This window comes from Desulforhopalus vacuolatus, assembly GCF_016918505.1.
In the GTDB taxonomy this organism is placed as follows: domain Bacteria; phylum Desulfobacterota; class Desulfobulbia; order Desulfobulbales; family Desulfocapsaceae; genus Desulforhopalus; species Desulforhopalus vacuolatus.
In genome coordinates this window covers 57,672-115,342 of sequence record NZ_JAFFPZ010000011.1, presented here as the reverse complement: position 1 = coordinate 115,342, position 57,671 = coordinate 57,672, and the positions used below count along the sequence as shown (strand labels likewise).

The window sequence follows — 57,671 nt, the reverse complement described above, 5'->3', positions numbered from 1 at the left end:
CGGGACGGGAAAGAGGTATCTTTTTAACCCCATTACTTTTGCTGCCTGTTCCATCATCTGCTGAAAGCTGAGGGCTTCACTGCCTGTGTCGACAATAAGATTGCCCTGATGCGGAAGAGCGATGGACGACTCCAAATAATTAAGAACATCATCAATGCCGATGGGTTGAGTCCGACTGCGAACCCAGCGCGGGGTAATCATCAGGGGCAGTTTCTGGCAGAGGTTACGGATGATTTCAAAACTGGCGCTCCCTGAACCTATGATGACTCCTGCCCGCAGCCATATTGTCTCAATTGCATCGGGTTTTGCGGAAAGAATCTCCCCTGTTTCAATTCGACTCAGCAGATGTTCGCTGGCACTCTCTTTTACACCGAGGCCACCCAGATAAATAATTCGCCTGACACCTGCAGCGATGCAGGCGTCCCTGAAGTTTTCTGCGCTGATTCGGTCCAGGTTACTGTAATCATCAGCAGAACCCATGGAATGGATCAGATAGAAGGCCGTCTCCACCCCCTCCAGTGCGGCCTCAAGGGCTGGTTTTTCAAAAGTTGAGCCTTCCCTGATGTCAACCTGTTCAGCGATGGACGCCTGGACCTTCTCTTTGTTTCGTACCATTAAGCGAACGTTAACAGTACCCTTCTGCAGCAGGCGGTGTGCCAGTCGTCTGCCTATATAACCGGTTGCACCTGTGACCAGGACAATCTTTTGTTTTGTTGTATCAGGCATGATTTCGAAGTTTGAGTTTTGTTGGATGAAGAGTGAGATAATGCTGCTGTTTCAGGTATTATTCATTCAAGGTACCCATTACACATCCATGCTTCGTGGTTCTGGCAGGGATAAAGCATTGCCATCGCAGGAATCCCCGCCCTTCAGGACGGGGAGGATGTCAATCGTCCAGGTGAAAGTGTCTTGTCAGGCGATTATGCCGCTGTCCCTTTCGGGTTTACGCCATATTGATTTGCGCCAGGCTTGCTGTCCTGCACCATAAAAACAATCAACACAATTACACCAATAAGAGGAAGCAGAGCAATAAGCAACCACCAGCCACTGCGCGCAGTATCATGCAGTCGACGAATCGAAACCGCAATACCAGGAAGGAAAACAGCCAGCATATAAAGACTGCCCAATAGACCTATACCTGTTTGTGCACTGAAGCTTCCCATTCCGCCATCAATGATTCCAAGAACAATGCTAATAATCATATTGAACAAGATAAAGTACCAATACTCTTTTCTTTGAGCTCTGCCATTAAAGACCGCATACTTTTTCAAAACATCAAGATACCAGTTCATATTCACCCCTGATTATTTCGTCCATTTCAATATTTTAGACGCTGAACGTTCAACGCCTGACCGATGTCAGAATAGAGACTAACAGACTCCCGGTTTTTTAAAAAGGACGAATTTTAGTCGCATACAACCTGCAATTTGATTGCAAAGATGCCAGACAGCTTGAAAGAGACCACTGCAGAATCGGCTTGATGGCAAAGTTCAGAATGTGTTCAGGTGACACAAAATCAAGTATTGGACGTTTTCGCGTCGAGACGGGAGAAGCTGATAATTTGCCAGACTCAGCACAAAAAAACCCGCTGTGCTCACAGAGCACAGCGGGTTTTTCATTCTGTAACAGCTTCAGGATACCTTGAACAACCAGTCTTTCGCCCAGCGTCAGGGTACCCTTCAGGAAATCAGCAGCCGAATGCTTTCTGCAGATTAGGTACAGTTTGTTTTTTACGGCTCATCATACCGTCAATCCACATGGAACCATCCTTGAGTTTACCAGAGAAAGCACCCTCAATAACAGCAGGCTCATCGGAGAGAACAACAAGGTCAGTCCCCTCTTTCACAACATCGGTAAGCATGAGAAGAACAGAGTGACGTCCCTCTGCCTTGGCAGCTGCCATGGCTTTTTCCAGATCTTTACGAACATCATCAACCTGATCAAGAGATGCAAGCTCAAGCTGGCCAACACCAACTTTTTTGCCGTTCATGTCAAAATCTTTGTAATCGCGGAACAGCAGGTCTTTTGCCGGGATTCCAGCAACAGCAGACTTCGCTTTAAGCATTTCCATAAAAACTTCGTCGGTATCAGTAACACCAGCGATACCTTTCAATTCGGCAACTGCAACCTTGTCATCTTCGGTGCAGGTGGGGGATTTGAAGTTAACGGTATCACTGAGAATTGCACAGAGCATCCCGCCAGCGATATCTTTGGGAATGGTAACACCTGCTTCCTTGAACATTTTGTTCAGGATGGTACCGGTACAACCAACAGGCTCAGCCCGATAGAGAAGCGGAGAGTTGGTGGTAACATCACCGAGTTTATGATGGTCAACGATGGCGACAATTTCTGCTTTGGCCAGGTCTGCGGGACCTTGTCCAAGGTCAGAAAAGTCTACCAGAGCGACTTCTTTACCGGCAACAGCACCGAGTGTTTTCGGAGCGGTAAGACCAAAACGCTTGAGAACGGTTTTCGACTCGGGATTCAGATTGGCTTCATCTATCTGCATGAAAGCCTCGGCATCTTTGCCTTGAGCGTTGAAAAGTGCAGCCAGAGCCAAAGAAGCAGTAACTGTGTCTGTGTCAGGATTGGTGTGTCCAAATACTGAAATTGCCATGGTGATTCCTCCAAAATTAGTATTCATCTTGTACTTCGGTTTCGTATAAACCATACCCTTTTTATGCGGGCATAAACATAACTTTATGAATAGCGATTCATTCAGGTTTACAAAATAGTGTTTTCCCGATTTCTCGTCAAGTAGAAAAGAAAAAAGACACCGGCAACTCCTCTATCGCAAACACTTTTGCCCTGCAGAAACGAGACTTCCACGTGACTTTTCCCTCTCTTCCGTATATTGTCTGAAGGTAATTTGAGTATCATCCTGAGAAGACCTTGAAGAACCTTGTATTTTGTTCATATTCGAGGCATAGAAGAAAATGGACGATTATTCGATGTTCCCTTGAAACTGCCTGCAACCTTTTTGAGCCTGAGCCATTCCCACCAATGCCCTTACAAACTCCTGATATAAAAGAAAATATTCCCGGCAAAATTTCCCGTTCGAGGGTAAAAAACCGCTCGATTTTCCTACGCCTGCTGTTCCTGATGCTCCTGTTCCTGCTGGTTCTCACTGCCGTCCTTTATGGACTCAACCCCGACAAAGGGAAACTCTATCTCAATAAAGCGAAGGATACCGCGCAGCAACAGCTGCAGGATATTCAGAAACGAATGCCCTCAGTCCTTACTGTTGAAAAAACTGCCGTAACAGAAGAAACTGCAGAAGAAGAAACTGCAGAAAAAAAAATCAGCCCCGAAGAAACCGGAGAGGTACAGACCAGCGAAGAGACCACCACTCCACAACAGGCTGGCGAACAGCTCGATACCTTTTATAAAAAACTTGATGCGCAGCCATGGATGAAGCAGTTCCAGACCGGTGAGACTTCCCGGCAACACTTCTCCAGGCTTATCCAGAAACTTGTGGACAATCCCCCCGCAGTCGTAAAAGAGACCGACGATCTTTATACTCTGCTGAAAAATACGGCCCACTTCTTCCGCATTCTCGGCGGAAACAATATCGCCATGCTGAAGGGCATACTCGACCGGGAGAAGGGAAATCTTGAGGACATGCTGCACAGTTTTTATCTCCTCACCCGCCAGCCTGATCTGCTGCAAAAAGAGTATGATATCACGCTTGATCAGGCAAGCCTGCGGGACTACGCCAGCTTTCTGCTCAATACTATGGGTGGTCAGCTTTACCTTTTCCGTCGAGATGCAACCTCCCGCATGCTGGTTACCTTCTATGCCATTAAAATCATCGACCAGGCTAATATCGACGGCAAAAATCCTTACGGGATCGACATTCGTCCGGCCCTTGAACGACTCACTGACGAAATGGATCATAGCGGTAACCAACTGAAATATCGGAACCGTTATTTTGAAGAATTGCACCGACTACAGGAAAAATATGAACAGCACCCCGATGGAAAACCGTAAAGCAGCATATAATACAGACCTTTTCTCCTTTCTTACGGCCAGCCCCACTGCCTTCCACGCCGTCCATGAGATGAGCAGGCGGCTGAATGACAAGGGTTTTACACGACTTGAAGAAAACAACATCTGGGCACCCACACCTGGATCTTACTACGTGATACGCGATGGCGCCGCACTCCTCGCCTTCACCCTTGGCAGCGAAGAATCCTCAGAACAGGGCTTCCGCGCAGTTGCTGCCCACACTGACAGTCCCGCCCTGCAGGTCAAGCCACAGCCAGAACTCTCCGGCTGCGGCTGCCGTCGTCTCGGAGTTGAAGTCTACGGTGGAGCCATCCTCTCAAGCTGGTTCGACCGTGACCTCTCCCTGGCCGGTCGCATCGCCGTCCGTTTGCAGAGCAGCCCGACCAGTAAACTGTTCCTGATTCACTTCGACACCCCGTTGCTCAGTCTGCCGAGTCTCGCCATCCATCTCAATCGGGACAACACGGAGAAGTTAAACAGACAGCAGGAACTGCCGCCCATCATGATGGAAGCGGGAGAGAAAACCCCTGACTTTTCAACAATTCTCATTACCCGCCTGCGAGAACTCTACCCGCAGGTTGATTTCGAGCACTGCGAACTCACTGCCTTCGATCTCTTCTGTCACGACCTCACCCCGCCCTGTCTCAGCGGGCTGCAAGGCGAGTTCATCCACGCCGGAAGACTCGACAATCTCCTCAGCTGTCACGCCGGTATTACCGCGATCACCGGCCCCGACCGCAGCCGCAACACCCTGCTCTACTGCAGCAACCACGAAGAAACCGGTTCTCTCTCCATCTCCGGCGCACAGGGAAATTTTCTCTCTTCGGTGCTCTCCCGCATCCTGCCGGATCCGGTCAGTCGCAGCAGTGCCCTGGCCAGCTCTTTCTGTATCAGTCTCGACAACGCCCATGCCACCCATCCGAACTATCCGGAAAAGAGTGACTCCGGCCACGAAATCCGCCTTAACAAAGGACCGGTACTTAAATACAACGCCAGCCAGCGCTACGCCACCAGCGCCGCCACCGCCGCCATTTTCTGTGATATCTGCCACGACGCGGATATTAAACCCCAAAAATTTGTCATGCGCAGCGACATGCCATGTGGCTCTACTGTCGGCCCGATGACGGCAGCGGCCCTCGGTATTCGCACAGTGGATGTCGGTGCGGCCAGCCTTGCCATGCATTCGATCCGTGAGATGACCGGCAGCAGCGACCCACTGCTCTGCTTCCGCAGTCTGACATCCTTCTTTACGGGGGACTTCCATTTCGTGTAAGTACCTTTCGCACCACGAAGTACAATAACACATGGGTTCCTTGAATAATCTTGTATTTCGTTCATATTCAAGGCACAGGAGAAAATTTACCGGAGCTATATGTTTGATATCGGAGTCTGGCGCTTACCTGCGAGGATAAATTTTTGACTGTAACGAAGAAGATGGGCGAAAGACTGATTATTCAAGGTTTCCACATTTTAAATACAGCTTTTTCATGCGGGTGCAGTCACCAGCGACTGCACTCACACCAACCTTCAACACACCAACATTTCTGGAAATATGAGCACAGACGATAAAAAAATCATCTATTCGATGATCAAGGTAAATAAATTCTACGACAAAAAACCTGTTCTTAAGGACATCTCCCTCTCCTACTTTTACGGCGCGAAAATCGGTGTTCTCGGTCTCAACGGGTCCGGGAAATCAACACTGCTGCGCATCCTTGCCGGCCTCGACACCGAATTCGACGGCGAGACCCATCTCTCTTCGGGGATGCGGGTGGATTATTTGCCCCAGGAACCGCAGCTCGATCCGGAGAAAACCGTATTGGATATCGCTCGCGAAGGCGCTCAGGAGACGGTTGATCTGCTGGATAAATTTAATCAGATCAACGAGAAATTCTCCGAACCGATGTCCGATGATGAGATGCAGACCCTCATCGATCAGCAGGGCGTGGTTCAGGACAAGCTGGATGCTGTCGACGGCTGGGACCTCGACGCCCGCCTCGAGATGGCTCTCAACGCCCTGCGCTGTCCCCCCTCCGACTCGAAATGCGGAATCCTCTCTGGTGGAGAGAAACGACGCGTGGCGCTCTGCCGAATTTTGTTGAAGCAACCCGATATTCTCCTGCTTGATGAGCCGACCAACCACCTTGATGCCGAGTCCGTAGCATGGCTGGAACATCACCTGCACAATTATCCCGGGACTGTCATCGCCGTCACCCATGATCGCTACTTCCTCGACAATGTTGCCGGCTGGATTCTTGAGCTTGACCGCGGCATCGGCATCCCGTGGAAAGGCAACTATTCAAGCTGGCTTGAGCAGAAGCAGAACCGCCTCGCCCAGGAAGAAAAAAAGGAGAGTGACCGTCAGCGGACCCTTAAACGGGAACTTGAGTGGATCAAAATGAGCCCTAAAGGACGGCACACCAAGTCGCAGGCGAGGATCAACTCCTACGAGCAGCTCCTCAGTCAGGATCATGAAAAACTGGCGAAGAAGCTGGAGATCTATATCCCGCCAGGACCGCGTCTCGGCAAAGTCGTCATTGTGGCTGAGCATGTAGAAAAGTGTTTCGGTGACCGTATTCTCGTCGAAGATATGAATTTCAACCTGCCGCCAGGAGGCATTGTCGGAATTATCGGCCCTAACGGTGCGGGAAAAACGACCCTGTTCAAAATGATTATCGGAGAAGAGAAGCCCGATAAAGGGACCATTCGCGTTGGTGAGACAGTGAAACTGGCCTACGCCGACCAGACCCGAGATCTGCCTGATCCCGAGCAGACCATCTGGGAAGCAATCAGCGGCGGTTCAGAAACGGTGATCCTCGGCAGCCAGGAAGTAAACAGCCGTGCCTATGTCGGCCGCTTCAATTTCTCCGGCACCGATCAGCAGAAAAAAGTTGGCCTGCTCTCCGGAGGGCAGCGAAATCGTGTCCACCTTGCCAAAACACTCAAGGAGGGCGGAAACGTACTGCTGCTCGATGAGCCAACCAACGATCTTGATGTCAACACCCTGCGGGCCCTTGAGGAGGCGCTGGAGAACTTTGGCGGCTGCGCGGTAGTAATCAGCCATGATCGCTGGTTTCTTGACCGCATCGCCACACACATCCTTGCCTTTGAAGGAGATTCCGAGGTGGTTTGGTTTGAAGGGAACTTCTCAGACTATGAGAAGGATAAAAAAGCACGGCTCGGAGAAGATTCACTTATTCCAAAAAGAACGAAATATCGGAGTCTTACCCGGGGATAACTGAAAAGATTTCTGAGAGAACAAAAAGATGCAGGGCTGGACAGGGAAACCTGTTCAGCCTTTTTTTATGGCTGCAGTCTGATACTATTCCTATTAAGTTGTGACCGTACTAAATGCCATTTTCACTTTCTATTGGCGAATTCAAAGGCAGGGCGATGGGAGACAGGAGACGGGAGACAGGAGACAGGGAAAAGCAAAAGACGGAACAGCGAAAAACTTTTTGCCAACGAATAAAAGCTCTAATCATGCGAATAAAGGCAAAAAACTTTAAGAAGTTACGCTTTTGTAAAAAATGCCATTTTTCGCATGATTATATCATTCCTATTAAGTTGTGATCTTGTTTTGTCTTCTGTTTATCCATTCGTGGTTACAAACTGCAAAAGGAATCACGAATGGACACGGATACACACGAATTATTACTCATTCGTAATCGCCAAAAAAGATGTCTACGCAGTCGCGTTCTCTGGTCAATACAAAATGTAATATGAGATCAGTGGGGGAAGTCTGCCTGCGAAAGAGCTTGAGAGAGCGCCTCTCTACTGATTTGTCCTTCGCGCAGGATCTTCACCCGTCCCTCATCAAGAGTCACCAGAGTAGAAGGCGGCCCGTCCGCCCTGCCGCCATCCAATACGCAATGTACCCCCTCGCCAAACATCTCCACCACCGCCCCGGCGGATACACAGGGTGCAAGACCGGAGATATTCGCACTTGTCGCGGTTACAGCCGAACCAAAGGCCTCCACCAGAGCTCTCGCACTGCGATGAGGACTCATACGAACACCAATGGTCTTCGTTCCACCGGTAATGATATCGTTGACGGAGTTGTCCGCCTTGAAAACAAGGGTGAGAGGACCTGGCCAGAAGTGGGAAATCAGGCTGTCATACTGTGAAGGAATGGCTGCGGCAAGGCGCTCGGCAAGTATATGCGCCGGGGAACTGACAAGGACAAGCAGCGGTTTGTTCTGTGGTCGCTGTTTCAACTGATAAAGGCGCTGCAGGGCTGTCTCATTGCGGGCATCCACAGCAAGGCCGTAGCTGCTTTCAGTAGGGATGGCGACAATGCCCCCCCGCTTCAGTATTTCCACGGCGGGGGCAGTGTCATAACAGAAAAGAGGCAAAGTTACACTTCCTGTTCAACCTTTTTCGCTTTGGCCTCAACCTCGTCAGCCATCTGCTGGCGAAAATCAGTCAGTTTTCCGCGCAGTTCGGGATTGGTGAGGGCGAGCATTCTGCACACAAAGACCCCCGCATTCTTCGCTCCCGCTTTACCGATTCCCATGGTCGCCACTGGAACTCCCGGAGGCATCTGCACCGTGGAAAGGAGAGCGTCAAGACCATTCAGAGAAGAGGCATCAAGTGGCACACCAATCACCGGCAGATCTGTGTGGGCGGCAAGAACTCCGGCAAGGTGGGCAGCCATGCCCGCGCCGGCGATAATCGCCTTCAATCCCCGTTCCTCCGCTGTTTTGGCGTACTCTGCAGCTTTTTCCGGCGTACGATGGGCCGAGGCAACAGTCATCTCACAGCCGATCCCCATGGATTTAAGAAAATCTGCAGCGGCCCGCATTACCGGCAGATCAGAATCACTGCCCATGACAATACCGACCTGTACTCCTGAGACAACTCCCCCTGTAGAGGCAGCATCCTCTGCAGACTGCCGATTCAAGGCCTTTGCGCCAATGTCCCGGCGATACTGGCAGCCAGGCCAGCGAATCATGTCTACCACATTGTAGGCAGCGGCAATAGCCTCCTCCAGTGTCGTACCTGTCGCAGTCACTCCCAGTACCCGGCCACCGGCGTTCGTCAGTCGGTTTTTGAGCCGCGCGGTTCCGGCATGAAAGATCACCACATCGGCCACTTTTTCTGCTTTGGGAAGTCCAATAATCGCCTTGCCCTTCTCGTACGTTCCCGGGTAGCCGCCGGAGGCCATCACCACACAAACTGCGGGGCGCGGGTCGATTTCCATCTCTACTTTATCAAGTTCGCCCTTACAGGCAGCCTCGAAAATATCCACGATATCACTTTGCAGTCTCATTAGCAGCGGCTGACACTCAGGATCACCGAAACGGCAGTTAAATTCGAGTACCTTGACATCCTCACCGTCAATCATCAAACCGGCATAGAGCATCCCTTTGAAGGGACGTCCTTCGGCGGCAAGACCATCTACAGTGGGCTGCATAACCTGCTTCATGACAAAATCGGCAATGGCATCAGTGACCACCGGTGCCGGGGAATATGCTCCCATACCTCCGGTATTCGGGCCTTTATCACCATCATATGCAGCCTTGTGGTCCTGAGAAGTGGGCAACGGCCGCACGGTTTTACCATCAGTGAAAGCGATAAAACTCGCCTCCTCCCCTTTTAGACAAGCCTCAACCACCACCCGTTCACCGGCATAACCAAACTGCCGACTGGTCATGATAGCTTCTACTGCATCCTTCGCCTCTTTCACCGTCGCAGCGACAATCACTCCTTTACCGGCAGCCAGACCGTCCGCCTTAACCACAACAGGTGCACCAACCTTGTCGATATATTTCTTTGCCTTCTTCGGCTCCTGAAAGACCTTGAATTTCGCCGTCGGGATTTTGTATTTTTTCATGAACTCCTTGGAGAAAACCTTGCTCCCTTCAAGGATAGAGGCTTTTTTACTCGGTCCGAAAATCATCAGTCCGGCCTCTTCAAAGACATCAACTATCCCGGCTGTAAGGGAAGTCTCCGGCCCAACCACAGTGAGATCAATCTTCTCCTGTTTCGCAAACGCAAGAAGCTCCTCTACATCATCAGCAGCAATATCAACACACTCCGCCACCCTGGCAATACCAGCGTTTCCCGGTGCACACCACACTTTTTTAACCCGTTTACTCTGGGCAATTTTCCATGCGAGGGCGTGCTCCCTCCCTCCTGATCCGACAACAAGAATATTCATTTTATCTCCCTTGATTCTCCCCCGTGCCGCATTCAGCAGGTAAGGTTATTAAACATTTCTATGAAACATCTACTTAGCCGTTTCTGCACAAAATTTCAATGCTGCCAGAAAATATTCGCCTCGTTTGGCAGATATTATCATCATTGACAAAATCGGGGGTCATTGTTACATGAATGAATAGTCATTCATTTTATTTTCACAGCGCTCCAACCATCGGAAATGAGAACTGAGAATAAACACAAAAAAATTATTGCGGCGGCAATTAAAGTCTTTGCGAAAAAAGGATTCTTCAACGCCAGAATCTCTGATATCGCGAAAGAAGCTAAAGTTGCCGACGGAACAATATATCTTTATTTCAACAACAAGAATTCAATCCTCCTGACAATTCTGGAGGAAGAGTTTGGCAAGATTGTTGAGAAAACGAGTACTCTTATTGCCAAAGAGGATGATCCTGCAGCAATGCTGCATATTTTCATTGAGCAGCATCTGCGAGCAATGAAAAAAAATAAGAATCTTGCGGAGGTCCTTCATACTGAGCGACGTCAGACAGGCAAGATGAGCAAAGATTTTCGAGCAGAAAAATTCAGCGAATATGAAGACCTTCTCACTGATATCATAAGTAAAGGGAAGAAGATGGAAGTCTTCAGCCAAAATCTCAATGTCGATATTATCCGCCGTATAATTTTCGGCGCCCTTGAAGAACTGTCAAGGGTCTGGAACGATTCTCTGGAAACACATTATTCAGTAGAAGAACTTTCCAGTCAACTTCTTGCCACCGTTTTTACAGGAATTCAAGCCCCCCTGGCCCCCAAATTTTGACCTCACCCTTCCCAAAAAAAACCGGAGGTACCCAGAAGTACCTCCGGCAATAAACGGAAAAAAATTCTCAGGGCTCTGTACTGCTGGAAATGGAAATCACCTCAAACTCACGGGTTCCCCCCGGGGTCTGTACTGTTACGTCATCCCCTTCTTCCTTGCCGAGCATACTCTGGCCAATAGGAGAAAGGACTGAGATGGAACCGTACTTTACGTTTGCCTCTTCCGGACCAAGCAGTTTGTAGGTCACCTCTTCATCCGTATCGAGATCAAGTAATCCTACTACCGCGCCAAAGACTGCCTTTGCCGTATTCACCTTCGTACAGTCGATTACTTCGGCACGGGCAAGTTTGTCTTTGAGTTCAATAATCCGCCCTTCAACATGTCCCTGGCGGTCCTTTGCTGCATGGTACTCAGCATTTTCTTTAAGATCGCCGTGACCGCGGGCAACTTCGATTGCCTTGACAACCGCACCGCGTTCCACATGCTCAAGTTGTTTCAGCTCGTCTTTGAGTTTTTTGTGTCCGCCAATGGACATGGGGATTCTCTCTACCATCGTTGTTATCTTTCTCTCCTTTCAAGTTCAGGGAAATTTCATCCCGCTCCCTCTGTTTTCAGAAATCGTCAACAGATGAAACGGGACAACCCGGCAAAACGTCCTCCGCTGAAAAGAAGGGGAAGAATGCCGGGCCCGGTCAAAGTACTGGAAATAACGCGATCAAAACCCGCATCACCAGCGATATTGCAGAGCCGTGGATACTTCCAGAAAATCACAGTCCCTGCTATTTTTAAAGCCAAAATTACTTTTTAATAAAAAGTGCCGACTTATTTCAAGAGAAATATCCAGGCCACCAGAATAAATCATATTCTCATCATCCTCCAAACCTGCACCAATATTTACAGAAACGTGATTACGCTCAGGAGAAAGACCTGTCTCCACATCGCCAAATCCGCCAAAATTGTATTGATAACGGGCGTTGAGCATCTGTTCATTCCACGACACAGGGCTCCAATAACTGACGATTCCGAGGTCATCCACCGTTGTAAGATCAATATCGGAGTCCTCGCAGGCCTGGTCGTTATCCTCAAAACGGTTTTCCCATCTCAGCGACCATTCACTCTTTTCATGAAAAAGTGACCACCCAATCCAGGTGTGAAATCCAATGCCGTTATTGCTGTCACTGCGCGACGTATAACGCATATCACCACCGAAACCAATGCCATTCGGGGTCTGCACTTCAAGACCGGCAAGAAAGTTATTCGCAAGAATTTTATCTGCAATGGCATCAACGGTATCTGTTATCTCGGTACGATCACAACGGAGAAAACCACTGACCTGCTCGTTCAGTTGACGTTCAATCTGTAAATTGAAGAGGACATTTGTACTGCCCTCTCGAAATCCATCTTGTAATTTATCAAAGGTAAATCCAGCCTGCAGTTCCGTGCTGTTCCCAGGCTGCCAGGTGACGTCTGAGCCGATGCTGTTACTGTTGATCGAATTATCACCATGCACCGCACGGAATCGATGTCCGGCATAGTGGACACTGATCTCTTTATCCTGTTCATGGATAAAACTAAAGGTGGAGCCAAAGGCGAAATCTTCAATATTACGCCAGCGCTTCACACCATCAAGGCTGTGAAGAGAAAAATCAAGCCCGACCTGCGGGGTAATATTAAGAGAATTGCGTGCCATCGAATCGGCAATCGACTTGCTCACACCACCCGAATTCTCGATATTACGATAAAGGCGGGCCTCTTTGCGATACTGCCCCATGCGCTCATACACTGCGGCAAGGTCTGCCATGGTTTGCACCGAAGCATCCTCTTCCAGTAAATTCTGATAGCGCTTTTCCGCATAGAGATAACGCCGCTCATAGATGGCAATCCGCGCGTCATACTCCTTGATAAGACGTAACTGCATCTTTAGAAGGCCTGAATCACGGGCAAGCAGCACTCCGACTGAACTGCCCAGATTGCCAAGCAGCAGGCTCGGAGCCAGCAACGATGCCAGGGCCTCTTCTTCACTCGCAGTATCAGGGTGAAGAAGGTCGAGAAATCCCCAGGAAGATTCTTCCTGCTTCTCCATCCCTCTGACCTGGCCCTGCTTCAGATGGGTGGTAACGATCTGTACCATCGGCACATCAAGGATAGCACGATAAACCGAAAGAGCATCTCCGTAGCGCTCTGCCGTCCACAGCAACCGGGCGAGGGTCGCGGCTTCTTCGACCTGACCGTCCAGGAAAAGGTGGACGGAGAGCTCTTCGTTATTCACCTTTGTGTTCCCTTCCAGACCGCCATAACAGCGATAGAAATCAAGCAGTGCGGTATCGTGTTCACCCGCGAGGGTATCAAGAGAAATCTGTTCGCGGCAGAGCATATCGGCGTCATACTCCCCCTCTTCAAGATCGCCAAGGAGTTTCCGGGCAGAAGGAAATTTCCCCAGGCCAATATTGGCCCGAGCCTCAAGAAAACCAGCAAAAAAAGAGTGAGGAATCGCCTTTACCACCTTTTTCAGCAGTTCAGCGGCACGGCTGTAATCCCGCTTGCGGATACTGCGCTCAGCATCTGCAAGTTGGAAAGAAAGCGAATCCTCGGGAAAATCTTTGAGATAATTCATCCCCGGCTGCACCATGGCAAGGCGGTAACGCAGCTTCGCATCGTGGCACTGATTTGTCAGCACAACACCACCGTTCCACGGCGAAGAACAGATATCCGCGAGCAGAGTGCGGGGAAACTGCCAGTCAGGAAAATCGTCCGCTTTGTTCTTTTTTTCAAGCAGACGCAACGCCTTCAGCCCTTTAGCCAGTTCTTCCTGAGCAACGTCTTTCTCTCTCCGGGCAAGGGCGTCCCTTGTGCGAATAAAATGTCCTGCTGCGACGAGTGTTTTATCACTGAGTGCCCTCTCTCTGGATTTAAGCTGTGGAACACTCTCCAGCCAGCCAGCCATAGCACTGCTGCGTCCTGCCCGGGCAGCATTCATCGCCAGTTCCAGCAGAGTCTCATCGGTTGCCACCTGATGGTTCAACGTCTCACGCAGATGAAGATCCGCTCTGCCGAATGCCCCCGCCTCAGACAGAGCCCGGGCAGCAGTAAGACGTATCCGTACTTGCTTTTCGGGCTCTTCCTGCCAGCGCCCGGTCGCCCAGGTTGCAATATTTTCCATGGAATCGAGCTGCTGATTTCGCCCCAGCCAGTAAAGATGAAGCAGCACGGTGTCAAGATCAACCTGCCGGTCTCTCTCCTGCCATACAGAAAAAAGCCGCTCCTGCTCTTCAACCAGTCCAAGACTGGCAAAGATGACCAGCGCCCGGCACCGAACCACATCATCATCCGGGTTAATCTGAAGATACTGGCTCCAACTGTTGGCGGCGGCCAGCTCCTGCCCCAGTTCAGTTTCCAGGGCTGCCTGTTCTTTGAACCAGGTTGCCCGGCGGCGTTTTGCCGGGACCTCGCGCAACACAGCAAGGGCCTTGCCCCATTTCTTCATGCGCTGGTAAAGCTGCGCAAGGGAACGTGAAGTTGCAGGGTCTCCTTTAAGATGGCGGTTGATGATATTGAGGAGATCAACCGCCAGGTTATAGTCCTGGCTCCGACCGCGATCCACAAGAATTCCGGCCATGCGCAGAAAGATACTTTCCCGGTTGCAACCAAACCGTTCCATATCCTGCCAGAGAGGTGCAGCCCCATCATTTTCCACAATTACCAGAAAATCCCGGGCAAGCCTGTCCTGCAGAAGGGCAACACTCTTCTCCACACGACGACTGCCGGGATGATACCGCAGGCAGCTTTCATAATGGTGCAGCGCGGCATCCGGTCGATCTGCTTCGGCAGCGGCAAGATCGGCAGCAGCAAGCTGTAAAGAATCACGGGAAGCGCGGTCAAGTTCCACCGTCTCTACACCCTCTTCCAGCACCTGCAATGCCTGTCGAAAATCTTTTTCCTTCTTCAGCAACGTAACGAGGTGCTGACGGGAGGCCAAATCTCCCGGATGGTGACGCAGGTACTCGCGAAGCAAACGCAGATTGACCTGTGTCCCAGCCGAACGGGCAGCCTTTGAAATCGTCTCTTGCGCCTCTTTTCTCCCTGTATTTTCATCACCTTCTGCAAAAACAACAAGGGGGAGGAGAGCAGTGAGCTGCTGATCTGAGAGGAAAAAATAATCAGAAAAAGGTTGAAGCAGCCAGCGAATACGCCGAACATCACCAACCGCGATGGCATCATCAAGAAGACGAAGTCGTAAAGATTTGGATACACTGGGGTCTGGTGCGAGCTGCTGCTCTTCGAGAGAAAGGGAGAGATCTTTACGTCCCTCCCCTCGCAAACTGGCGGCCAGCCCCTCCCGGGCCTCTCCAGCACGGATACCGCCGGGATCACGCTCCAGCACAAAGCCAAATGCCTCCGCAGCCCTGCTCCATTCACCACGCTTGAGGGCTACGTGGCCAGCGGCCATGCGATACTCCGGCGATGCGGGCCGGGTATCAAGCAGGATGTCAACAAGGCGACCGGCTTCTTCATAACGCCCAAGCACCTGCAACACCTGGCAGTACTCCCAGAGCGCAGTCTCTACCTCCGGATGTTCCCCGGCCAGCTGGCCATAGATTTTCGCTGCCTGTTCAAGTTTACCTTCGCGGACCAGCTGCCGCGCAGTCTGCCACTCCACCATCCAGCCTGGTATCTTTCTGCCAGCATCCCCCATTATAACCAGCTCACGGTCGGGAACAATACCACTCACGGACTCTACGCCTCCAACGCTCACTGCAGCCATGCACGAAAGAGCGCAGGCGACAGGAAGAAGCAGAAAGGAGGTGCAGACAGACTTCATTGAAGTTGTTACTCAGCTGTAGAATTTTGCAATGGTATCCACTACATGCTGCTGCATCTCGTCGGTCAACTCAGCATAAATCGGCAGGGCTGTTACTTCCTTCGCGGCCTTGTCAGCCTGGGGACAGTCCGCACGGACAGCCAAACCTCCGAGACACTCCTGGCGATGCAGAGGTACCGGATAGTAAATTTCACATCCAATGTCGTTCGCGTGGAGGAACTCCACCAGCTCATCCCGCCGTTTCACACGCACTACAAACTGATTATATATGTGAAGATTTCCCTCCCCCTGATAGACGTGCTTCGGTGTCTTCACCAGACCAGCCTCAAGCAGACCCGTTTCTGCAAACATGCGCGTATAGGTCGCAGCGTTTGCTGTACGCCCCCGATGCCAGTCATTTAAATGAGGCAACTTGATACGCAGCGCCACTGCCTGAATCGGGTCGATACGAAAGTTGCCGCCAACCATCTTGTGATAGTATTTCGGCTGCGCCCCGTGGTTCCGCAACAGTCTCAGTTTTTCGGCAAACTCCTCATCGGCGGTTACCACCATACCACTGTCACCAATTCCGCCGAGATTCTTGCTCGGGAAAAAAGAGAAACAGCCAGCCAGCCCCATCGCCCCGGCCTTTGCATTCTTTCCGCTGCCGCCAAAGTTGGGATATTCGGCACCGATGGCCTGAGCTGCATCCTCAATCACCGGCAGTCCATACTGCGCCGCAAGGTTAACAATCGGCGTCATATCAGCACACTGTCCATAGAGGTGAACCACAACGACCGCCTTGATTTTCCGTCCAGTGTCCGCTTTCAATATTTTTTTCATTGCTTCCGGGTCAATATTGAAACTCTCCGGATCGATATCAGCGAAGACCGGAGTCGCCCCCATCCGCAGAATCCCCCCCATGGTGGCAAAGAACGAGAAGGGAGTGGTAAGCACCTGTTCCCCCGGTTTCAGATTGAGACCCATCATACTTACCAGCAGTGCATCAGTACCGCTGGAGACCCCAATGCCATAACCGACACCACAATACTCCGCAATTTCATTTTCAAGGGCCTCAACTTCCGGTCCACCAACATAACAGGTAGAGCGAAGTACACGGAGCACCCCGTCAGTCATTTCAGGTTCGAGAGAGGCCAGCTGCGGTTTCAAGTCTAAAAAAGGTACCTGCATGATACTATTATTTTCTGTCTGTCAGTAGGGAACATCGAATAATTACCCATCTTCTTTGTTACAGTAAAAAAAATCCTCGGAGGTACCCGCCTGACTCCGATATCAATCATGGCTGTAATAAATTTCCTTCTGTGCCTCGAATATGAATGAGATACAAGGTTATTCAAGATACCCGGCAGTAAAAATAAAAAAAACCGCCCCCACTTCAAGGAAAACGGTCAAATCTGTACACTGTCAATGACTGCCGGAGTTAATAACTATTTTTTCACCGTCGAAATAATCGACAATATCCGGCATCTCGGCTTCCAGATAAACTTTCATCTTTTTCAGCAGATTTACCTCAATCTGCCGTACCCGCTCGCGGGAGATATCAAATTTATCGGCAATATTTTGCAAAGTCAGCGGCTCATCGGTGAGCAGACGCTGCTCAAGTATCATTCGTTCCTTGTCGTTGAGCTTGTCTTTGAGGGCGGTAATCAACTCAGTAAGACGCTCTTTCACCTCCCGACCGGCAACCACCGACTCAATCCCGGGGCCATTGCTTGGCAGAAAACTTTTCTGTTCATCATCGGAATCTGAACGTACCGGGCTCTCAAGGGAGACATCCCAGTTGTCCATCCGCTGCTCCATCTCGATAACCTCTTTTTCCTTCACGTTGAGTCGCTCGGCAAGCAGTTTTGGTTCCGCCTTGAAGCCCTGGCTCTCCAGCAGCTTGCGCTCTTTGTTAAGGCTGAAGAAGAGCTTGCGCTGAGCCTGGGTCGTACCGATTTTCACCAGACGCCAGTTATCCATTATAAACTTAAGGACATACGCACGAATCCAGTAGGCTGCATAATAAGAAAATTTGACACCGCGATAAGGGTCAAATTTACGTGTCGCCTGCACAAGACCGACATTGCCTTCCTGGATCAGATCCATGAAGTTCTGCATCCAGTATTTCTGGAAATCCATCGCAACTTTGACCACAAGACGAAGGTTGGAGCTGACCAGACGATATGCCGCTTCCTGGTCACCTTCTTCTTTGAATTTAATTGCCAGTTCATCAGTCTCTTCCCGGCTGAGCAACTCATACTGACTGATCTCCTGTAGATAACGATGCAGCGCCGGATTGCTGACTGCTGGAAGATTTATATCATCAGAGAGGGAGACGAGGGGATTGAAATACGTGTCAGAGGAACTTTTCCGCTCAATTGCAGGAGTCTCCTCGTCATTTTCAACTTCCACGGCTTCAGTAGGGGTGGTTTTACTCATGATTCCTCGTTGAGGGGGGTGGTTGTCCTGTTGCCGAATGGCAATGCTGGCGGAGAATTCTGTTCCCAACGCCCGCCAGATGTGATAGAAAACACAATCTCAATCGTTTTTTATCTTCTTTGTGGAATTGTTATATTATACCACATCCATCCGGTTTCAACACGCCTCCAGCGAACTTCCATGAATAACATCCGAAATTTCAGTATTATCGCCCATATCGACCACGGGAAATCGACCCTTGCCGACCGTATGATCCAGCTTTGTGATCTCGTCAGCGACCGTGAATTCAAAAATCAACTCCTTGATAACATGGAGATCGAGCGGGAACGCGGGATCACCATCAAAAGTCAAACGATTTGCCTGCCTTACACCGCAGCCGACGGCAAAACCTATTCTCTCAATCTCGTTGATACCCCCGGGCACGTTGACTTCAGCTATGAAGTAAGTCGAGCGCTCAGTTCCTGTGAAGGTGCCCTGCTGCTGATTGACGCCGCCCAGGGCGTGGAGGCACAAACCCTCGCCAATCTGTATCTGGCCATGGAAAATGACCTTGAGATTATTCCGGTGATCAATAAAATTGATCTCCCTTCCGCCGACCCGGAAGGCGTTGCGCTGCAGGTTGAGGATGATCTCGGTCTCGACATTGATCATGTGCAGTACTGCTCGGCTAAAACAGGTCAGGGGGTAAAAGAAATATTTGAAGCCATAGTTACTCTGCTGCCGCCGCCGCAAGGCTCCCCCGAAGCACCTCTGCAGGCACTGATATTTGATGCCAACTACGACTCCTTCCGAGGAACCCTCATCAGTGTGCGGATTATTAACGGCACAGTAAAGGCAGGAAACAGCATCCGTTTCATGTCCACCGGCAAAGAGTACAGGGTGGAGGAGGTTGGCCTCTTTAAACTGCGCCGCGAGTCCTGCAAACAGCTTTCCGCCGGCCAGGTCGGTTATATTCTCGCTGGCATCAAAACGGTGGAGGATACCCGTCCCGGTGATACCATTACCACAGTGGAAAACCCCGCTGCCAAAGCGCTCCCCGGTTTCAAGGAAGTGCAGCAGGTGGTCTTTTCGTCGCTCTACCCCATCTCCACTGATGACTATGAGGATCTTGCCACAGCTCTGGAAAAGCTCAAGCTCAACGACGCCGCCCTCACCTTCGAAAAAGACAGCTCCGCCGCCCTCGGCTTCGGTTTCCGCTGCGGTTTTCTCGGCCTGCTCCACCTTGAGGTAATTCAGGAGCGGCTGGAGCGCGAGTTTGACATCAGTCTCATCCTTACCGTACCCTCAGTGCAGTATCACTTTTTCCTCTCCAACGGGAAGGAAATCATAGTGGACAATCCTGCCCACTTCCCTGATCCTGCCCACATTGAGCACATTGAAGAACCCTTCATCAAGGCAACCATCCTCATGCCGGAGACCTACATGGGGGCGGTAATGACACTCTGCCTGGAGCGCCGCGGGGAAAACACCAATTTCCATTACCCAACTCCAGGACGCATAGAATTGACGGTGGAACTGCCCCTTGCAGATGTGATCTATGATTTCTACGACAAGCTGAAATCCATCACTCAGGGGTATGGTTCCTTTGACTATGCGCTGTTTGATTACCGCCGGGCGGACCTTGTGAAACTCGATATCCTTGTCAACAGTGAGATCGTGGATGCCCTCTCCCAGCTTGTCCATCGCAACAATGCCCGCGCACGCGGACTGCATGCCTGTGAAATGCTCAAGCAGGAGATTCCCCGACAGATGTTCAAAATTGCCATTCAGGCTGCTATCGGCGGTACCATTGTTGCGCGGACCACTGTCTCTGCTCTGCGCAAGGACGTAACCGCCAAGTGCTACGGTGGTGATATCAGTCGGAAACGCAAACTGCTGGAGAAGCAGAAGGCAGGGAAAAAACGAATGAAAACGGTGGGGAATGTGGATATTCCGCAGACTGCTTTCCTTGCAGTTTTAAAATCGGAACAGTAAAATAATTGAATCTTCGGAACAGGTCATGTAGCAGGAAAAACCTCCAAATGCTGCAATACCATTCCTATTAAGTTATGCTCGTTTTACATCCTGTTTATCCGTGTCCATTGGTGATTCCTTTTGCATTTTGTAACCACGAATGGACACGAATTTTCACGAACAGGGACAACGCATTAAACGAAAACGTTTGTATCCGAAGTTAAGCCGTACAGTGCACCAGGAGTATTATGAATAAAATTGGCTACCACGGAAAACACGGAAGGACACGGAAAACATCAATTACCTCAAAGCAGGCAACAGACCGAATTCAACCACAAGGGCATTCTCATCTGGCTTTTCCAGTAATCCATGGCCCGGCGTGTTCAGCACCGCCATGGCGCAAGCAGCCCACAATCTGATAAACCTCATCTTTCAGTAATAATTCGTGTTTATTCGTGTCCATTCGTGGTTCCTTTTGTCGTTTGTAACCATAAATGGATAAACAGGAGACAAAACGGGGTATAACTTAATAGGAATGGTATAAAATCTATTTCTTCGCCTTCTTCTTTTTAATACCGAGTGTTCCCTGCAGACTGGCACCGTCAAAGGAGGCACCTTTCACTTTGGAACCGGACAGATCGGCACCGGTAAGATCTGCCTTATAAAAATCAGCATCCTGCAAATTCGTATCCCTCAAATTTGCACCACGCAGATTGGCAGCTTTGAGGTTGGCTCTTTCAAGATCTGCTTTGGAAAAATTACATCCGGAGAGATCAGCTCCTTCCAGGTCAGCATTTTCAAGATTCTCTCCGGAAAAATCAATCCCGGCAAGATCACAGGCATAACACGTGTTCTCATGCTTGAACCTCTCAAGCTGTGCCTTTTTTTTACTGCTGAACTTCTCACTGGCAGGAAGCTTCTTCGCTTTGTCAGCCTGCGCGACCTTAACCTCTTCGGGGAGAGTCTGCACCTTCCCTGCTGCGGGAGACGATGTCATCTCTGTGACGGAACTGGTACCTTGCTGAACAAAAGGCACCGTCGTTTTTACAGTTTCCTTTTTCGCCGCCACTTTCCGGGCGGTCTCAGTCGTTGCGGTGAGTTTCACCTGCAATTCTGTTTTATTCGGGGAAGAAAATTCTATCTCCTGCACCTCGGGAACCTCATGTACAGCCCGTAGAGATTTGGCTTTCGGTGCCGCAGATCCAGTAAATGCAGCAGGAGAATTGACAGGATCTACAGACAATCTGGAAGAATCATTCTGCGATGTTCCCAGAGAAGGTGTTTTTCGCCCTTCTCCGTTGAAATGAGATTCCCCGCCACGGTCGCCTCCCTCAATCTCACGTTCATCCTCCTCACTCCCCAGTGATACCGAAACCATCCTGGTCTCTTCATACCCGCCTTCCACATTCTTGAGCTGCTGGCGGGTAAGCGAGGCAAGAGCCTCCGTGCTGTCATCATTGCCTGCAGAATCTTCAGCAAATTTTTTCTTTTTCACAGCATGGATGGTGAGTTTTCCATCTTCCGACAATTCCATAGTATCGGAAAACTTCTTCACTTTCTTCTGGATTGCACGGATCAATGGTGGTTTTGCCGGAACCATGTCAGCCTCAGACAGAGAATCCGGCGCATTACGTTTTTTCTCTTCCGGAGCAACGGTTATCGCCGCAACAGGTGCTGTCATCGGCGACTTCACCGGGGAAGATTTTCCTGCTTTAGCCATGTCCTGCGTGTGTTTAGCCTGACTCGACTGCAGCGCGGCAACTCCAGAATCGAGGTGAGAAGGGGCAAGGTTCGCCTGCCCGGCCACCGGATGTCGTTTCGATTTTGCGTCGTCTTCCTTCACCACGTCGCGGGGACCAGTGACGTTCCCGTCACGGTCCCTCTGATTCTGTTCAACAATTTTGCCGGAGATTTTTGCTCCATCAAGATAGGCCGAATCCATCCGAACACCACGTAAATCTGCACCGCGCAGGTCAGCCTCCCCAAGGTCGGCACCATCAAAGGAAACTCCATTGAGTTTCGCCTTGCTGAGATTTGCTTCAGAGAGATTGGTTAACTTACAGCTCGAAAGAGAGAGGTCAGCTCCCTGCAAATTCACACCACTTAAATCCAGCCTGTTGAGGTCCAAACCGGAGAGATCACAGTTTTGACAGGTACGGGTTTCAAGCAGAATTTGTAGATTTTCCCGGGCAGCAGCACTTGCAGCAGAGCTCGCAACAGGATCGGAGAAACCAAGAAAAAGGGCCGAAACAATGATTACAGTTCTTTTTTTCATAATATTTAAGTTAAAAAATTAGAACATTCATGCCTGCTGGTAAAAAAATTTGTACTATAGTACACACTGCAAAGAAAAATTTCGAGAAAAAATTGCCACAACACACAGAAGAAGCAATTATTTATGGTGATATGGCTTCCGATGTCGCCATACCCAGGGGGGAATGGGGTGCAGATTGTGCCAGAGATTACGACCCTGCGACTTTGCCTGTTTTTCAGCACTTTTCCAGTCTCGACAGATACTTTTGTGACAGTAACGATCATACACCCACACCAGTCCCTGCTCAACAAGGAGACCGTTGACCGCCCTGCCATCTATCCTGACGACAGCAACCAGTCGGCCATACCGATCATAATTGACACCCAGCACGGACACATGCTGGCCGGCAACATGCTCACGCATCCATTTTTTGCAGGCAAAGGAACCGGGTTGATCAAACTCGGGGGCATCAACACCATAGAGGCGAATCTCCTGCCTGCCACGCCCACGGCTGACAATCAGGGAGTCACCGTCAATCACCTTGAGAACGGTTCCTGAAAAGTTTTTGCCAGCCTGACGTGATGCTGAAAGAGGAAGAACTGTCGAGAACAGAAGGAGCAGAGAAAGTAATATGTTTCTGATACGCATGTCAAAATTTCCACCCGAGGATTTACGACACTGATAAACTCGCCTTCTCTGTAACGCATCAAAAAGTTATGGAAAAAGACAAAGAATTTTACCGCGAAGAACGCGGATGGAGAAACGGGATGATAAAGTAATTTCCGTGTCTTCCGTAGTTTACCAGGAACGTTATTATGAATAAGATTGGTTACCACGGAAGGACACGGAAAACATCAATTACCTCAAAGCAGGCAACAGAGCGAATTCAACCACAAGGGCATTCTCTTATGGTTTTTTTCACTAATAATTCGTGTTTATAATGACTGGGAAACGCAGCTCATTATCAAGGCAATGCGGCGGACAGGCGGAAACTGGCAGGAAAAGGAATGTGGGAGGAGTAAAAAGAGATCGGCGATCAGTTGAAGTACCCTTTCGCAGGAGTGAAGAGCCGGGGTTGCTTCAATCGGTACCTGGCACAAACGAAAAAAGGGGTTTACGACAAATTGTCGCAAACCCCTTGATCTTTTTACTGGTGCACCAGGAGGGAGTCGAACCCCCGACCTCTTGGTTCGTAGCCAAGCGCTCTATCCAGCTGAGCTACTGGTGCGTCGGAGATGTGTTATATACATCACTTCAGAGAAAGACTCAAGAAAAATCTTCACAACGGTGTGGAAATTTTACTTTTCACGCCCGTGGGCCTCATTCTCTTTTTTGCGGAAGATGATTTCATTATCCGCCGGTTTCATATTGGAATGACCGATAATATCAATCTTCACCTGCTGACGCTTCTCCATTTCAATAAGCTCAGCCCGCTTGTGATTCAGCAGATAAGAAGCAACATCAAGAGGAAAGTTGCATTCTACGCGTTCCACCGGATTGCGACTGGCACCAGTCTGGATCCGGCGCAGATAGAAAAGTGAAAGGGTCTCCACGGAACGCATGGTTCCCCGTCCCTTGCAGTATTCACACACACGATAGTTGCCAGACTCAATGGGTGCACCCAGCTTCTGCCGGGAGATCTCCATCAGGCCAAACTTTGATATTTTGCTAAAATCAACCTTCGCCTTGTCGCTTTTCATGGCCTGCTTGACCTGCTTCTCCACCGCCAGGATATGCTTACGGCTGCGCATGTCGATAAAGTCTACCACGACAAGGCCACCAAGGTCTCGCAGACGAAGCTGACGGGCCAGTTCGGTAGCGGCTTCCATATTTGCCTGAAAGATAGATTCCTCAAAATTGGCGCCTTTAGAGGTCGAACCGGAGTTCACATCAATGGCAACCAGCGCCTCAGTGGGGTCGATAACAATTGACCCGCCGGAGGGCAGGTTGACCTGTGGCTGATAGATCTGCTCAATCTGCTCTTCCACGCTGTACATGTTGAAGATCGGCCGTGCCCCCTGATGCAGTCGCACGCGCACTTTCTGCTGTACTTTGGGCTGCATGGCAACGAAATCTTTCACCTGCTCCAGGGCTGTGCGGTCATCAACAAGAATTTCTTCGATGGCCGGATCAAAATGTTCCCGGAGAAAACGGGCAACAGTCTGATGATCTTCGTAGAGAAGCCCGACACCCTTCAGAGCCTGTCCCCTTTCCCGAATATCTTTCCACAACTTAAGCAGATAATCGGTATCCCGCGACAGGGCACTTTCGGTAATCTCGGAACTCGCCGTGCGCACAATCCAGCCAGTTCCCTCAGGGATATCAAAACTCTTCATTATATCCCTGAGCTGACCACGCCGCTGTTCCCCGGAAATTTTGCGGGAGATCCCGGCGGAATCAGAACCAGGCATCAAAACCACGCAACGTCCCGGGATAGAGAGGAAAGTGGTCATGTTGGCACCCTTACGGCCAATCTCTTCTTTCACCACCTGGGCCAGTAACTCCTGACCGCGTTCGAGAACGTCGGTGATGGAAAGTTTTTTCCACTGCTGTTTTTCAACCTTCTCCCGCACATCGTCCGACAGATTAACTTTAAAATATTCAGGGTGAATTTCACTGAAGGGCAGAAAACCGTTCTTTTCTGTACCGTAATCGACAAAAGCAGCCTGAAGGCTGGGCTCAATGGCCACCACCTTTGCTTTATATATGTTACTTTTTCGCTGCGTCCGGAAAACGGTGGAGACGTGAATAGACTCAAGACGACCATCTTCAAGCAGAGCAAGGCGACACTCTTCCGGCTCTTCGGCATTGATCAGCAGCTTCATTGATTTGCGAGGTTCAGCCTTGTCGCCACTCTTTTCTTTTCCCTCAGGCGGACTGCTTTCAACATTCCCCTCTTCGGTGTTTGTCTTTTTTGTTCCCCGCCCGTTTTTTCTTCCACGACGACTGTGTGCCTGCCCTGATTCGGGCTGAGCAGATTTTTCTTTTTCAGTTGAGTCGTCCGCAGATGAGGACAGCTCCACCGGAGGAAGCACTTCTTCCGCATCGGCAATCTCAGGATCCGCCACCTCCAGAGCATTCGTCACTTTCGCCAGAGTCTTATCTGCGGCGGATGTATCAAGCCCGGTCACAGAAACGGAGGGTGAACCTTTATCTTCTTCCAGGGGAATCTCTACAGGGGAAGGTACCGCAACGGTTTTCTGGTCAGAGGAAGAAGTGGCATCTGCAGCATTCTCTTTTGCAGCTGCAGGTTTACGCCCCCGTCGACTGGAAGGGCGCCTGCTGCGACTTCGTGATGCTGTCTTTGCGGGTTTTTCCGCCAAGACTTCCACAGAATCTGACTTTTCTTTTTCAGCTGCTGCCGGAGAATCACCATCCTCTCCAATCGTTGCAACACTGTCAGTTTCTGTCTTTTTTCTGCTCGAACTCCGCCGACGGCTGCTTCGTTTACGGACAGGCTTCTTTTCAACCGCTGCATCCGTTGCAGCTTCCGTTTTCACCGGTTCTGCAGCGGGTTTCACGGCCGCCTTTTCTTTTTTTTCAGGCCTTTTCTTTTTTTCAACCGGTTCACTGCTTTCTACTGAACTGGTGCTTTTCCACCATGCACCGGTTGTTGCTTTGATTGATTTTTTCGGTTTTTTCTTGTCAGTACCTTCGCTCATTTAATATCCTCGATCCCCGCGCCGCGCCACAATAACAGTGTGACACAGGAAACACAGCAATAGACTGCGCCGGGAAAAATTCTTTCGTTGTTCTTTCCAAAAACATGCTGAAGCCTGCCCTCTATACCACAACACGGTCATTTTCAGGCATACCAGTTTCAACACACTTCCAGCTCTATTTATCGTAACGTAAATGTTCCTTTGCTGTTGTTTTTTGGTGACTTCTGCAAGTAGAGAAGAAAACCGAAGGAAAACGTTACGCACCTGATATCTAATGCCGTTTTCATGTAAATACAATTGTTATTTACTGATTATCGGTGTTTCCCTCTGGAATCGACTGGCATTTCCTTTCAGTTATAAATTTACCTGACAGGACCACACTTTATACTTTAATCTTGACACGCCCAACCAGGCCCCGTAAACTCCGGGCATAAAAGATTCAAATTTTTAAACTTCTGGTAATTTTATGTTTCCCTCGCAGTCGTCGTTCGCTGCCCACCTCGTTCGTCGTACTGCCATCACTTAATATAACTTTCAGAAATACGGTTAACATGTCACTAAACACCACCTTTGTTCTCTCCGGACAGTCCTGCCGCAACCTGATGTTAAATTCACCCTTCTCAAAAACAGTTCGCACTGGTCTCTTCGGTGGTACTCTGCTCTCCATGGTTATGCTGTTTATCCCATGCAGTGCACTTGCTGCAGAGAATACTTCTACAGAAGAGTGGGACATCACGGCTGATAAAATCATCAACTTCGAAAACCCGAAAAGTATTATCGCCAAAGGAAATGTCGTTCTGGTAAAGAAGGAGAAACTGCCGATCAACATGCCCCAAAAAAAGAGCAGTGTGACCGCATGGAGTGAACTGCTCGGTGAAAAGGAAGAGGCTCCAGAAATTACGGCAGCCGAGGCTGAAAAAGCAGCAGTGCCGGAATATCGAACTACAGTCACTATTAAAGCAGACTGGATGGCTTATGATATAGAGCTGAAGACCATTAAAGTTAAAGGACACCTCAGTATTCAGGGGCCGGACGACAAGCTGGTTGCCAAAGAGGGTTCACTCAATCTCGAAACCGAGACCGGAGAGTTTTCAGAAGCCACTATCGTCCGCAAAGACCTCCAGTTACATCTTGAAGGGAAAACCATCAGGAAAACCGGCTATGAGACCTATGAAATTGAGTCTGGCTGGGCAGTTACCTGTAAAGTGGAAGATGGAGAGACCGCCCCGTGGTCTATTGCCGCCTCCAATACAAAAATAACCACAGGCGGATATGCCGTCATGAAAAACGCCCGCTTCCGGATTAAGGACGTGCCGATTTTCTACTCTCCCTATATGATTTTGCCGGTAAAAAATACAAGGCAAACCGGTTTCCTGATGCCGGAATTCAGCTACTCTACTTCAGGCGGAGCAGCTGTAGGAGCGCCTCTTTTTATCAATATTTCCGACTCCTCGGATGCCACCCTTTATCCCACATGGTACTTTGACCGCGGCTTCATGGCCGGTGCCCAGTACCGTTATATGACCAGTGATACCTCCAAGGGCATGTTCATGGGGAACTTCCTGATGGATGATCTTTCCGACGGGGACCTGGATTCTGATTACTACGATGACACCGGGTACACCCATACCAATGACGATCGCTACTGGGTTCGGGGGAAGGCTGACTATACCTTCGGAGATGGCTGGGTCACCCGACTCGACGTTGACCTCGTCTCCGACGAGGATTATCTTGAGGAATTTGATTACGGCAACACGGGGTATGATCAGACCCGTGAAGATTATCTCGACATGTTTGGTCGTTCCTTTGATGATGACAGTGATCTTGAACGCGACAACACTTTAAAAGTCCTTAAAAGCTGGGGGGGAATTTCACTGGAAACAGAATTCCTCGCTGTGAATGATCTGGACACAGACACCACGACAACAACAACCACAACCACCACGGATGCTGACACCGGAGAAGAAGTCACCACCACCACCACGACAACTGAAGAGTCTCCTCTGTGGAAATTGCCGGAGGTTGACTTCGACGGAACCCTTAATACCGGATTCCACAGCTTTACCTTCGACTGGGACTCCAGTTACGTCAATTACTGGCGGGAAGACGGCACAGGTGGAAACCGGGTAGATATCCGCCCGGCTCTCTCCACCCCGATCTCAATTACGCCATGGCTTGAAAGCCGGGCGGAAGTGGCGGTGAGAGAGACCTATTATGCAGTACAGAGTTTTGGAGATGCCTCTGAATGGGAATATGATGACAGCATAAACCGCTTCTATCCGGAGTTTGAACTTGATACTGCCACAACCATTCAGCGCGATTTTGCTTTCTCTTCCGGCAAGACAGTACGCCACGAATTCCGGCCCTACCTGAACTATCAATATATTTCAGATGCAGCCGAAGATAATGAACTCCCGGACTGGGACAGCATTGACGAAATTACCCAGGAGAACACCTTCACCTACGGGCTGGACAACCTTTTCAGCCGTGTTGCTGCCAGCAGTTCAGGAATGGAGACTCTCTCCACCTATGGAAGTTTTCTTATTCAACAATCCTATAACATGGATCCTGACGATGACGATGAATCCTTCGGAGATATTTACTCGAAGTTGACCTTTGCCCCCCTCGCGAAAATAGCACTCTCGTACAAGACCTATTACGATGTTTATGACAACGACTTCAACAGCCACAATTTTGAAATCGCATACACCTTCAGCCGCAACACTTATGTCACGACTGAATACAGCTATGATAAAGATGACGAGATTGACCAGATTAACGGCACTCTCGGTATCAGACTGTTCGAGCGCTGGCGATTTGAGGGCAGTATAGAACATTCCATTTCCTACGATGACACCAATGAAGCGAAAGCCCTTATTGCGTACAGCGCCAACTGCTGGGGACTCAAATTCCAAACCAAATACGACTCCGGCGAAACGACGTACATGATGTTCTTTGAACTCGCCAACATCGGTGAAGCATTCGGCCTGGGGCTGTAAGCCGGCCTGTCAAAATGTTCTTTGATCTTTTCAACGGCGATGCCGATGGGATTTTTGCCCTCCATCAGTATCGCCTTTCTTTTCCTGTCATCAGCACACTTATCACCGGTGTCAAACGGGATATTTGCCTGCTGCAGCAGCTGGCAGGGGCTGAAAATTCGGAGATTACGGTCTTTGATGTCTCCCTTGATTCCAACAGAAGGGAGATTGCCCCCCTGCTCGCCCGGGGCAATTGCATTCACTGGTTCGATCACCACTTTGCCGGAGATATTCCCGTGCACGCCAGGCTTCACACCACCATTGAACCCTCCCCCACCACCTGCACCAGTCTTATCGTTAACACAGCCCTTGGCGAACTCCATTCCGGATGGGCAATATGTGGCGCCTGCGGCGACAATCTGTATGAAGCGGCAGGCCACCTCGCCAGCAAAATGGGCCTTTCAACACAAGAACTGAGCCAGCTTGCTGAACTTGGCAATCTTTTTAATTACAACGGCTACGGTGTTACCACCGCCGATCTCCATTTTCACCCGAAGGAACTTTACCTTGCCGTTGCACCTTTCACCGATCCTTTTGCCTTCATCGCTCAATCAAAAGAGCTGGCTGTCCTTCGCGACGGCTGTGCAGAGGATCTGCACTATGCGACGGAGGGAGATCTGCAGAAAATTGGACACCACAGCCTCTATTTCTTTCCCGATGCCCCCTGGGCGCGACGAATTTCCGGCATCTATTCCAACCTGAAGGCACGGCAGGAACCGAATGCCGCCCATGTTATTGTCACCAGGGTTGGCAACAACCTGCGTCTCAGCGTGCGTGCCCCGCTTAATGACCGCCGGGGAGCCGACACACTCTGCAGAGCATTCCCCACTGGGGGCGGGCGTGCTGGGGCAGCGGGGATAAATGAACTTCCACCTGAAGAGCTGCCACGCTTTATTGACGTATTCTCACAAACCTGGCCTTCCTAAAAAGACATATTACCATGATCAAGAGATCTCTCCTGTTGTTCGTACTCCTGCTGTTCGCTGTTTTCTTCGCCTGCGAACCAGCTTTTGCCGCCGGGCAAAAGGCTGCTGATCTTGTCCGCGACGACCAGCCAATTGACATCAATACACCGCAGTATCACAAACTCTTCAACGATCTTGAGGGAAAAGGATTCGACCACAATGCACTGGTAAAACTCTTCTCCAACCTCACCGTCAACCGTAAAGTTCTCAAATTGATGGATCGACAGTGGGGCAAACCCACTCCGTGGTATGTATACAGACCCCGCTTCGTTACGCCATCGATCATCAAACGGGGGAAACAGTATCTTCGTAAATTTCGCCCCGTTTTTGACCGCATTGAAAAAGACTTTGGTGTTAACCGTGAGGTTGTGGTGGCCATCTGGGCAATGGAGACACGTTTTGGACAGAACACAGGGGACTTCAACATGTTTCGCAGTCTCAACACTCTCTTTGCCGCCTATCCCCGGCGCAGCGACTTCTTCCGCGCCGAACTGATTGACTACCTGCTGCTCTGTCGGCGGAACGCCTTTAATCCGCAGACCATAAAAGGTTCCTGGGCAGGTGCCTTTGGGCAGGCCCAGTTCATGCCTTCCAGTTTCAATAAATATGCCGTGGATTACGATGGTGATGGAATCATAGACCTCATTCACTCCCGCCCTGATGTTCTTGCCTCCATCGCCAATTACCTCCATCATTTCGGCTGGACGCTTGATACGCCGGTCTTTATTGACCTCGGGAACCACCTGCATTCACCACAACTTGAGAAAAAGGCCGGGGAGGGCTGGAGCAACAGTATCTCATGGCGCAGACTGCAGCAACTGCAGAGAGTGAAACTGCCTGCGCCAGCCAGGGGAGGACACCTTACTGTTGTTTCTCTCGACCTGGATCCCAAAAAGGGAGGAGGCAAACGTTACCTCGCCGGATACCCGAATTTTCAGGCTGTTCAACACTACAACCACAGCCAGAAATACGCCGCTGCAGTCAGCGAACTGGCAAAGGCTCTCAGCAGTGAATGAAGCAATGCGCAGGGGCACGCTGATTATCCTTTCCACTCTTTTGGTCGTTGGGGTTTTTCTCTTTTTCCATCGTGACCCCTGGCTTCCTGTGCATATAATATCCCCAGGGCAAGGGCCTGCTTTCTCCGATGATGGCGATCTCCTCAGCCTTCGTACAGCCGTAGAGAAGCAGCTGCACTGGCTGGAATCGAAACCGAAGGACACCACGATGCAGCTCGGTGACGAAGAGGTTCCGATTACTCTACTGCATTCCTCCCTCGCCCACCTTTCCATCTTTCTCCGCAGCAGGCCCACTTCCGGGCAACTCGCCGCGTTCCTGCGCGATAACTATGATGTCTTTCAGGCCGGAGGACGTAAAGGAAAGAGAGGCAGAGAGCTTCTTGTCACTGCCTATTACGAACCTGTTTTTAAAGGGGATCTGCAGAAAACGGATACGGCAATATGGCCAATTTATCAGTTGCCGGAGAAGATGCCGCCAGGGATGAAAAGCCACGGATTGAGCCGTAGAGATATAGAATTGTTCGGGCACCTCAAGGGGCAGGAACTGGCCTGGCTCAACGACCCGTTCGACGCCTACCTGCTTCACGTACAGGGCTCGGGAAAAATTTGCCGTCCCGATGGTTCGCTTTTCACCGTCCGTTACGCAGGTAATAACGGCCTGGAGTATATGAGTCTTGGCAAACTCTTTGTTGATGAAAAAATACTGCCGCTTGAAAAGGTGAATATCCCGGCCATACGCAAGTGGCTGGCCGAACATCCAGAGGAACAGCAGCGCATGTTTTTTCACAACCCGCGCTACATCTTTTTCAAAAAGGGAAATCCGGGAAATCCCGAGGGAAGTAATGGAGTGGAACTCACCCCTGGCCGCTCCATAGCGATCGACCCGGCCATCCTCCCCACGGGCAGTCTGGGCTTTATCAGGACTCGTATGCCAAAAGTGGAAAATGACCGGCTCAACGGCTGGTATGAGACCTCGCGGCTGGTCTTTCCGCAGGATGTCGGGGCGGCAATCAAAGGTGCAGGGAGGGTAGATCTCTTCCTTGGAAGCGGAGATGTTGCCGAAAAGACCGCCCAGGTAATGAAGGAACCGGGCAGGCTTTACTTTCTTTTCTGGCGGGATAAAGGGAAGTTAAAAGAGAGATAAAGCAGCCCGCAATTTTTTCTCATTGCGAACTGCTGTTCCTTTTTATTTCAGTAGAGCAAAACGTTCCCAGAAGTCAGGAAACGACTTTGCCACACACTCTTCCCCTGTGATTTTCACCCCGGGAATTCGTAATCCCGCAAGGGCCAGACTCATCGCCATGCGATGGTCATCATACGTCTCCAGTTCGGCACCATGCAGGCGATGCACATCCCCGCCAACTCCGTGGATAATCATTGAGGCGTCAAATTCCTCAACCTCCACACCAAGTTTCCCAAGTTCCTTCACTATTGCAGAGAGGCGATCACATTCCTTGATCCGCAGATGGCCAATGTTATTGATGGTTGTTGTTCCCTCGGCAAAGGCCGCTACTACCGCGAGGGTGGGAACCACATCGGGCATATCTCCCATGTCAATCGTGATCCCGGACAGGCGATCCGCCCCGATCACAGCCACGCCGTTTCCCGCCATTTCAACCGAACACCCCATGCGGGCAAACAGGGCAACAAGCATGGAATCTCCCTGCAGGGAAGGTACCGGGACATTTTCCACCGCTACCCGTCCCCCGGTTATCGCCGCCGCAGCCCAGAAATAAGAAGCACTTGAGGCATCCCCTTCCACCTGATAATCCCGCGCCCTGTAACACCCCTGTGGAATGGAGAACCAACTGTAATCCTCAGCACAATCCACACAAATGCCGAAATCATTCATTACAGACAACGTCATGGCAACATAGGGCCGGGAGAAGACGGCTCCCTCCACACGCAGGGTCGCAGGCTCACGGGCATAAGGGGCAACCAGCAGCAGAGAGGAGAGATACTGGCTACTGTGCCCTTCGGGCAGCACGGTTTCTCCACCGAGGATTCCATCCCGTCCCGCTTCGTTGATAAGCAGTGGCGGACAACCGGTGTTCCTGATCGACTTGATATCAACACCCCACCCCCGCAGTGCACTCATCAGCGGCTCAATCGGCCGCTGATGCATTCGCGGTTCGCCATCAAGAGTAAACAGCGTACTGCCAAGGGCAGCTACCGAAGTAAGAAAGCGGGTGGCGGTACCATTGTTACCGAGGAATATTGGCTCATCGCTCTCTGCGATTTTCCCCCCATTCCCGGTAATTATCCACTCCGACCCTTTCTCCATTTTTACTCCCATCTGCATCAGCGCAGCGGAGGAGTATTCCGTATCTTCACTCTCCAGAGGATCTAATATACGGCTGACACCAGCGGCCAGTGAAGCGGCTACCAGCGCACGCTGGGTCAGACTTTTGGAGCCGGGGACTTTCAGAGTTGTACTGGTTGTTTCAAGAGGGGTAATTTCAATCATGGAAGAAGCCTGGTAAAGTTTTAATAAGTTATAGATAAGATAACTTGCAATTTTTCCACGTTATGCCATAGTGCAGTTTATAATTCAAAGAAACACAAAATAATTCAACTCTTTTCTCTCTTACGGGTACCTTGAACACGTAGAGATTTCGACAGGCTCCAGGGCACAAAAGAAAATTTACCGGAGCCATCTGTCTGATACTGCAAAGCCCCCGGCATGCGGGGATACATTTTCTATTGTAACAAAGAAATTGGAAGAAAGATCACTTATTCAAGGTTCCTTTATGACTCCAGACACCATTATCCTTGTCTTCACGGTATTACTCGGCACCATAGTCGGCAGTTTTCTCAACGTGGTCATTCTCCGCCTGCCCAGAGAGGGAGACTCACTCGTTTTTCCCGCTTCCCATTGCCCGGTGTGCATGGCGGAGCTGCACTGGTATGAGAATATTCCTGTCCTCAGCTATCTTTTTCTGCGCGGAAAATGCGGCCACTGCAAGGCGAAAATCTCAATGCAGTATCCGCTGGTGGAACTGGCCATGGCAGCGCTCTCTGGCTGTCTCTTCCTCAAATTTGGTTTGACATCGGCTTTCGGAGGGTATTTTCTCTTCACGTCAGCACTGCTGGTGGTCATCATGATTGACCTGTACCACTACATCATTCCAGACTCCATCGACCTGCCCGGGGCTGTACTCGGGATCCTCTTCTCGTTCATCAATCCGGTGGTAAGCTGGCAGAGTTCTCTGCTCGGGGTTGTTTGTGGTGGAGGGATTCTCTGGCTGGTGGCGTGGATATATGCCCTGCTGCGTAACAAGGAAGGAATGGGCGGCGGAGACATCAAACTGCTGGCAATGATCGGAGCATGGCTTGGCTGGGAATGTCTGCCCTTTGTTATCTTTTTCTCCGCTTTCACCGGTGCCATTATTGGGATCACGACACTCTATATTCTCAAAAAAGATCACAGTACCCAAATCCCTTTCGGGCCATTTCTTTCCGGAGCAGCACTGATTTACATGTTTTTTTCAGAGCACATTGATTATTTTCTGCAACTCTATCTCTCAGGTCAGTGGCCGTAAAAGAACTTCGCCATCTGCTATACCATTTACATTTTGTATTGACCAGAGAACGCAACTGCGTAGACATCTTTTTCTGCGATGACGAATGAGTAATAATTCGTGTTTATCCGAGTCCATTCGTGGTTCCTTTTATAATTTGTAACCACGAATAGACACGAATTTTCACGAACAGGGACAACATATTAAACGAAAACGTTTGTATCCGAAGTTAAGCCGTACAGTGCACCAGGAGTATTATGAATAAGATTGGCTACCACGGAAAACACGGAAGGACACGGAAAACATCAATTATGGGAACCTTGAATATGAACGAAATACAAGATTATTCAAGGGACCCTTATCTTAAAGTAACAAATTTAAAACCAGGAGTATTAATCAACTTTGGGAGTCATCCGAAAGTCGATATTGAGTGTTTTACGCTCTAATATTCCGTGCTTTCCGTGTCTTCCGTGGTTCCTTTTGCAGTTTGTAACCATCAATGGATAAACAGGATGCAAAACGGAGGCATAACGTAATAGGAATGGTATGAGATCTCGATATGGTAGAGGGGAGAGGATCGCTCCGATCCTTGTCATACCACCGGTTTGTGTCGATAAATCAACAGGCCGGGCATGGCAAGACCGACGGCCAGCGCGGCAATAATGAAACAGGCGTGAATCAGATTATCCAGCGTGCCCGCCCACAACTCAGGAGTATACCCACTGCGGTTGATCTCAACCAGGGCAATCATTGCCTTGAAACCATAAACTCCCGGAATCATTGGAATAACAGCAGCCACAGTGAACACTTTTGGGTGAGAAAGAGTCTGCTGAGACCAGAAGACACCCATCGCCCCGATCATCATTGCGGCAAACAGACTGGCCCATTCAATATCCAGCCCCCAGTGCAACAGGAGAAAGCGGGCCCCATATCCAGAGGCTGCTCCCATGGCACAGTATTTCAAAGTTTGCGGCGGCACGTTAAACATCATGCCAAAACCAAGAGCGGGCAGCGTCGCAAGCAGTGTCTTTTCAAGTAAATTGAAAAACAGAGGACTGGCTGCGATACTCTGTTGAAGCATCTCAATTATAACCATACGCCCCACACCCCCAGAATCTGCATTGCACCGACAATTCCCATACTGGTTACAAGAGTAAGCAATGTCGCTGTTGTCCAGCGTGAAATTCCCATAGTTACGTAGCCTTTGAGCATATCTGAAACGGAATTGATGAGCGGAAAGCCGGGCACCAGCATGAGGACGGATGAAGCCATGGCGAGAAATGCATTATCCCCCATCTGGAACATCAGGCCGAGTCCGGAGATCAGGCTGGTGATAAAGGCTGTCACCCCGAATGTGATCAAGGCATTAAAGGTATTTCGAACAAGTGTCTGTCGGACAATCATGCCAATGGACGAGGCAAGAAACGTAAGCCCGCAGATCTCGGCAGTACCTCCAGCCAGCCGACAAAACGCCGCACAGGCGATACCAATCATGACAACGACCAGCCAGTTGTTATATCGTGGCGGGTCAATTCCTGCCAGCCGCTGATGCACCCCTGCGATGTCAAGTTCACCCCTCTCCGCCGCAATGCAAATCTGTTGAACCTCACTCACAATCCGCATGTTAATGACATGACTGGTGCATTGGCGGATGGTGGTAAGGCACTGTCCTTGCAAACGGGTGGTGATAATAACAGCCGAAGCAGTGAGGGCAATCTCAACATTTTCAATCCCGAGCACCCGACCAATTCGGTGCGCGATATCACTGACCACCTTGCTTTCAACCCCGTTATGAAGCAGAAGATACCCTGCTTCGGCAACCAGTCTGGTTATCTCACGTTGTTCATTTTTTTCAAATACGATGACTTCTTTCATCTCCACTTCTTCAAACTCCATCAATAAAAAAAAGGCCCCCGCAAATTTGCGGGGGCCTTTTTCAGGGTAATACCCTTCAGTAAAAACTCAATACATCAGCATCTACTCTTCTACTTCGTGTTCAACATCAACAGCCAGTTTGTAAAGAACAGTCACCATGAAAATACCAACTGCCCAGATTCCAATCGTAACACCCATTTCGTTGACCGTGGGATAATACTCAACCACCGTTTCAAACGGAGTGATAGCAAGACCACCAAGAACAAAACCCAGTCCCTTGTCAATGAACAGAGAGAGGAAAACAGCCAGGCAGCCAGCAGCGATAATCCAGTCGGCGGCGTCTGTCATAACCTTCTTGCTCAACTTCAGCCAGGCCAGGACAATCAGACCACCAAAGCAGAGAAAAACAGAAGTCCACATGAACGGTACAAGATTGTTGTACATTTCGCCATTGTGCTCAATACCGAAGAAGAGATAATCAAGCGAATGCATGTGCCCGGGGATTTTAGAATAGTATGCCACAAAGAACTCAAGACAGACAAAGAAAGCGTTGGTCAATGCTGCATAAATAATAATGGTCAAAATCTTGTTGATTGCTTCTTTTCCGGCATCAAAATTGGCAATACGCTTCATGAGCAGACAGGCAAGAACAATAATGATCGGCCCTGCTGCAAATGCAGAAGCGAGGAAGCGTGGAGCGGTAATGGCTGAGAGCCAGAAATCACGTCCAGGCAGCCCGCAATAAAGCATGGCCGTTACGGTATGAATAGAAACCGCAAAGGGAATGGAGAGATAGACAAAGATATAGATCCACTTCGGCGGTGCAACCTCTTTGCGCTCTGCTGTAAGAATAACCCAGCTGCAGATCAGGTTGAGGAATAAATATCCGAGAAGAACACACATATCCCAGAACAGCATGGAATTGGGAGTCGGGTGCAGGATCATGTTCATTGCCCGCAACGGTTGTCCAAGATCGACCATGATAAAGAGCAGACACATGATCAATGCTGGAATCGCGAGAAATTCACCAAGAATGGTGATACGACCAAAGGCCTTGTAGTTATGCACGTAGTATGGAAGGACCAGCATCAGGCCCCCGGCGGCAACCCCAACGAGGAACGTAAACTGGGAAATATAGAGCCCCCAGCCGATATCCCGCCCCATTCCGGTAAGTCCCTGCCCGATAAAGAACTGGCGCACATAGCAGACAGCTCCAATACCGATAAATATTGCGAGTATTCCGAGCCATGTCCAGTATCTCGAGCTTCCTCTTAATGCTTTTTCAATCATGACTCCCTCACACTATATAAAATACAGACGGTTTCGTTCCAAGACCGGGCTTGCGCTGAATCGTTGGATTCTCCGCCAGCACCTTTCTCACCTCTGACTCAGGATCGTTGAGATCACCAAAATAAATTGCACCAACTTCTGCAGCAGCCTCCTGACATGCCGGTTTCTCGCCGCGAGCAAGGCGTTCTGCACAGAAGTTGCACTTCTCAACCACCCCGCGCATCCTTGTGGGAAATTCGGGATTGATCTCCTGTGTGATATGCGGTCGCGGTTCAAACCAGTTAAAGCTCCGTGCACCGTACGGGCAGGCCATCATGCAGAAACGGCAACCGATGCAGCGATGGTAATCCATGGCAACAATGCCGTTGTGTTCCATTTTGAAGGTTGCCTTTGTCGGGCAGACCCGTACACACGGGGGATTATCACAGTGGTTGCAGAGCATGAGAAACTCACTCTCTTCGATAATCTCCGCATTATGCGCAGAGGAATGCTCGGGAAAAGCTTCTTCATAGGAAGCACTCCAGATCCATTTAATTTCACTTTTCGGGTCATCAAAAGTTGGAATGTTATGCGCGTAGCGACAGGCGGCAGCCATTTTTTCCTGTATATCGGGACGATCATAGAGCTTACGCATGTCAATAACCATTCCATAGCGTATTTTGCCCGCTGTTCCCGCACTGTTTTCTGCGACAGCTGGAACTGCACTGGAAGAGGCTTCGGCCAGTTTAGTCACAGCCGGAGCGCTGATTCCTGCAAGTGCAGCCACACCGGCGGCCTTCAAAAAAGTTCTTCTTTTGGTATCCATCAGTTGGCCTCCTTCAATCCTGCTTTCTGCTGCGTCGGTGTAAGATGGCAGTCCCAGCAATAGGGGACTACAGACGCATACGTGTGACAGCGGTCACAGAACTCTTCTTTATTCGTGTGACATTTCATACAGGCGAGCTGCAGCCCTTTGCCATAAACTTTGCCGTCAACGGTTACGGTACCGCGGTTACCGTTACGCAGGACATCATCCCGCCACTCATTAAGAATCACCATATGCTCTGCTCTCATCTCATCCGCAGGATAAATACAGTTCTGCTCTCCACCCGGGGGAAGTTCAACCGTTGGATCGGTACTCTCCGCCGAAGAAAAGACGTCGAACCAGAACGGGAACGTGACCAGCAGGACGGTAATTATCAGTCCTGGTACGATTAAGCCTTTATTATACATTGATTACTCCTTGTTCTTGTTCAAATTTCAAACCATTGTACGAAGGCCTTCCGGCATATCAACCCGGTTTTCCCCTTTCTGAACCAGAGCATTGGCCACAAGCTCAGTGAGCCCGCAAACCGTAACTCCTGGAGTCCAGTAATCCACCAAAGAGGTGAGTGTTGCCCGGTCAATAGCACAGATACAGGCAAGCGTGTTCACAGCATGCTGGTCAACAACATGCTTCACGGCATTAGCCCGTGGCAGCCCCGAACGCATACGCAGCTCCATGATTTCGTCAGTGTTGAGACCTGTTCCGGAACCACAGCAGAAAGTCTGTTCGCGGATAGTGTTCTCAGGCATTTCCCACCATTTGTCAACCACATGATCAAGGACATAACGAGGCTCTTCAATAATCCCCATGGCTCGAGCCGGATTACAGGAGTCATGCCATGTCGCTCTCACGTGGCTGTTACGACTCGTGTCAAAATTAAGTTTGTTATGTTTAATAAGGTCAGCGGTAAACTCAGTGATGTGTACCACTTTGGTGGAGGCCGCATTGTTGAATACTGTACCGGTAATCGGTGAAACGGGAACTTCCATATTGGCTGGAGTTTTACCGTTCATCGTATCCATATATTGATGGACAACACGCCACATATGACCGCACTCACCACCAAGAATGTATTTCACACCGAGACGTTCAGCCTCAGCATACATTTTGCCGTTGAGCGCTTTCATTGCCTCGTTGTTGGTGAAGAGGCCGAAGTTCCCACCCTCAGATGCGTATGTTGACCAGGTGTAATCCAGCCCAAGCGCATTAAAAAGGAGGAGATACCCCATACAGGTGTAAATACCAGGTTCCGCGAAAGCATCTGCTGAAGGAGTAACAAAAAGGATTTCAGCACCTTTGCGATTGAAAGAAACATCCAGCTTGACACCAGTAAGATTCTCGACATCTTCTGCAAGGAATGCAATGTTATCCCGGAACGGCAGCGGCTGCAGCCCCATATGGTTCCCTGTCTTGGTGGAGTTGGAAACAGGCTCAATAACCCAGTTAATACCAATTCCAACAGAGTACAGAAGTTCACGGAGTATGATGGTGATCTCAGCCGTATCAATACCGTAGGGACAAAAGATTGAGCAGCGGCGACACTCAGTACATTGATAGGCGTACATGAACCACTCTTTGAGCACGCCAACGGTCATCTTGCGGCCACCGGCCAGTCGACCGAGAATTTTGCCTGCGAGGGTGAATTCTCCACGATAGACAGAGCGCAGCAACTCGGCGCGCATTACCGGCATATTTCTCGGGTCACCTGTCCCAAGGAAAAAGTGGCATTTATCAGCACAGGCACCACAGCGGACACAACAGTCCATGAAGATCTTCAGAGAACGAAACTTATCAAGACGCTCGGCAAGTCCCTTGAGAATGATATCCTTCCAGTTATCGGGAAGGAGCCAGTCATCCTCTTCAGGTGACCAGATACGGGCGAAAGGAAAATTGAGTCCTGGTTGCGAATCGAGATATTCAAGTTTCTCTTTTTTGGCCGGATAGGCATATCCCCCCGGCTTGAAAGTAACCGGAGTATCCATCCATTCTTTTGTCGGGATTGCCCCGGTAGAAAGAGATGGTCCCTGCCACACACTTTGGGACAGTTCTTCTAATTTAGGAAGCGACATCGTATTTATCCTTATTTAACTTGGTGGTCTGTTTTCACTCTTCCGCTTTTTTCTCTGCTCCAGCTTCAGCAGGCTCGTCCTTCGGCGGAAGTCCTTTTTCAACAGGAATACCATTGTCTATCATAGACTCGCGGAAATCGTCTTCATAGTCCGCATAAGAGTGCGGCTTGATGTTGGGATCATTCCACGGGTTGATATGACGTACCGCGCGTGTATTATTCCGCATATTAAGGGTGGGACTGAGGAATACACCGCCAGCATGCATCAGTTTGCTGAAGGGAAAACAAACCAGCAGAGCACTGATAAAGGTAAGATGAATATAGAAGATTGCGCCGATATGTCCATTGATCACCGGATGCAGTGTAACCAGACCAACCAGCAGCTCCTTGATATTGACAATGTCAGAACGCAGCATGTAACGCATCAGGATCCCGCTCAACGCAATGCTGAAGAGAAGAACCAGTGGGAAGTAGTCATTCATCAAAGAAAGGTAACGGACATGACGATTGACCAGCCGACGGGAGAAAAGCAACACGACCGCGAGCAGCAGAGTTACATCTGTTATGTACCAGGTGGGAGCGCCAATCTGAAGCAGACCATCCCAGAACTCAATCCAGCCAATCCAAACAGGAACGGGATCCAGGAAAAGACGCAGATGGCGAAGCAGAATTACGAGAAAAGAGTAGTGAAATACAATGGCAAACAACCACAGCCATTTCGAAGATTCATACGTAATCTTCGGGCCCTCACGAAGTTCGGACTTCGTATTGTAAAACAGTGGGCGGAAGGTAAGGACTTCAAGAGCCATACGTCCAACCACTTCAGCATTTGTATCTGGAGCGCCCGTTCGGCTGTGTTTGATGAAATCAAGTGATTTCATCTGGCCGCGGGTGGTCTGGATAGAGAAGGGGACCGGGGATTTCGCCCAGTACACTATCCGCCAGATAATACCACCTAAAAATATCGCAAAGGCCAGATAGGGAATTACTACTCCGAAGAAATAGCCCATACCCGGTATCTGCGAGCCGACTCCGGCGATCAGGGCAAGAGCAATGACCACCAGGAATGAGAAGGAGTACTTCATGTTTAACCTCTCTTCATTCAATTGAACTGTTACGGAAACCGTGCGCGACGCCACACTGATCATCGGCACCGAGACCAGTTTAGATGCCTGCCTGTACCATGGGAATCTCGCCTTCAGGCTTCAGCAATTTCGAGGGGCACTTGCTGTCGGTGAGGACAATACTTCCAGATTTAATTTCTCTAATGCGTACGCTGTAAATACGCTCGCGGAATTGCATATAAATGTCAAATGCAGCAAGAAGAGCAATATCAACAGCAAAGTCGAAATCATAAAGTTCGCCGTTGAGATGTTTGCTCTCCGGGTCTGCTGCGAGGATTTCACGGGTGATATGTTTTATTGCATTCAGAGGGGAAACGGCCTGGGCGGGGGTAAACTGCTGGACTGCCCGGATAGATATAATTCGTTCAAGGGGCGGCTCATACGCGCTGCGGCCTGCACCCTTAATGAGTAACGGAAGGAGTTCACCAAGAGCAATACGAACATTGCCGCCTATGGGGTTGGCAAACTGATTCTTTTCTTTTTTGAAAAAATCGGAGGATTCGTAGGTGGAGAGAGTGTACTCTACCCACCTGGCAAGGATTTCTTCCTGGTGTTTACGGAAACCTTCTGCAAGATCAAACTGTTGTTGTGACATCGCGGGACCCCAATGGGTTGAAGGGATATAAAAAGAATGAATCGCTGTTCATAAACGATGAACATTGTTATCATTTTCCCCGCTGATTTTCAAGGCTTATTTTGAATGACGTCTCAGCAGGAAGCCCCTTGCAACAAGGGATTTTCGGGCTTTTCATTGATTTTGCAGATTCCGAACATCTTGTAGAACAGCCTCTCCTTCAAGAACATAAGGATCTTCTTTAATTTCCTTAAGCCACTTCTGGTGCTGCTCTTCCGGGGTAGGCTCCAGACCATCCCTGATATCATTTTCATCCATGGTACCATGCAGTTTAAAAAGGTCCCCAACCTTGTCTTCGCTCATTTCAACCTCAAGACGCTTGTTGAGCATATTATTCAACTCCACGTCAATCATCGTATCTTCCGCTCTCTTCTTTGCCTTGGCAGCCTCTTCCTCAATAACATGAAATTTTTCGCTTGCTGCAACCCTTCCCGCAGAACGACGTTTCAACTCTTTGAGAAACAGCGGCCTGCGCCAGGGTTTGCACGGTACAACACTGAGAGAGTCCCAGGGAAGGCTGTAATCAAGATAGCGCTCTTCTGATTTGACATGGGCAAAGAGGTCCGGCAACTCAATATCCGGTTCAACACCCTTCCACTGGGTGGAACAACCGTTGATACGGTAAAACTTTTGAATCGTCACCTTCAGGGCACCAAGGTCACCAAAGTTCTGCAGGGAAAGAAACGGTTTTGAGTCATTAAGGTCAACAACGGTCTGCACTGAGCCTTTGCCATGGGTATGTTTTCCACCAATGATTACCGCCCGACCATAGTCCTGCAGGGCCGCAGCAACAATTTCAGAGGCAGAAGCGGAAAACTTGTTTACCAGTACAACCAGCGGGCCGTCATAGTAAATGGTGTCACGGGTGTCAGTCAGCGTACGCTGTTCGCCATAATTGTTGCGAACGGTTACCACCGGCCCGGAACCGATAAAAAGCCCTGTAATATCAACAGCATCTACCAGCGCCCCGCCACCATCATCCCGCAGATCAAGAATAATGCCATCGACATATTTTTCTTTGAGTTCTTCGATAGCTTTCCGGGTATCATCAGTAGAATTTCGTGAGGTCCTGTTCCCATTCCGGGTTGCGTCGAAATCCCGATAAAAACTGGGAAGGTAGATATAACCAACCTTCATCCCATTGCCACCGTCGAGAACCGCACTTTTCACAAAAGTCTCTTCAAGCTGTACCACATCACGCACAATGGGAACAGTTACAATACTGCCGTCGGATTTTTTCACGGTCAGGCTGACAGTAGAACCTTTCGGTCCGCGGATAAGACGCACGGCATCACGCAGACGCATATCGGTTACATCTATCGGTTCTTCACCCTCCTGGGCAACCTCGATGATGATATCCTGCGCCTTGAGTTTCCCCGTTCTTGCCGAAGCACTTCCCGGGACGATACTGGTCACCCGGATAACACCATCCTCTTCACGCAACATGGCACCAATGCCCTCAAGAGAACCACGCATATTAATGTCAAACTGCTCTTTGGAGGCTGGCGCAATGTAATTGGTATGAGGCCCGAAGGCACGGGTAACAGCGTTGAAAAAACGATCATAATGATCCTGCAGGGTCTCCTGACGGAGACGATGAAAAAAATTCTTGTTGCGTTTTTTCACCTTCGCAAGTGCCATTTTCCACACTTCAATATCATTTTTTACCGCGATATCATCCTTGCCCGGCTTGCCGTCTCGACGAGCCGCAGCCCGCTCCGTCCGCATATCAAGATACTGAGAGATAATTTGCATTTTTAGAATTTGTCGCCACTTATCCTTCATCTCCCCGGTATCTTTTACAAACTTCATTTTTTTGGGTTCGCTTTCCACCTTGTCCGGGGTTGTCATGTTGAAAATGCCAACCTGCAACAGTGTGGGAACCTTCCACGGCGCCGGAAGAATAAACTGACGACCGGGATCAAGGACTGCAGGCTTTTCCATGCTGTTCGCCTGCAACAGATCGGGCACACTGACACCGGGGAATTGAGCAGCGATGGAGGAAACGGTATCGTCCTGCTTCACTACATAGACTTTCTGCGCCGCCTTGTCCGTCGCCACACTTCCTGCATTGGGAGAAAGACCAGAGACACTGTCGTCGGCAAGCATTACACTGGTCAGCTGTTCCACCATGTCGATACGCTCGTTGAGAATATCGTAACCGGCATCGGGCAGGGTAATACGCCCACTGAGAAGTTCATCATCAATATCTGCAGCAAAGGCATTGAGCTGCTCCACGTCACTCTGCAGCAAAAAACGTTTCTGAAAATCAAGTTGTTTCAGATAAAGATCAAACGCAGCCTCGGAGAGGCTGTCATCCATCTTTTTATCGGAATAATGAAGAACCGGGAGCTGACGGGCAAGGATTACACCGAGAGTCATATTTTTCCTGCGATCAAAATCCTTCTGATCCAGTGCGGGAACTGCCAGAGCCGCCGCTGCCGAAAATGTAAGGATACACGACAGTACAACTGTGCAATATTTCGTTAATACATTCATATTATTTTTTGTATGCTCCAATACTGAAAAGACAGGCTCACGCCACGTTCAGGCTGAACTATTTCGGAATAAAAAAGGAAAGGAAATTTCAGAGAACTACCAAATCTGGAAGGAAAATACTACTGTAAAAAAGAGGACAACACAGCTGCGCTGACTCGGTAAAGCAAACACTTCACGCTTTATGTTCGTGCATTGCCGGGGGAGTGAACACCCCCGGCATCGCAACCCCGAGCGTCTGCGCAAAAGAGAAGAGCTCAACGGCTGAGCATTCGGCTTCATCTTCACCCTCCACCATCATCACGGCAAGACGACTGGCCAGTGCGTTTTTAATCTGCTGACGAATCTCAGCCAGGTCGACATCCCAGCGAACACAGAAATCGAGAAAACGCTGCCAGTTGCAGAAAGAGCGTGCCAGCCCCCGGCAGTGAGGTTTTGAACGGTTTTCGGGCAAAAGATCACGAAGAATAATCTCCTCGTAACGGGCGGTCGCCGCCGCAACCAGTCTTTCCTTCTGTTCATCATTCAAGCGTAACTGCGGGCCATCTTTATCCTTTTCCAGCCAGTAAAGAGAAGCATGCAGGCCGACCTCGGGCATCTCTCCTGAATCCCGGATCAGGAACAGTTCCCCCTCCACATCTGCTTCAGCATCACTCATCTGTCTCATCGTCCTGCTTTTTTGCCCTGCCTTCCGGCAGTCCAAAAATTTCACAAACGGTATTCACCCGCTCTTTAATCTTTTTATGGCCCGTACACCTCGAACTCTTCAGATACTCCATCGGATGGTGCAGAATCTTGGCGGTGATTGCATGCAGCATCGCATCAAGTGCATCTTCCTGCTCCCCGGTCAGCTCACCGAGACGGTGGCGGGATTTTGTCATTTCCCCCTCCGCGATCTCTCGAATCCGCTTTCGCAATTCCACAATGGTCGGCTTGACTTCCAGAGTTTCAATATAGTGTTCGAATTTCAGCGTCTCTTCATCAACAATGCGCTCCGCCTTGATGGCCTCACGGCCACGCCCCTCACGATTTATCTCCACCACACTGCTGAGATCATCAATGTCATAGAGATAGACGTTATCAAGATCATTCAGCTCCGGATCAAGATCCCTCGGAACAGCAATATCGATAAGGAAAAGCGGTCTGTTACGGCGTTTACGCATTACCGCCTGCACATCCTTCTTATGAATTATCAGCCCCTCGGCACCTGTTGAACTGATGATGATATCAGTCTCCTCAAGGTGTTCAGGCAACTCTTCCATGCTGATAGCCCCACCCTCGAAACGCTCAGCCAGCCGCATGGCCCGGGCAAGTGTCCGATTTGCCACACTCACCGTCTTCACCCCGTTGCCAACAAGATGTTCTGCTGCCAGCTCAGCCATCTCTCCAGCACCGATCAACAGCACTTTTTTCTGCCGCAGATCGCCAAATATTTTTTTCGCAAGCTGTACCGCCGCATAGCTGATAGAGACCGCCGAACTGCCGATCCCTGTTTCAGTGCGCACCCGCTTGGCTACCGTAAAACTCTTGTGCAGCATCTTATTGAGCAGCGCCCCCGTGGAGTGCTGCTCTGCAGCATGCCGATAGGCCTCCTTGAGTTGACCGAGAATCTGTGACTCACCAACCACCATCGAATCCAGGCTGCCGGCAACGGTAAAAAGGTGGTGCACTGCCTCCCGCCCTTCAAGAATGTAGAGATACTCATCTGCCTTCTCAAGGGGCACTTCATCCCCAAAAAGGAAACGAATCAAGAGATCTCTTACGTCAGCACCGGTATCAGCCACCACAAGGAGTTCGACCCGGTTACAGGTGGAGAGAAGGTAATGCTCCTGTACATGTTCAACCTTATTCAGCGCGGCAAGGTACTGATCGTAGCCACCTGAGAGGGCCATTTTTTCGCGAATTTCCACGGGGGTCGTTTTGTGATTCACCCCGAGCAATAGAATTTGTTCAGATTGCATGTCCGTGTGCGCCTCCGGAAAGATACGTAATGCCCCAGAGGGTGAGCAGGATAACTACAAAAGTCAGAACCACAAGCAGGGCCGCCCGGCGACCACGCCAGCCAACGGAATAACGCTGGTGCACCTGAAATAAGAGGGCAAACCAGATAACCATCGACCACACCTCTTTCGGGCCACCGTGCCAGTAGTCACCATAGACCTGTTTCAGCCACAGAACTCCAGTTAGAATACCGGCAGTGAGCAGGCCAAAGCCGATGGTGATACAGTGGCTGTTAAGCTGATCCAGAGCATCAAGAGAGGGAAGTCGTTCAAAAAGGAAACCAAATCGTTTGCGCTTCAACGCCCTTTCGAGAATGAGGTACATTACCCCGCCGCAGAAGGCAAGGGAGAGGAAACCATAAGAGAACAGGGAGATTCCGGCATGAACCGGCAGCCAGACGCTTTGCAGTTTCGGCGGCAGTGAAACAACCTGCTGACTGGCAAAAAGAGAGACCACCAGCAGTGAGAAGATCATCAATGACACGATGGTCCCAAAATTTTTCAGGGAGTATCGCCAGTGAAAGGTCAGAAAAGCCCAGGTCGTTGACCAGGCAAAAAAGACCATGGTTTCAAAGGGTGAAGTAATAGGAGTGTGACCGACAAGGACATATCGTGTCAGCAGGAAAAGAGTTTGCAGGATGCCGCTGGTAAGAAGCAGTACCCGGGCAATCTGACGGACATCTTTACGCTGTCGAAAGAAATAGACCAGATAGCCCGCACAGGAGAGGCCTGACACCAGCAGGATTACGGCATAGAGGATATTACTGAGTTCTGTCATATGTATTCAATTCCGCAAGAAGAATCAGCGAAGAGAAAGTGGTTTAATAAGACCGATCTCCTCACCTTCCTCAATAAAATGAGCAGTGATTTTTGAGCCGTCGACACCGGGGGGAAGAGCATTGCAGAGTATTTGTTGAACTCGAAACCACTCGCCCTGAAGAATCTGCTCCACGATACCACTACTCATTAATTCATTAAATATTCGACCGTGTTCTCCGGCTGTTCCCCCCGCTGCCAGCAGCGCTTCGCGGACGGAACCAAGCAGGCGATTGACGAGGTCATATTCAGGGCAAATCATCTCCTCAAGCCGCTGTCGCAGGGAAGATGCAAGAGCGGGACTCTCTCCGCCGGTAGATGCCGTAACCAGTACATTCCCCCGTCGGAAATGTCCCGGAACATGGAACCCACTCTTATCCGGATCATCGACGATATTCAAGAGCACATTGCGCCGGGCGGCTTCCTCACGGATATCTTTCTGCACTGCCGGACTGGAAGTAGCGGCAAAGGCAAGGAAGACATCCTGCAGGTCACCAAGCGCATACTCTCGCTCAAACCACTCCACCGGAGTGGTCTCCATGCCCTTCAGCCATGGGCGTATTTCATCGACAATTTCAGGGCTTATAAGCCTGACCGCTGCCCCGCCGCGGCAAAGTCCAGCCACTTTACGGGCAGCCACTTTGCCGCCCCCTATAACAACGCAGACCTTACCTTTGAGGTTAAGATTAACGGGATAAAGTGCCATGATCTGTCACCCTTGAAAAACGAGATGCCCTGAACCGGACACAGAAAAAAACCCGGCTGTTCCCTCCGGGGTCCTGAGAAATATCATCCTGATCAACTCCGCAACCTCCCTGCATTGTAATACACTTTTTCATAAAGGGACCAGCCCGCATCAATAGAGACAACTGCTTGATCATTATAGATATTTCAGCAGATAAATCCACCCCGATTTCCAAAGAACAAAAATCTCAGGAACGAGAATCCCTCTGTGCCCCACTGCTGCCGGGCTGAAATGTGATTATTTTTACCTCGTCAGAGAACACTCTTGCAGAGCTCAGGACGGGCAGAGAAGAAACGAACAGCATGGAATCTTGAAGAACCTTGTTTTTCGTTCATCTTTGATGTTCCCAGAAGTTATACCATTTACATTTTGTATTGACCAGAGAACGCAACTGCGTAGACATCTTTTTTGGCGATTACGAATGAGTAATAATTCGTGTTTATACAGGAGTATTATTTCAGTACGCTTTTTATGTCCTTTTCAAAGATGTCCCTGCCAACATAGCCCATATACCGTTTAACCACATCCCCGTCGCGATTGACAAGAAAGGCGGAAGGGATACTCATCACCCCACCGAAGTCATTACTGGTCTGCATGGTAGCCATGAGCACAGGATAGTTGATGGACCTCTCTTCCATGAAATTCGCGACCCCTTTGCTTCCACGATCCATGGAAAGCGCAACCACGGAAAACTGGTTTACAGCGTACTCTTTCTGAAGTTCTTTCAGCTCATTTACCTCAAGCCTGCAGGGCGGACAATATGTTGCGAAAAACGTTACCAGCAACGCCATGCCACGGAAAGAAGAGGAATCAACAGTTTCACCATCAACCGCACTGGCAAGTGAAAACGCTGGCATACGGGTATTCGCCTGCGCGACACCAGTCAGAAAAAGGAATACCAGTGTCAGCATAATGGCACGAAGCTTCATATTGTCAGGATGTTTCATCTGCGTTCCTTAAAAAGATTTTTATGTTAGAAGAGTGTGTGGTATATTATTACCTGCGACAAGCTGGCAGCTCACACAGGTTCCCGCTACTCTCCGGGACTGATATCAACCGAACATGTTATGATATTTCTCAAGAGAGAAATGTCAACAGGGACCTTGAAGGATCTTGTCTTTCGTTTACATTCAAGGCACAGTATGAAGTTTACCTGCCTGTAACTTTGAGATCGGAGTGCAGCGCGTACCTCCGAGGATAATTTTTTTACTGTAACGAAGAAGATGGGCGAAAGACTGGTTATTTAAGGTACCCAATAATCAATGTCCTGCTGACCATAAGGCCATTTTCTGATCATCCATTCTGAAAAACTGCAGACCCTGCCATTTATATGACCGTATATTTTACCCTGCTTCGCAGGCTTTTCCTCCGTCGCACATTCCCTTTCTGCACTGCGCTGCTCGTTTTTGCTCTGTTTGTCAGTGTTCTTTTCCCTGCAGGTGCCGCCGCCAGACTGCTCGATAAGGTCGTAGCCGTTGTGGACAACGATGTCATCACTCTCAGTGAGCTCAACGCGGAAATAGCTCAACGGTACAAGAGCCTTCTTACCAGCAGCGACCCGGCTGATCTGGCACAACTCGAAGATGTTCGCCGAAAAACGCTGGAATCCATTATTGATCGCCGCCTCCTCTCCCGCAAGGCGAAGGAAGCCAATATTACCGTCTCTGATCTGGAAATTGACCGCGCTTTTAAGAGCCAGAGGGAACGTTCAGGACTGAGTCAGGCCCAATTTCTTTCTCAGATAAAGCAGGCAGGGGTAAGCGAAGCAGTAGTACGGGACAACATCCAGGCGGGAATTCTGCAAAGTAAACTTCTCAATGTTGACGTTCGCTCCAAAATAGTCATAACTGATACAATGGTAAAAAATTATTATCAGAAAAATTACATTGAGACGATTGACGGAAAGACGTACCAACTCCTGCAAATGGGCTTCGCCTGGGGGGAGAAGAAGACCAGTGACCACCAGCGTTCAAAGAAAAAGGCTCTTGAGATGGCAAAAGAAATTCGCACCTCAGTGCTTGCAGGCAAAGATTTCAAGAAACTGGCAAAAAAATATTCTGATCTTCCCTCCGCCTCTGACGGCGGAGATATTGGTTCCTTTTCCCTTGACGAGATGGCCCCCAGTATGGCTGGAGCAATTAAGGGTCTGCGAGCTTCCCAGGTAAGTGATATTATTGAAACAAGTGATGGGTATCAGTTTTTTCAAGTAACTGGCACCGACAAAAATGCCGTCGTCATCACTGCTGAATATGAGGACGTAAAAAACGAAATCCGCGAAAAACTGTTTCAGAAACAACTGCAGGCGGAATATGAAGACTGGATTAAAAAACTGAAGGCTGACGCCTATATACAGAAGATGTAAAATGTCAGAACGTACCGCAGGACAGAAGGTTGCGTTGCAGCATCGCCGAATTCCTGCCATACATCAGCAGCAGATACGGCAACAGGCGCAGAGCAACGACCAGCAGGTTCACCCGCATCAGCATCAGTGGCCCGCCGGGATATCGACTGGCGGCAGAATTGGTGACAAACTGCGCGCCGCCCGAATTACTCAGGGACTTCTTCTCGCCGAGATTGCCCGGAAGACCAGGATATCACGCACCAACCTGATTGCCATGGAAGAGAGTCGCTACGCAGATCTTCCTGCCACTCCTTTCTGCCGTGGTTTCTATCGGATGTATGCCCGGATGGTACACCTTGATCCGGACAATACTGCCTGCCTGTTTGAGTCCGAGCGGGCCCGATCGCCTGAACGAAAGAACACCTTCACTCTCGATTTTGGCAGCATGCATGAAGACGTTGAGGCCATGGCCGAGCGTCCCTCACTGCTCATTTTCACCTCTATCGGCATGATCATTTTCATTCTTCTCGCCTTCTTCGCCTTTCTCTGCTGGTTTTTTTCGTGGAACCCCGCCTCTTTCCTGAGCCAGAAACTACGCAGTTTCGATGAAAACGGCACTCTGCATAACCGTGACCTTCGTCCGGCCACCTCCAGCCAGGAGAACGAAATATACCAGCCCCTGCACAGGGCAGTTTCCCGGGCAATTGATGAAGTGAAAGAGCTCCGTAACAGGCAAAAATCTGTTGCATAAGTGCAGCAGAATCACCTTTGACAATCACCGCATGGAAGATGACGCCATTGTCCTGAACTCTCTTGAAACAGGAGAGTCTGACCTGATTGTTACACTCTTCTGCCACAACTCTGGACGCATCTCGGCTATTGCCAAAGGCGCACGGAACAGTAAAAAGCGTTTCGTAAACAAGCTTGAGATCTTCACCCGTCTGCACGTCACTTTCAAACAAAAAGTCTCCACATCCCTTGCCTTTCTCAACGAAGCAGAACTCAACAACATCTATCCCTTTCTCCGAACGAATTATCCCGCCTACCTCGCCGGGAATGTAATACGGGAGCTGCTCCTGCACAGCATTCGGGATGCGGAAAGCGACAGCGATCTTTTCCGCCTTACCCTCTGGGCATTTTATCAACTTGATATGCGTATGGCCCCCCGTACTGTCGTCGCCCTCTTCTTCCTGCGCAGCTTTGATCTGCTTGGCTACCGGCCGGAACTGCGTTTCTGCACCAGTTGTGGAGCTCCCGCCTCAAGCCATCCTGTGCGTTTTGATATGCACAGCGGTGGACTGATTTGTGAGATCTGCAATGGGAAACCTCTGCGAAGTCCCCTTTCAGGCGGCAGTCTCAATATGCTCAATATGGCTCAGTCCATGTCCCTTGAACACCTGGATCGTCTCAAACCCGGCTCCCGGGTCAGCAACGAAAGTCTTCGTTTGCTCTACAGCTTTGCCCAACACATTCTTCAGCGGGACATCAATTCCTGGAGCGTTTTTTCGGCTGTGATGTTCAAATTTCCCTGAAGAAGAAAGGACCGCCTATTTCCCTTTCCCTCGCGTACAAGATATTGTACTGTTTACTGAATGAAGTTGTGTCCTCTGGAAAAAACACCCCTGAAAAAGGAGAAAAAGATGAACAAAAGGCTTATTACCACTGCAGTTTTACTCGTCTTCCTTGCCCTTCCCGTCGCCTCCCATGCCGGTGATACACGCATTGGCGGAGGCGCCACGTATTGGACCTCCGTAGATGATCTCGACTGGGATGGTGAGAGCTTTGACAAGGATGGCTACAGCCTTCTCGCCTCATATCAATACTGGGAAGGTCTTTTCGGCCTTGAACTCGACTGTGAATTTCTTCCTGATCGCTTTGGTGAAAGCGCCATCGCCCCGCAGGCATGGCTCCTCTTTGGTGATATGATCTACGCCGGAGCAGGAATCGGAACCACCCACACAGACGGGGAATGGGCGGATGATCCTTTTTACGCTCTGCGTGCCGGTCTTAATTTAGAAATTCTGCCCCATATATATGCCGATATCAACGCCAACTACAGATTTAATGATGTCGCCGATTTTGATGATAAAGAGCACAAGATTGACACCGATACAATCTTTCTTGGTGTGGCTCTGCGCATCTCTCTTTGAAAGATTTTTAACTGTAACAAAGAAAATGGGCGATTATTCAAGGTACCCGTAAAAGCCCCCTCGAAAAAGCTGGCCATGCTGTAAACAAAGAGAAGGGCAGGAAAACAGCAAGAAGGAAATCAGAAAATTCACAGGTAAAAGGAAGATTACTCACTCAACCCCTGCACAGGAGATTACCATGACGTATGCCAGTCTTACCATCGAACACGATGCATCACCTGTTGGAGTCATCACCCTCAATCAACCCGATACTCTCAACACGTTCACCAGCTCGATGGCCGAAGAGTTGCACATGGCCCTGATGGAGATGGAAGGTGATCCTGCAGTGCGGGTGGTTCTCATTCGTTCGGAAGGACGGGCGTTCTGCGCAGGAATTGATGTCAACGAACTGGAGGGGCAGAGCCCGCTCGAATACCGCGCCTGGATCGGACACATGGAGCAGCCGTTTACTGACATCGTCCAGATGAAAACTCCGGTTATCGCTGCAGTACAGGGTGTAGCCGCTGCTAACGGCATGGGCCTCGCCGTCGCCGCCGACCTCACTATTGCCGCCGACAACACCCGTATGGGACTTACCGCCATCAACGTTGGTCTTAACTGCGTCGGCCCGGTCCTTCCTGTCGCGAGAGTTGTGGGACGTAAAAAAGCAATGGAACTGTTGCTGTTCGGGGAGTTGATTCCGGCGGAGGAACTGCTTCGACTCGGTCTGGTTAACCGTGTTGTTCCCAGGGCCGACCTCGACAAAGAGGCACGTGCCTGGGCCGAGAAGCTGGCACAGAAAAGTCCGCTTGCCGTACAGATTGCCAAGAGTAGTTTTTATGCCAGCGAGGACATGAACTACGCCCAGCAGTTTGATTTTATGAACGACGCGTTTGCCCGTCTCTGCACTGCCGATGACGCAAAAGAAGGCGTAAAGGCCTTTTTTGAAAAACGCACGCCGGAGTGGAAATTCCGCTGATGCTGCGCTGAAAAAATGACAGAGAAGAATACGCAGGCTGCGGGCGAAGGCTTCAGGAGGCACAAGCTTCTTCGGCTGTTCACCCGCACCCTGTTCTTCTGTACCATTCTCCTTCTCTGTGGTTTTCTGCTTTTTTTTTCCCTTCCGTTTATCTGCAATCACTGGATATTGCCCGGGGCAACACAATCTCTGCCCTTTATCAGCCACCACCTTGAAATAGAACAGTTCACACCCTCAATAATTTCTCTGCAGGGAAATTTTACCACAGAAGAAGCTTCCCTGAGTTTTGAAGGCCTCAGACTCAACAGCACACTGAAATCCCTGCAACAGAAAGAAATAACCTCTATCGAAATAGAGTGGCTGAAAATAACGCTCCCCTTTGCTGATAACCGCATAGTGCTGCCACCTGAACTGACGAATACCGTCAGCAGTACCACAAAAGAGAGCCCCGACAGCCCCGTCAGCCCCATCCTCCTTCCCTTCGGGGTAGACAAGGTGACTATCCACAACGGTGATCTGGTCCTGCACAACCTTGATACGCCTGAAGAAAACATACATATTCTCTTCAGTGGCAGCTTCACACCAGAACTGATCGAGACAAAGGATGGTAAACTCCTTAACGGATTTCATGCCGCGTTTTCCTGTACCGGAGAACTCCCCCTTAACATTGAACTTACAGCTCAACTGGATGGCAGTAAACGTCACCTTACAGCAAAGGGCACCCTTCTTAATCTGCAACGGATACTTCAATTCCCCCTGCTTCCAAAAATTCCGGCACTGCAACTTGAAGGCACAGGAGAAATCACCGGTAAAGCCCTGCTCTCCGGTTCAACCCTGGAATCATGGCAGGCCAATCTCTTTTTTCCGTCGACCTCCCTCTCAACCGGAAATTCTCTACGACTCGACAGTCCTCCTGTAAAACCATTGCAACTTGCCCTCTCCGGTGACAACATCCACGCTGATTTTGTTCTTAAAAATCTGATACTCTCCAGTCCGTTTAAGGTATTTGCACACGCTGAAGGCTCCCTGGATTTTCACAAACAAAACCTGACCGCAGCAATATCACTGCGACATGAATTGAGTCCAGAACCAACAACTCTCACTCTTTCAGGAATATATAATGAAGACGGAGGAACTTTTGCATCGAAACTCACTGCTGGCAAACTGCAGTTCGGCCCGATGGCGATTCCCAAACTTGCCATCAATTTGACAGCAAAAAAAGGAAAAACCGGCACAACCGCCCGTCTTGATGCCACCATTCCCCACCTGCTTTTCCCCGCATCCAGCACTGAACTGAGTGACGTCCACCTGCAAATGCCCATCCAATACCCGCCACCGAGGATTCGCAGTCGCTCCAGAGGAGAGCTTTCCATCGGCAACATTCGCTGGCAGGAAACAAATATTGGGAAACTGCATTCCATTCTCACTCAGACGCATAACGGTCTCAAGACACGTCTCAACCTCTCCAGTCCACTCATAAAAAACTTTGACCTGAACTGCACAGGAGACCTCACCCAAACAACTCTTAAGAGCGTCTGGCAATGCCATCTCCCGCAAAGCGAATTCGACATCAGCACCCTGCCAGCCTCTCTCGGTTTACATATCAATCCGGAACTCAAGGCAACCGGTAAACTTGGCGGCAGAGCAAATTTTTATTTCTCGCCAGAAACCACCGGTGGTTCACTTACGCTTTCCCTTTCGGACGGGGACCTGCAGCAGGAGAGCACTCATCTGCAGGGAATTCAAACCTCAATTACCCTGCCTGACATCCTTCGCCTGCAGTCAGCGCCGAGTCAACGGCTGACAGTAGAAAAGATTGACGCTGGAGACATCAAACTCACCAGCGCAAAGCTGTTCTGGCAACTTGAAGATACAACCAGCATCCTGCTCGAAAGCGTACAGGCCGGATGGTGCAGCGGGACAATTGAGAGCACCGCCATGCGGATTACACCGGAGATGGACTTTGACACAATCCTTTACTGTGACCGGCTCCGCCTTGGAGAACTGCTTAAACAGTTCGGGGTGGCAGGTGCCTCTGGTGAAGTGTCTCTGAACGGTCGACTTCCCCTCTCCTTTCTTAAAAAACACCTCTACATCGACAAGGGTTTTCTCTACTCCTCCCCCGGAGAGCAGGTCGTGCTTCACTTCAACGATCCCCGGCAGATCACTGCAGGACTTTCCGGTGCAACGGCATCTCCGTACCTCTCATACTCCCTCGACTCTCTCCGGAATTTTGTCTGTAACTGGACAAAACTTACATTCAACAGTGAAGGAGATAATCTTCTCCTGCAGATGCAGCTTGACGGCAAGCCTGAAGAGCCGTTACCTTATGGTTACGAGAATGGACAAATCGTGCCGAATAAAACGGGCTCAGGACTGCAGCATCCAGTACATTTTGATGTCAATTTTCACCTGCCCCTGCAGCAGCTCTTCAACGTCGGTACGGGATACGGGTCCATGATGAAAAACCTTAAGGAGGGGATATGAAGCTCCATGCGGTATTTCTGCTCGCTGCCAGCTTTGTTTTTCTTGCAGCGGGCTGTACAAGACACGAAATCGATGTGAAACCGGTAGAAATCAAGCCGATCCACATCACCATTGATATCAATGTCAAAGTTGACCGCGCACTTGACAATTTCTTCGGTGACCTTGATGAACAGGCAGCTGCAGTTACCAGCAAAACGGGCAATGCTCCCGCGAAATCAAATGAAGGAGGAGCACCATGAAATTTTTTCTTCCAGAAAAGAAACTGTTTTACACCCTCTTTCTCACTCTTGCCCTGCTTTTTGCCTCCACGGCGGCGCAGGCCGGAGATACTAGGCAACAGATGGCCGCACGCCTGCCTGCCATCACCAACTTGAAAAACAGCGGTATTGTTGGGGAAAATAATAAGGGACTGCTGACATTTCGCGGTTCGAAAAAAAAAGAAAAACTGGTTGCGGCAGAGAACAACGACCGCACCAGAGTCTATGCAGCCATCGCAAAATCGCAGGGTGTTTCTGCAGCGCTGGTCGGTCGGCGGCGTGCGGCGCAGATTGCAAAGAAGGGTTCTGCGGGGCAGCAGTTCCAGCGGGCGAACGGCAGCTGGTATACAAAATAGACAAATGTTAAAACGCGAAAAAGACACCCTTTTCAACATTGAAAATGTTGGCGAGGATTTTATTTTCAACGACCAGGTAGCTCGTGTTTTTGATGACATGATCGACCGCTCCGTTCCTTTTTATGCGGAAGTCATTGAGAGCGCCGCGCAGTTACTTGATCGTTTTCTCGACGAAGGGGAACTGGTGTGTGATCTCGGCTGTTCCACCGGTTCCACCCTGTTACAGTTTTCCCGTATCCTCAGTCATAAACAATTGCGTTTTCTCGGCTGTGACAACTCCCCGGCAATGCTTGAAGAAGCGCGGCAAAAAACGGAAATGTTCGGCAAAGGGAAACAAATAGAGTTTCGTTGCAGCAACATTGCAGAATTTTCTGAAAAAAACGTGGCTGCAGTTGTGCTCAACTACACGCTTCAATTTCTGCGTCCGCTGCAGCGCATGGAGTTTCTCCAGCGTATATTCAATGCGTTACGTCCGGGCGGAATTTTAATACTTTCGGAAAAAACCATCCTTGATGACCAGCGACTCAATCGCGACTTCATCCACATTTACCATCAGTTTAAAAAGGCCCGCGGTTACTCCGAACTGGAGATAGCCCGCAAGCGGGAAGCGCTGGAAAACGTCCTTATTCC

The 57,671-nt window shown here is 49.9% G+C and carries 46 protein-coding genes and 1 tRNA gene (2 of these 47 cut by a window edge); 19 read left to right on the top strand and 28 right to left on the bottom strand.

What is annotated here, in order from left to right:
- From JWG39_RS09070 to JWG39_RS09060, 3 genes are all read right to left on the bottom strand, one after another.
- A protein-coding gene (locus JWG39_RS09070) for an SDR family oxidoreductase (RefSeq protein WP_205219073.1) crosses the window boundary here: on the bottom strand, positions 1–726 show its beginning. 729 nt of this gene lie to the left of the window's left edge; only the first 726 of its 1,455 coding nucleotides appear in the window; it begins with the start codon at positions 724–726; the stop codon falls past the left edge of the window.
- 194 nt (positions 727–920) lie between these two features.
- On the bottom strand, positions 921–1,292 hold the full coding sequence (locus JWG39_RS09065; RefSeq protein ID WP_205219072.1) for a DUF805 domain-containing protein: 372 nt from the start codon (positions 1,290–1,292) through the stop codon (positions 921–923).
- A gap of 395 nt (positions 1,293–1,687) precedes the next feature.
- Entirely contained in the window at positions 1,688–2,617 is a 930-nt protein-coding gene (locus JWG39_RS09060) for a manganese-dependent inorganic pyrophosphatase (RefSeq protein WP_205219071.1), read from the bottom strand.
- 386 nt (positions 2,618–3,003) lie between these two features.
- Between JWG39_RS09060 and JWG39_RS09055 the strand changes: the two genes are divergently transcribed.
- The 3 genes from JWG39_RS09055 to ettA all read left to right on the top strand — a co-directional run bounded on the left by JWG39_RS09055 (position 3,004) and on the right by ettA (position 7,246).
- Positions 3,004–3,990, top strand: a complete 987-nt coding sequence (locus JWG39_RS09055) for a hypothetical protein (protein WP_205219070.1) — start codon at positions 3,004–3,006, stop codon at positions 3,988–3,990.
- Positions 3,962–5,281: a M18 family aminopeptidase gene (locus JWG39_RS09050; RefSeq protein WP_205219069.1), complete on the top strand. Its 1,320-nt coding sequence runs from the start codon at positions 3,962–3,964 to the stop codon at positions 5,279–5,281. Before JWG39_RS09055 ends, JWG39_RS09050 begins: the two co-directional genes overlap by 29 nt.
- A gap of 279 nt (positions 5,282–5,560) precedes the next feature.
- Entirely contained in the window at positions 5,561–7,246 is a 1,686-nt protein-coding gene (gene ettA, locus JWG39_RS09045; protein WP_205219068.1) for an energy-dependent translational throttle protein EttA, read from the top strand.
- Between the two features lie 490 nt (positions 7,247–7,736).
- Here ettA and JWG39_RS09040 read toward each other — a convergent pair whose 3' ends face one another.
- On the bottom strand, positions 7,737–8,363 hold the full coding sequence (locus JWG39_RS09040; RefSeq protein WP_205219067.1) for an L-threonylcarbamoyladenylate synthase: 627 nt from the start codon (positions 8,361–8,363) through the stop codon (positions 7,737–7,739).
- A 2-nt stretch (positions 8,364–8,365) separates the two neighbouring features.
- On the bottom strand, positions 8,366–10,171 hold the full coding sequence (gene purD, locus JWG39_RS09035) for a phosphoribosylamine--glycine ligase (protein ID WP_205219066.1): 1,806 nt from the start codon (positions 10,169–10,171) through the stop codon (positions 8,366–8,368).
- A 219-nt stretch (positions 10,172–10,390) separates the two neighbouring features.
- Here purD and JWG39_RS09030 point away from each other — a divergent pair, with 219 nt between their 5' ends.
- The gene (locus JWG39_RS09030) at positions 10,391–10,990 is read left to right on the top strand and encodes a TetR/AcrR family transcriptional regulator (RefSeq protein WP_205219065.1); all 600 of its coding nucleotides are present in this window, start codon (positions 10,391–10,393) and stop codon (positions 10,988–10,990) included.
- A 67-nt stretch (positions 10,991–11,057) separates the two neighbouring features.
- On the opposite strand, the gene greA is transcribed toward JWG39_RS09030, so the two are convergent.
- From greA to JWG39_RS09010, 4 genes are all read right to left on the bottom strand, one after another.
- Complete coding sequence (greA, locus tag JWG39_RS09025; RefSeq protein ID WP_205219064.1) at positions 11,058–11,543, bottom strand: transcription elongation factor GreA; 486 nt, start codon at positions 11,541–11,543, stop codon at positions 11,058–11,060.
- A gap of 174 nt (positions 11,544–11,717) precedes the next feature.
- Positions 11,718–15,809: a tetratricopeptide repeat protein gene (locus JWG39_RS09020; RefSeq protein ID WP_205219063.1), complete on the bottom strand. Its 4,092-nt coding sequence runs from the start codon at positions 15,807–15,809 to the stop codon at positions 11,718–11,720.
- A gap of 12 nt (positions 15,810–15,821) precedes the next feature.
- Entirely contained in the window at positions 15,822–16,979 is a 1,158-nt protein-coding gene (locus tag JWG39_RS09015) for a DegT/DnrJ/EryC1/StrS family aminotransferase (protein ID WP_205219062.1), read from the bottom strand.
- Between the two features lie 234 nt (positions 16,980–17,213).
- Positions 17,214–18,230 (bottom strand): sigma-70 family RNA polymerase sigma factor, encoded by a 1,017-nt coding sequence (locus tag JWG39_RS09010; RefSeq protein WP_205219061.1) that lies wholly within the window; start codon positions 18,228–18,230, stop codon positions 17,214–17,216.
- Positions 18,231–18,410: 180 nt separating this feature from the next.
- On the opposite strand from JWG39_RS09010, the gene lepA reads away from it, so the two are divergent.
- A complete protein-coding gene (gene lepA, locus JWG39_RS09005) occupies positions 18,411–20,204 on the top strand; it encodes a translation elongation factor 4 (protein ID WP_205219060.1) in 1,794 nt (597 codons plus the stop codon).
- 526 nt (positions 20,205–20,730) lie between these two features.
- Here the strand turns inward: lepA and JWG39_RS16775 are convergent.
- The 4 genes from JWG39_RS16775 to JWG39_RS08985 all read right to left on the bottom strand — a co-directional run bounded on the left by JWG39_RS16775 (position 20,731) and on the right by JWG39_RS08985 (position 26,099).
- Positions 20,731–22,458: a pentapeptide repeat-containing protein gene (locus JWG39_RS16775; protein WP_205219059.1), complete on the bottom strand. Its 1,728-nt coding sequence runs from the start codon at positions 22,456–22,458 to the stop codon at positions 20,731–20,733.
- Between the two features lie 117 nt (positions 22,459–22,575).
- Complete coding sequence (locus tag JWG39_RS08995; protein ID WP_205219058.1) at positions 22,576–23,085, bottom strand: thermonuclease family protein; 510 nt, start codon at positions 23,083–23,085, stop codon at positions 22,576–22,578.
- Between the two features lie 503 nt (positions 23,086–23,588).
- Positions 23,589–23,665, bottom strand: a tRNA-Arg gene (locus tag JWG39_RS08990).
- Between the two features lie 70 nt (positions 23,666–23,735).
- Positions 23,736–26,099 carry an Rne/Rng family ribonuclease gene (locus JWG39_RS08985; RefSeq protein ID WP_205219057.1) on the bottom strand — a complete coding sequence of 788 codons (2,364 nt, stop codon included), beginning with the start codon at positions 26,097–26,099 and terminating at the stop codon, positions 23,736–23,738.
- Between the two features lie 551 nt (positions 26,100–26,650).
- On the opposite strand from JWG39_RS08985, the gene JWG39_RS08980 reads away from it, so the two are divergent.
- Genes JWG39_RS08980 through JWG39_RS08965 form a run of 4 tightly spaced genes read left to right on the top strand, consistent with a single transcriptional unit; the run spans position 26,651 to position 32,262 of the window.
- Complete coding sequence (locus JWG39_RS08980) at positions 26,651–29,098, top strand: LPS-assembly protein LptD (RefSeq protein WP_205219056.1); 2,448 nt, start codon at positions 26,651–26,653, stop codon at positions 29,096–29,098.
- A 14-nt stretch (positions 29,099–29,112) separates the two neighbouring features.
- The gene (locus JWG39_RS08975) at positions 29,113–30,063 is read left to right on the top strand and encodes an acetyltransferase (protein ID WP_205219055.1); all 951 of its coding nucleotides are present in this window, start codon (positions 29,113–29,115) and stop codon (positions 30,061–30,063) included.
- Positions 30,064–30,077: 14 nt separating this feature from the next.
- Positions 30,078–31,118, top strand: coding sequence for a lytic murein transglycosylase (locus JWG39_RS08970; protein WP_205219054.1), 1,041 nt, complete (start codon positions 30,078–30,080; stop codon positions 31,116–31,118).
- Positions 31,111–32,262, top strand: a complete 1,152-nt coding sequence (locus JWG39_RS08965) for an MltA domain-containing protein (protein WP_205219053.1) — start codon at positions 31,111–31,113, stop codon at positions 32,260–32,262. Before JWG39_RS08970 ends, JWG39_RS08965 begins: the two co-directional genes overlap by 8 nt.
- Positions 32,263–32,304: 42 nt before the next feature.
- On the opposite strand, the gene aroA is transcribed toward JWG39_RS08965, so the two are convergent.
- Positions 32,305–33,585: a 3-phosphoshikimate 1-carboxyvinyltransferase gene (gene aroA / locus JWG39_RS08960; protein ID WP_205219052.1), complete on the bottom strand. Its 1,281-nt coding sequence runs from the start codon at positions 33,583–33,585 to the stop codon at positions 32,305–32,307.
- Between the two features lie 283 nt (positions 33,586–33,868).
- Here aroA and JWG39_RS08955 point away from each other — a divergent pair, with 283 nt between their 5' ends.
- A complete protein-coding gene (locus JWG39_RS08955) occupies positions 33,869–34,660 on the top strand; it encodes a prepilin peptidase (protein WP_205219051.1) in 792 nt (263 codons plus the stop codon).
- A gap of 571 nt (positions 34,661–35,231) precedes the next feature.
- On the opposite strand, the gene JWG39_RS08950 is transcribed toward JWG39_RS08955, so the two are convergent.
- From JWG39_RS08950 to JWG39_RS08885, 14 genes are all read right to left on the bottom strand, one after another.
- Complete coding sequence (locus JWG39_RS08950; RefSeq protein ID WP_439099711.1) at positions 35,232–35,705, bottom strand: threonine/serine exporter family protein; 474 nt, start codon at positions 35,703–35,705, stop codon at positions 35,232–35,234.
- Positions 35,706–35,725: 20 nt separating this feature from the next.
- Positions 35,726–36,514 carry a threonine/serine exporter family protein gene (locus JWG39_RS08945; protein ID WP_205219049.1) on the bottom strand — a complete coding sequence of 263 codons (789 nt, stop codon included), beginning with the start codon at positions 36,512–36,514 and terminating at the stop codon, positions 35,726–35,728.
- A gap of 102 nt (positions 36,515–36,616) precedes the next feature.
- Positions 36,617–37,804, bottom strand: coding sequence for a sulfate reduction electron transfer complex DsrMKJOP subunit DsrP (gene dsrP, locus JWG39_RS08940; RefSeq protein ID WP_205219048.1), 1,188 nt, complete (start codon positions 37,802–37,804; stop codon positions 36,617–36,619).
- A gap of 7 nt (positions 37,805–37,811) precedes the next feature.
- Positions 37,812–38,609, bottom strand: coding sequence for a sulfate reduction electron transfer complex DsrMKJOP subunit DsrO (dsrO, locus tag JWG39_RS08935; RefSeq protein WP_205219047.1), 798 nt, complete (start codon positions 38,607–38,609; stop codon positions 37,812–37,814).
- A complete protein-coding gene (gene dsrJ, locus JWG39_RS08930) occupies positions 38,609–39,016 on the bottom strand; it encodes a sulfate reduction electron transfer complex DsrMKJOP subunit DsrJ (RefSeq protein ID WP_205219046.1) in 408 nt (135 codons plus the stop codon). Before dsrJ ends, dsrO begins: the two co-directional genes overlap by 1 nt.
- Positions 39,017–39,043: 27 nt before the next feature.
- Positions 39,044–40,678, bottom strand: coding sequence for a sulfate reduction electron transfer complex DsrMKJOP subunit DsrK (gene dsrK / locus JWG39_RS08925; protein ID WP_205219045.1), 1,635 nt, complete (start codon positions 40,676–40,678; stop codon positions 39,044–39,046).
- 34 nt (positions 40,679–40,712) lie between these two features.
- Entirely contained in the window at positions 40,713–41,762 is a 1,050-nt protein-coding gene (dsrM, locus tag JWG39_RS08920; protein ID WP_205219044.1) for a sulfate reduction electron transfer complex DsrMKJOP subunit DsrM, read from the bottom strand.
- Positions 41,763–41,841: 79 nt separating this feature from the next.
- Positions 41,842–42,396, bottom strand: a complete 555-nt coding sequence (locus tag JWG39_RS08915; protein ID WP_205219043.1) for an RsbRD N-terminal domain-containing protein — start codon at positions 42,394–42,396, stop codon at positions 41,842–41,844.
- A 153-nt stretch (positions 42,397–42,549) separates the two neighbouring features.
- A complete protein-coding gene (locus JWG39_RS08910) occupies positions 42,550–44,817 on the bottom strand; it encodes a carboxy terminal-processing peptidase (RefSeq protein WP_205219042.1) in 2,268 nt (755 codons plus the stop codon).
- 289 nt (positions 44,818–45,106) lie between these two features.
- A complete protein-coding gene (locus JWG39_RS08905; protein ID WP_205219041.1) occupies positions 45,107–45,589 on the bottom strand; it encodes a hypothetical protein in 483 nt (160 codons plus the stop codon).
- Positions 45,582–46,892: a glutamyl-tRNA reductase gene (gene hemA, locus JWG39_RS08900; RefSeq protein ID WP_205219040.1), complete on the bottom strand. Its 1,311-nt coding sequence runs from the start codon at positions 46,890–46,892 to the stop codon at positions 45,582–45,584. The genes JWG39_RS08905 and hemA overlap by 8 nt, the downstream gene beginning before the upstream one ends.
- Positions 46,882–47,709: a cytochrome c biogenesis protein CcsA gene (ccsA, locus tag JWG39_RS08895; RefSeq protein ID WP_205219039.1), complete on the bottom strand. Its 828-nt coding sequence runs from the start codon at positions 47,707–47,709 to the stop codon at positions 46,882–46,884. The genes hemA and ccsA overlap by 11 nt, the downstream gene beginning before the upstream one ends.
- A 24-nt stretch (positions 47,710–47,733) precedes the next feature.
- A complete protein-coding gene (locus JWG39_RS08890; RefSeq protein WP_205219038.1) occupies positions 47,734–48,453 on the bottom strand; it encodes a precorrin-2 dehydrogenase/sirohydrochlorin ferrochelatase family protein in 720 nt (239 codons plus the stop codon).
- A 491-nt stretch (positions 48,454–48,944) separates the two neighbouring features.
- A complete protein-coding gene (locus JWG39_RS08885; protein ID WP_205219037.1) occupies positions 48,945–49,439 on the bottom strand; it encodes a TlpA family protein disulfide reductase in 495 nt (164 codons plus the stop codon).
- A gap of 383 nt (positions 49,440–49,822) precedes the next feature.
- On the opposite strand from JWG39_RS08885, the gene JWG39_RS08880 reads away from it, so the two are divergent.
- From JWG39_RS08880 to cmoA, 9 genes are all read left to right on the top strand, one after another.
- A complete protein-coding gene (locus JWG39_RS08880) occupies positions 49,823–50,854 on the top strand; it encodes a peptidylprolyl isomerase (protein ID WP_205219036.1) in 1,032 nt (343 codons plus the stop codon).
- Between the two features lies 1 nt (position 50,855).
- Positions 50,856–51,584, top strand: a complete 729-nt coding sequence (locus tag JWG39_RS08875) for a helix-turn-helix domain-containing protein (protein WP_205219035.1) — start codon at positions 50,856–50,858, stop codon at positions 51,582–51,584.
- The gene (gene recO, locus JWG39_RS08870; protein ID WP_205219034.1) at positions 51,577–52,365 is read left to right on the top strand and encodes a DNA repair protein RecO; all 789 of its coding nucleotides are present in this window, start codon (positions 51,577–51,579) and stop codon (positions 52,363–52,365) included. The genes JWG39_RS08875 and recO overlap by 8 nt, the downstream gene beginning before the upstream one ends.
- Before the next feature lie 108 nt (positions 52,366–52,473).
- The gene (locus JWG39_RS08865) at positions 52,474–52,983 is read left to right on the top strand and encodes a hypothetical protein (protein WP_240192062.1); all 510 of its coding nucleotides are present in this window, start codon (positions 52,474–52,476) and stop codon (positions 52,981–52,983) included.
- Positions 52,984–53,161: 178 nt separating this feature from the next.
- Positions 53,162–53,941: an enoyl-CoA hydratase/isomerase family protein gene (locus JWG39_RS08860; RefSeq protein WP_205219033.1), complete on the top strand. Its 780-nt coding sequence runs from the start codon at positions 53,162–53,164 to the stop codon at positions 53,939–53,941.
- A 15-nt stretch (positions 53,942–53,956) separates the two neighbouring features.
- On the top strand, positions 53,957–56,428 hold the full coding sequence (locus tag JWG39_RS08855) for an intermembrane phospholipid transport protein YdbH family protein (protein ID WP_205219032.1): 2,472 nt from the start codon (positions 53,957–53,959) through the stop codon (positions 56,426–56,428).
- A complete protein-coding gene (locus JWG39_RS08850; protein ID WP_205219031.1) occupies positions 56,425–56,667 on the top strand; it encodes a YnbE family lipoprotein in 243 nt (80 codons plus the stop codon). The genes JWG39_RS08855 and JWG39_RS08850 overlap by 4 nt, the downstream gene beginning before the upstream one ends.
- Entirely contained in the window at positions 56,664–57,041 is a 378-nt protein-coding gene (locus JWG39_RS08845; protein ID WP_205219030.1) for a DUF1318 domain-containing protein, read from the top strand. Before JWG39_RS08850 ends, JWG39_RS08845 begins: the two co-directional genes overlap by 4 nt.
- Before the next feature lie 4 nt (positions 57,042–57,045).
- Positions 57,046–57,671, top strand: the 5' portion of a protein-coding gene (cmoA, locus tag JWG39_RS08840) for a carboxy-S-adenosyl-L-methionine synthase CmoA (RefSeq protein ID WP_205219029.1). Its footprint extends 112 nt past the window's final position; the window shows 626 of its 738 coding nt (coding positions 1–626); its start codon is at positions 57,046–57,048; its stop codon lies off the right edge, out of view.

What these genes read in the sequence shown, in the direction of transcription:
- JWG39_RS09065 (WP_205219072.1), bottom strand. Translation starts at nt 1,292, where the DNA reads ATGAACTGGTATCTTGATGTTTTGAAAAAGTATGCGGTCTTTAATGGC.
- JWG39_RS09060 (WP_205219071.1), bottom strand. Translation starts at nt 2,617, where the DNA reads ATGGCAATTTCAGTATTTGGACACACCAATCCTGACACAGACACAGTT.
- JWG39_RS09055 (WP_205219070.1), top strand. Translation starts at nt 3,004, where the DNA reads ATGCCCTTACAAACTCCTGATATAAAAGAAAATATTCCCGGCAAAATT.
- JWG39_RS09050 (WP_205219069.1), top strand. Translation starts at nt 3,962, where the DNA reads ATGAACAGCACCCCGATGGAAAACCGTAAAGCAGCATATAATACAGAC.
- ettA (WP_205219068.1), top strand. Translation starts at nt 5,561, where the DNA reads ATGAGCACAGACGATAAAAAAATCATCTATTCGATGATCAAGGTAAAT.
- purD (WP_205219066.1), bottom strand. Translation starts at nt 10,171, where the DNA reads ATGAATATTCTTGTTGTCGGATCAGGAGGGAGGGAGCACGCCCTCGCA.
- JWG39_RS09030 (WP_205219065.1), top strand. Translation starts at nt 10,391, where the DNA reads ATGAGAACTGAGAATAAACACAAAAAAATTATTGCGGCGGCAATTAAA.
- greA (WP_205219064.1), bottom strand. Translation starts at nt 11,543, where the DNA reads ATGGTAGAGAGAATCCCCATGTCCATTGGCGGACACAAAAAACTCAAA.
- JWG39_RS09020 (WP_205219063.1), bottom strand. Translation starts at nt 15,809, where the DNA reads ATGAAGTCTGTCTGCACCTCCTTTCTGCTTCTTCCTGTCGCCTGCGCT.
- JWG39_RS09015 (WP_205219062.1), bottom strand. Translation starts at nt 16,979, where the DNA reads ATGCAGGTACCTTTTTTAGACTTGAAACCGCAGCTGGCCTCTCTCGAA.
- JWG39_RS09010 (WP_205219061.1), bottom strand. Translation starts at nt 18,230, where the DNA reads ATGAGTAAAACCACCCCTACTGAAGCCGTGGAAGTTGAAAATGACGAG.
- lepA (WP_205219060.1), top strand. Translation starts at nt 18,411, where the DNA reads ATGAATAACATCCGAAATTTCAGTATTATCGCCCATATCGACCACGGG.
- JWG39_RS16775 (WP_205219059.1), bottom strand. Translation starts at nt 22,458, where the DNA reads ATGAAAAAAAGAACTGTAATCATTGTTTCGGCCCTTTTTCTTGGTTTC.
- JWG39_RS08995 (WP_205219058.1), bottom strand. Translation starts at nt 23,085, where the DNA reads ATGCGTATCAGAAACATATTACTTTCTCTGCTCCTTCTGTTCTCGACA.
- JWG39_RS08985 (WP_205219057.1), bottom strand. Translation starts at nt 26,099, where the DNA reads ATGAGCGAAGGTACTGACAAGAAAAAACCGAAAAAATCAATCAAAGCA.
- JWG39_RS08980 (WP_205219056.1), top strand. Translation starts at nt 26,651, where the DNA reads ATGTCACTAAACACCACCTTTGTTCTCTCCGGACAGTCCTGCCGCAAC.
- JWG39_RS08975 (WP_205219055.1), top strand. Translation starts at nt 29,113, where the DNA reads ATGTTCTTTGATCTTTTCAACGGCGATGCCGATGGGATTTTTGCCCTC.
- JWG39_RS08970 (WP_205219054.1), top strand. Translation starts at nt 30,078, where the DNA reads ATGATCAAGAGATCTCTCCTGTTGTTCGTACTCCTGCTGTTCGCTGTT.
- aroA (WP_205219052.1), bottom strand. Translation starts at nt 33,585, where the DNA reads ATGATTGAAATTACCCCTCTTGAAACAACCAGTACAACTCTGAAAGTC.
- JWG39_RS08955 (WP_205219051.1), top strand. Translation starts at nt 33,869, where the DNA reads ATGACTCCAGACACCATTATCCTTGTCTTCACGGTATTACTCGGCACC.
- JWG39_RS08945 (WP_205219049.1), bottom strand. Translation starts at nt 36,514, where the DNA reads ATGAAAGAAGTCATCGTATTTGAAAAAAATGAACAACGTGAGATAACC.
- dsrP (WP_205219048.1), bottom strand. Translation starts at nt 37,804, where the DNA reads ATGATTGAAAAAGCATTAAGAGGAAGCTCGAGATACTGGACATGGCTC.
- dsrO (WP_205219047.1), bottom strand. Translation starts at nt 38,609, where the DNA reads ATGGATACCAAAAGAAGAACTTTTTTGAAGGCCGCCGGTGTGGCTGCA.
- dsrJ (WP_205219046.1), bottom strand. Translation starts at nt 39,016, where the DNA reads ATGTATAATAAAGGCTTAATCGTACCAGGACTGATAATTACCGTCCTG.
- dsrK (WP_205219045.1), bottom strand. Translation starts at nt 40,678, where the DNA reads ATGTCGCTTCCTAAATTAGAAGAACTGTCCCAAAGTGTGTGGCAGGGA.
- dsrM (WP_205219044.1), bottom strand. Translation starts at nt 41,762, where the DNA reads ATGAAGTACTCCTTCTCATTCCTGGTGGTCATTGCTCTTGCCCTGATC.
- JWG39_RS08915 (WP_205219043.1), bottom strand. Translation starts at nt 42,396, where the DNA reads ATGTCACAACAACAGTTTGATCTTGCAGAAGGTTTCCGTAAACACCAG.
- JWG39_RS08910 (WP_205219042.1), bottom strand. Translation starts at nt 44,817, where the DNA reads ATGACTCTCGGTGTAATCCTTGCCCGTCAGCTCCCGGTTCTTCATTAT.
- JWG39_RS08905 (WP_205219041.1), bottom strand. Translation starts at nt 45,589, where the DNA reads ATGAGTGATGCTGAAGCAGATGTGGAGGGGGAACTGTTCCTGATCCGG.
- hemA (WP_205219040.1), bottom strand. Translation starts at nt 46,892, where the DNA reads ATGCAATCTGAACAAATTCTATTGCTCGGGGTGAATCACAAAACGACC.
- ccsA (WP_205219039.1), bottom strand. Translation starts at nt 47,709, where the DNA reads ATGACAGAACTCAGTAATATCCTCTATGCCGTAATCCTGCTGGTGTCA.
- JWG39_RS08890 (WP_205219038.1), bottom strand. Translation starts at nt 48,453, where the DNA reads ATGGCACTTTATCCCGTTAATCTTAACCTCAAAGGTAAGGTCTGCGTT.
- JWG39_RS08885 (WP_205219037.1), bottom strand. Translation starts at nt 49,439, where the DNA reads ATGAAACATCCTGACAATATGAAGCTTCGTGCCATTATGCTGACACTG.
- JWG39_RS08880 (WP_205219036.1), top strand. Translation starts at nt 49,823, where the DNA reads ATGACCGTATATTTTACCCTGCTTCGCAGGCTTTTCCTCCGTCGCACA.
- JWG39_RS08875 (WP_205219035.1), top strand. Translation starts at nt 50,856, where the DNA reads ATGTCAGAACGTACCGCAGGACAGAAGGTTGCGTTGCAGCATCGCCGA.
- JWG39_RS08865 (WP_240192062.1), top strand. Translation starts at nt 52,474, where the DNA reads ATGAACAAAAGGCTTATTACCACTGCAGTTTTACTCGTCTTCCTTGCC.
- JWG39_RS08860 (WP_205219033.1), top strand. Translation starts at nt 53,162, where the DNA reads ATGACGTATGCCAGTCTTACCATCGAACACGATGCATCACCTGTTGGA.
- JWG39_RS08855 (WP_205219032.1), top strand. Translation starts at nt 53,957, where the DNA reads ATGACAGAGAAGAATACGCAGGCTGCGGGCGAAGGCTTCAGGAGGCAC.
- JWG39_RS08850 (WP_205219031.1), top strand. Translation starts at nt 56,425, where the DNA reads ATGAAGCTCCATGCGGTATTTCTGCTCGCTGCCAGCTTTGTTTTTCTT.
- JWG39_RS08845 (WP_205219030.1), top strand. Translation starts at nt 56,664, where the DNA reads ATGAAATTTTTTCTTCCAGAAAAGAAACTGTTTTACACCCTCTTTCTC.